Source organism: Pseudomonas sp. IT-P44, from assembly GCF_949768225.1.
Lineage (GTDB): Bacteria > Pseudomonadota > Gammaproteobacteria > Pseudomonadales > Pseudomonadaceae > Aquipseudomonas > Aquipseudomonas migulae.
Genome location: NZ_CATKQM010000022.1, coordinates 1 through 56,252, shown reverse-complemented (window position 1 = coordinate 56,252; position 56,252 = coordinate 1). Strand labels below are relative to the sequence as shown.

Sequence of the window (56,252 nt, the reverse complement as noted above, 5' to 3'; positions counted from 1 at the left end):
CCTATCTGGACGCCTGGATCCGCATTGACGCGAAAGATGGCATCACCGTCTACACCGGCAAAGTGGAGCTGGGCACCGGCGTCAAAACGGCGCTCCTGCAGATCGCCGCCGAGCGCCTGGAAGTGTCGCCCGGGCTCATCCGTTTTCTCACCGCCGACACCGCGCTGACGCCCAACGAAGGCTATACCGCCGGCAGCCATACAATCGTCGACAGCGGCACTGCGTTGTTCAATGCTGCGGCCCAGGTACGTCAGCTGTTACTCGAATCTGCGGCACGGCAATGGCAGCAGAAAGTCGCCAGCCTGAGCACGCGGGACGCCGTGATCTACGATGCGCAAGGTCGCAGCATGACCTACGTGCAAGCGGTTGTCGGGGTTCAACTGCATCGCTTCGCATCGGCCAGCTCGCCCTTCAAGCCAGCCAGCAGCTTCACACTGATCGGCACGTCATTGCCTCGACTGGACATTCCAGCCAAGGTCAGCGGCGGTGCGGCTTATGTGCAAGACATGCGTCTGCCCGACATGCTGCATGCCCGTGTGATACGCCCACCCCGGCGCGGCAGTCAGCTGCTGGACATCGACGAGGCGGCCCTCAAAAAACTCCCCGGTGTGGTGAAACTGGTCCGCAACGGCAGTTACCTCGCCGTGGTCGCCACCGATGAATGGCTGGCAGTCAAAGCGATGCGCGAAGGCTACGCCTCTGCCCGCTGGACAGAAGGTAATCCGCTGCCCGACTCAACACATATCCATCAACTCCTCACCGAGTTGCCAGCGCGACGCTACCCGGTGAGCGCCAAGGGCAACCTCGCGCAACCTGCGCCACGGGCCTACAAGGCACGGGTGACCAAGCAATACCTCATGCACGGCTCCATCGGGCCGTCTTGTTCAGTAGCCTGGTTCAGGGACGGAACACTGACCGTCTGGACCCACACTCAAGGCGTCTATCCTCTGCGCATGGGCATCGCCGAGATGGTCGGCCTGCCGGTGGCACAGGTGCGTTGCATCCACGCCGAAGGCTCCGGTTGCTACGGCCACAACGGCGCGGATGACGCCGCAGCCGATGCCGCGCTGATCGCCATGGCCATACCCGGCAAGCCGATACGGGTGCAATGGATGCGCGAGCAGGAAAATCTTTGGGAGCCCTACAGCTCGGCGATGCTTGCCGAAGTGGAAGCAGGACTGGACGACAGCGGGCGCCTTCGGGACTGGAAATACGAACTCTGGAGCACGCCGCACAACGAACGTATCGTCAATGCCGGGCGCTTGTTACCGGCGTGGCTGTTGGCCAGGCCCTTCACCCCAGTCCCTTCGATCCCTATTGCCCAGCCCGAGGGTGACGGCGACCGTAACTCGGTTCCGTTGTACGAGATACCCAACCTGCAGGTCGATCTGAACTTCGTTCTGACCATGCCGTTCAGGACCTCGGCCATGCGTTCGCTCGGCGCCCATATCAACGTGTTCGCCATCGAGAGCACTGTCGATGAACTGGCAGCGCAGGCCGCCGTGGACCCGGTGCAATTTCGCCTCAATCACCTGAGCGATCCACGAGCACGGGCGGTGGTGGAACGTGTGGCCAGCAGCTTCGGTTGGCCGCAAAAGGCAACTGGCCCCGGCAGCGGAATCGGCTTCGCCTTCGCTCGCTATAAAAACATCATGGGTTACTGCGCCATCGCCGTGCAGCTGCATGTGCAACGGCAGACCGGGCAAGTGACGATTGATCGGGTGGTGGCCGCCGTCGATGTGGGGCAAATAGTCAGCCCCGATGGGCTACTCAATCAGGTCCAGGGTGGCATCGTTCAGTCCGCCAGCTGGACGCTCTATGAACGAATCCTCTATGACGCCAGCGGCATGCATAGCTTCGACTGGAGCGGCTATCCGATCATGCGTTTTCCCGAGTTGCCGAAACAGGTCGAGGTGCACATGATTGATCAGCCCGGCCAGCCATTCCTCGGCGCGGCGGAAATCGTCCAGGGCCCCATGGCCGCGGCGCTGGGCAACGCCATCAGTGATGCCATCGGCAAGCGCTTGCTGGATCTGCCGTTGGCACGACGTGGTTGGCAGGATGCTCTGGGATCATGAACGCCCCCTGTTCAGAATAAAAAAGGGCGGTGAAGGATCACTTGCACCGCCCTACCCCAACTAAGGGAAACGTTACTCTACTTAAAAACATGCCGTTGGAAGAGAACGACATGTACATGCAACACCTGTTAAAGCGCTGCCTGTCAGTTACAGCGGCCAGTCACAACAGCACTGACTCACCGCATAGTTTCCGCCACAAACTATCGCCTGCGTTTAAAAATCAAAACAATGCCAACTGGTAATTTATAATCACGCGATTCTCGTCTTGTTGGCGGGCGTTCGGGATATTATTCCGCACCATTGCATTTTTCCACATGACACCCAAGCCTTTGAAAGGGCCTGATTGCACGACATAGGCGAGCGTAATATCACGTTCCCATTCGCTGGAATTGCTAGATGCGACAGTATTGATATCATTACCTTTAACATACACAACACCTGCCGTCGCACCAGGCAGACCCAGTTTTGCGAAGTCAAAAGAGTAACGGGCTTGCCACGACTTCTCGCCAGCACGAACAAACTTCTGAACCTGCATTTCCGTGATGGTGTAGGTGGTGGGGCCGTCCCCCTGGTTTAAATAAGGGAAGTCACTTTTCCCATCACTGACTTCATAGCCTGCTCCGAAAGTGTGACCCGCAACCGCGTAGGTAAACAACCCACTGTACAAATCGTTATCGACTTTTCCTTTCAGCGTGTTACCGCCGTAGTAGCCTGTCGTAAAATACGCAGGGTCATGGCCGTTTGCACCATCATCCTTGCTATTAAAGTATCGAACATCACTGGTCAGTACACCTGGCCCGATTGCCCAGTTGTGAATCAGGCCAAGAAAATTCTGCTTATAAAAATCTTTTAGATTGCCGTAGTAGTACTGCAAGGTTAGATCTTTAGTCAGCTTGTAATCGCCACCGGCGTAAATAAATTTATTACTGAAGCGGCCAGTGACCGCATTATTGGCGCCTGCGATGGACATATTTTCATTGTTGCTGGAGTTGCGCCCCTTCACCTCTTCAATTTGCCCGCCGATCAAGGTCAGGTCTTTGATGTCGGCCGAAGAAACCTGGGTTCCTTGCCAGGTTTGAGGCAACAAACGCCCGTCATTGCTGAAGATCACCGGCAGTTTTGGGACCAGAGTTCCAAGCTTCAGTTCGGTCTTGGATATTTTCATTTTCCCGGTCAGCCCCAAGTTGGAGAAATCGTCAACCGCATGGTCACCGTCACTTGGAAATACCACGCCACCGTAGTTCGTGCCCGTCGGATTGCCATGTTTACCGGCGCTTGAATCCAGCCTGACGCCCAGCATGCCCAACGCATCAACACCAAAACCCACAGGCCCCGGGGTATAGCCCGAGATGAATTCGAGTTGAAAGGCTTGCCCCCACTCCGCTTGATAACTCTGGTTGGCTGCTTTCTGAGCGGGTGTTGCCGAGTCTCGGTAATCGCTATTGATATAGAAGTTACGCAGTTTAATCGCAGCCTTACTATCATCGACAAAACCAGCCGCATGGGCTTGCTGCGCCAATACACACATGGCTGTCGCAACAGCAAAAGTACACTTCATTTATTTTCACCCAAGTTTAAATTGTTATTTTTGTATGAACTATTAAGCGACTTTCCAGACGTAGGTATTCCGATAGCTTATGGTGCGCGAGAAGCACACAGCCAAACCTTAGTTCGCTTATTAAAAATCAACTTCTCGCGACCAGCGTTACAGGAGCTACACTTTCATGCAGAAATTTGTAGTTATTTAATGTAGACAGCCATCACCTGGCTTAATCAGTTTTAAGTTGCGCCTTCCATGTTGCCGGCGTACCCAGCTCCGTATCGACCAACTGATTCTCGAATCGACTGCGTTCAACTACGGCGCTGGCGGAACGATCAGTAATGGAGAACCAGAAAATACCGATAAATGCGACAGCCATTGAGAACAGGGCCGGGTATTCATACGGGAACCAGGCTTGCTGATGATGGAGAATCTTGACCCAAACAGTAGGACTGAGAATGCACAGGGTAATTGCAGACACCAGCCCCAACGATCCGCCAATCACGGCGCCACGCGTCGTTAAGCCCTTCCAGTAAATCGACAACAACAGCACTGGAAAATTGGAACTTGCGGCGATGGAGAACGTTAAGCTCACAATAAATGCGATGTTCTGTTTCTCGAAAGCAATCGCCAGCAGAATCGACAACACACCCAGCACGATGGTTGTAACACGAGAGACGCGCATTTCTTCACGGTCGCTTGCGGTACCACGGCGCAAGGCATGTGCATAAAGATCATGAGAAACGGCAGACGAGCCTGCAAGGGTCAACCCTGCCACTACTGCCAATATTGTCGAGAACGATACCGCACACATAAACCCGAGGAAGACATTGCCGCCGACGTTATGTGCGAGGTGAATCGCAACCATATTAACGCCACCCAATATTCCACCTGACGCATCATGATAGGCGGGATTGCTGGCAACCAGGGCGATGGTGCCGAAACCGATGATGACGATCAGTGCGTACCCTATGCCGACAAGACCGGTGGCATAAAGAATACTTTGGCGCGCAGCCTTGACGTTACCGACGGTGAAGAACCGCATGAGAATATGTGGAAGACCTGCCGTACCGAAGACTAATGCCAGCCCCAGGGAAATCGCAGACACCGGGTCAGTAATCAGCCCTCCTGGACTCATGATTGCTACATGGGATGGATGCACTTGGGTAGCTTGAGTGAACAGCTGGTTCAGGCTGAATCCGAATTCGGACAAGACCATGAAAGCCATGAAGACACAGCCAGTCAGCAGTAAGACTGCCTTGATGATCTGAATCCAGGTGGTTGCCAGCATCCCGCCAAAGAAAACATAGATGACCATTAGCGTACCGACGAGAAGCACAGCTGCGGTGTAATCGAAACCGAACAGCAGCTCCACCAACTTTCCAGCGCCTACCAGCTGAGAAACCAGATAAAGCAGAACGATCACGATCGAACTGGACGCCGCAAACGCTCGTATGGGTCGTTGTTTCAGGCGATAGGACAGTACGTCCGCCAGCGTGTAGCGACCTAAATTGCGTAATGGTTCGGCAATCAGGAACAGAATGATCGGCCAGCTTGCAAGGAAACCGATGGAGTAAATCAGTCCATCAAAACCGCTGGTAAACACCAACGCGGAGATACCCAGCAAAGACGCCGCGGACATATAGTCTCCGGCAATGGCCCAACCATTTTGGAAGCCGGTAATTTTTCCGCCTGCGGCATAGTGATCGGCAACACTATTGTTTTTGCGTGCGGCCCATCGTGTGACAAACAGAGTAAAAATAACAAACGCTAGAAACATGCCGATGGCAATGGGGTTATGTTTGTGGACTGTGCTCGGAGCGTCGGCAGCGTATACCGCTACCGAAGCCAGGATGGCTGAGACTGCAATAAGTAGACGCTTCATTTGTTGAAGCTCCTGATGATTGTTTTTATTTTAGGGTCGTAGCAGGTATTAGTTCGCCATACGTAGACAGCAACGAGAAGAATCGTGAAGGCGAGCATTCCAAAGCCAATTGGCACGCCCCATGTCATCGGTTGCCCTTCGATGATAGGTGTACCCAAACGGGCCGGTATAAAGGCTAGAGAAAGAATAAATCCGAAATAAACTGCCAGCATCAGGGCAGTCATACTCCATGAAAATATCCGTCGCTGTTTTACCAAAGCACGAAACTCCGGATTTTCGAGAATCGGGTTTTGAATAGCGTTATCAACCTGTTCAGCGGACAGGGCCGAGCCACTGTCTTGCGGATATGCATGTTCCATGGTTGTCTCCTGCAAAGGGCTTTTGGCTGTATTAAAACTTCACGGGCACCGCTGTCTCGCGCATTACGGCTTCCGGGGTTCGGTACAACTCAGCCATTTCGCGCTCTTCCTCGCTTTTCAGTTGCGCCTGCATATACGCACCCAAATGCCTGGCATGCTGAACAATCGACGCCCCGAAACGACAGCGTTGCTCGCTATAGTCCGCCAGTGCCTCTTCGACGGATGCATGTCGCTCAAGTGCTTCGACGATTGCCAACGCATCACCGGCGGCCTTGGTAACACCCATTCCGCAATGGGGACGCGCCACAAATGCCGCGTCGCCGAGCAAAGCGACACGCCCGAAATTCATCTTCGGTACTTCCAGGTCGTAAATGGGCTGGAATAACGGTTGCGCGGCTTTCTTTACAACTTCGGCGAACTGCGGGGCAAGTAATGTCTCGGCGGACTGGTACATAGTGTCTAGCACATCACGGCGTATCAGCGCCGGAGGAATTCCACCTTCAAATTGTTTCCCGCTTTCGTCCCTCAACAAATCGCGCAAATCGTCGTCGTCACTGGTGCGGTACCACACGAAGTTATAACGGCGTTCGCCTACAAGAGTGCTGTTGGAGTGCCCGGCAACTGGATACCCCAGGATCTGCTCGTGTGGCGGCAAACAAAAAGCGAATTTATCGAATAGCGCTGCGTGGGCAGAGTCCGATAGAGCACTTTCATCGACTAACCCACGCCATGCGATATATCCAGCGTATTGCAGGTGTACGTCAGGTAAAAAATGCTGGCGTATTGTCGACCGAAATCCATCAGCGGCAATAATGACGTCCGCTTGATGAGTCGTGCCATCGGCCAACGTGACGCTGGCATGCGTGTCAGTGCTTTCAACCGAGATGACGCTACCACCGCAGCGGTACAGCGAGTCCGGAAATGCGGCGCGAAGAACCTGGTACATTTTCCCCCACGCGGTCAACGTCTGTGGGAGCGCGTTTTCAAGTACCACATCGCCATCCTGGGCCAACGTGACACGCGAAAGCACATTGATACCGACAGATGCATCGAGGGGAATTCCCGCAGCGGCCATCGCCTCGAACAATTCAGGGTGTGTAACGATCCCGGCGCCTCGTCCAGCGAGTTCATCCGGAACACGCTCGAAAACTTCAACATCCCAACCTTTGCGTAACAGCATATTTGCTGCAAACAGGCCACCCAGCGAACCACCCACGACAATAGCGCGGGGTTTATTCAACGTATTGATCATGGCCGCTCTCCCACAGTGGCAGCTACATGGGAGGCGTAAGAACCAACCGCTTCAATCTCGGAGGCTGGAAAATTGAGCTCGATGGTGACGCCTGACGGATCTTCGATGAAAACCTGATGCAGGCCGAGGCTCGGAACGGTGCGATCACGCCAGGCAATGCCTTCGGCCTTGAAGACGCTCCAGAATGCAACCAGACCAGTTACCAGAAAGGCGATGTGGTCGACGGTTCCAGTGCCTGTCAGCGGGATTTCTTTATCGCCGAGGTAGTTTTTCAGACCTTCGGGATTGGAAGGGTCAATCCCGATAATGTGGACCGTGCCAAAGTCCTCCTCATCTCCTCCCATGTACAACCAAACGCCAGGAAAATCGAACGGCGGCCGATAGCCGGGGGTAAAACCGAGCACCCTTTCATAAAATCGGCTGGACTTCTCCAGGTCGAACGACCGGATCGAGTAATGAGCGAGCTTCAGGACTTGCATGGTGCCTCCAACGTTTTTTGTATTTATTTATCACTCGATAAACAATACGTCCTGACGAAATTGAAGTAAATAGCCGATGGGTCAAATTTTTGAGGGCTGGCCTGGACCACGTCATGGCGACGCAAAGGGGAAGCGGGTTTCAAGCGTTGGGAAAGGGCTTTTCAGGGCAAAATGACATGCGTACGCCCCCTACCACCTGATCAGCTGAAGACTGAAACAGGTGATGAGTGGTCGACAAAAAAGAGAGGCAAAGCAAAAGATCAGCGGGCGGGTAAAGCAGAAAAACCAACTCAAATTGAAGCCGGTCAATTCAAGCTAGGCTTCTCGCCGAGGTCGTTATCGACTTGTTGCAATACGTGGGGACTGCCGTTAAGGAATGCATCGACCATCTGCTCGATCAGCGCATCAATGTCCTCCGTTACTGGAAGATCGTAAATCCATTTGCGCACGCCGATATAGAAAATGCTGGCATGCAAACTCCAGATCAATTCCAGCTCTTTGTCATTGATCGTTTCGCCTGAGGAGGGTGCCAATCCATGAGCATGGCGAATCTCTGCGATGACAGGAATGAAGACTCGCTCACGCAATTTGGCGAGATACCGATCGTTGATACCTTCACGTGTCAGCCCGGCGAAAACGAAGATACGAATCCATTCCCGCCGCAGAATCACCCCTGCGTATGAGGTATAGAAACGAACCAGACGAGACTGAAGGGGTTCCGAGCGATCCTTGATCATCGCTTCCCACGAGGTATCCCACTGGTACACCTCGTCGTACACGCGATCTATCAGCGCCTCTTTGCTAGGGAAATATCGATAGAGTAAAGGCTGGGTAACATCAAGTTGTCGCGCCAGCTCACGGGTGCTCCCCGAGAATCCGCACGTCGCAAAATGCTCGATGGCTTTCTGCACAATCTGCTTTTCCCTGACCTCTGGCGAAAGGCGTCGAGTCGTCGATTTGACGAGGCTTGCGGAGTCCTTTGACTTGCCTGGCTCGTTCTCGTCCACATTTTTTGAGTCTTGCATAACGCCTCACTAGAGCTTCATTCGGGCATCATACAAAACAAAAGAATGTGCTGGCTATGAACCACACCTATTTGGCCAGGCGGCTTTCAATATCCGTCTTGAACAATGTGGGTCGACTTAAATAATGCCCCATGGCCAACACTTCCATCTCACCATCGATTTCCAGCGCAAATGCTGGAAAGCCACGCGCATTCAGGGCTTCCAGCATTCCGTTGCTGCGCTCAAGATGATCCTGCAATGAGTCTGCGGTGACCGAATCAAAAGCCGCCATAAACCTATCTGATTCAAAGCCAAGCTCGCCGGCAATGTCGGCAATCACCCCACGGTCAGCAATGGCCCGTCCCTCCTGGTAGTACGCGACTTGCAAACGCTTGAGCATTTCAATGCCGCGTCCTGACAGCTGTTGAGCCGTCATCATGGCTGCAATGGGCGGTGAAGAGTCCAGGTAAACGTTTTCATGGTCGAGTACGCCCTGGACGTAAGCGTCTGCGAAGGTTTGTTTGCTGAACGCGGTAATCCGAGCTTCGTGAGGACGAACAAAATCGCGCCACTCACCCGACACAAACTTGCTTTTGTCTCCCGATAACATGCCTACACCATGAGCCTGAATTTCCAGGCCAGGAATCGTGGTGGCCGCCGTGATCATTGGTGCCGCTCCATAGCACCAGCCACAGAACGGGTCGTAGACGTAATGCAATGTTGCGGCGCTCATTCAAGCCTCCCGGATCTGCTGTATCTACACAGCGAAAGTGGTCCATTACGTCGAAATCCAACGCTTTAAATTAAGCAACGGTAACGAGATCAGCTCACTGGCAAGCCCTCAGGCCCGAGCAACTCGCTGATGAAATCGATAAATGCATTGACGCGCCTTGAGCCCCGATGATTGGGAAGATACAACGCAGAGATAACCGAACTCGCGTCGTTCGGATTGACAACAAAAGACTCGAACAATGACGTCAGGTGACCGCTACCAATATCATCGTTGACGAGCCAATCAGGTAAAAGAGCCACCCCTCCGCCCGCCAGCGCAACCTCGCGCAGAACCTCCGCATTGTTGCTTTTAAAGCGGCCTTCAATAGGGACTCGAGTCTTCTCACCGGACTTTAAGAAACTCCAAACCTGTTGCTTTTGGCCATAACTAAAGCGCATGCATTCGTGCTGCATGAGGTCCATAGGATGTTCGGGGAAACCATGCGCATTCAGGTACTCGGAACTGGCAACCACCCTACGGCTAAAATGACCGACAGGACGACTGACTACACCGTCCATTGCTGCTGCGGAGCCCAACCGGATCGATAGATCGACGCGCTCCCCCAACAACTCAACAATGTCGTCAGAAAGCGTCATGTCCAACACGAGTTGCGGGTAACGCTTCAAAAGCGCGGCGATATGCGGCGCAATCAGACGACGTCCCAGTGCCACGGGTACAGAAATACGAAGATGCCCTGCCGGGACTTCCCCACGGTCAGTGACCGAGGCATCCGCTTCGGCTACAGCGTTCAACACCTCCCGCGCTTTCAAGTAGTAGGCGGCCCCGGCATCTGACAATGAGATTTGCCGCGTGGAACGGTTAAGCAGGACAGCGCCCAGCTCAGCCTCAAGCCCATCGATCATCCGGGTCACGGAAGACGTCGCCAGGCCCAACTGTCGAGCGGCAGAAGAAAAGCCCTTCGAATCCACAGCCTGGACGAACATTTTCAATGCGAGCAACTTGTCCATGACACTCCTCGACTCTCCCCGTTCTCATCTTGGGCATTGCGCGTTCCAGCGACCGATTGACTCAGTGAGCCTGTCCGGCTCGACGAGAAACAATCGAGAAGGCGATCAGAGCGAGCAGCGACAAGGCGCTTCCCACCGCTGCAATCGCGAACCAGCTGGCATGTTCATAAAGCGAACTGGCCACCGAGGAACCGATTGCACCGCCAACGAAGATACTGATCATGTACAACGCATTCAGGCGGCCTCTGTTGGCGGTGCCCAAGGCGTAGACGGCTCGTTGGCCAAGCACCATGTTCATCTGCACAGCAAAGTCCAGCGCAACACCGGTGACCGCCAAACCAATCACACCGTAAAAGGGATTAATGAAGGCTGGAAGGAAACTCACCACGCCCAGCACCATGGCCAACTGTGAGGCTCGTCGAGTGTGCCCTGCATCAGCGAGTCGACCACTGATAGGTGCAGCGACTGCACCGATGGCGCCGACCAGAGAAAACATCGCAATCTGACTTTGCGTGAGGCCGAACTCACGACTCAACACCAGCGGTACGGCGGTCCAGAACAAACTGAACGATGCAAACATCAGCCCTTGATAAAGCGCTCGCTGACGTAATACGGGTTCGCGGCAAAACAGTTGTCCAAGGGACATCAGCAGTTGACCATACGACGCACGATGGGCTGGCTGCCATTTGGGCATGGTCATGCCGATCACTATGGAGATGATGAGCATCAAGGCAGCAGCCCCGATAAACACTGCCCGCCAGCCCAAATGATCAGCAATCAGGCTCGACAGCGGCCGCGCAAGCAAAATCCCCAGCAGCAAGCCGCCCATGATCCCGCCAACCACTCGGCCGCGAGACTCTTCCGGTGCCAGATGCGCGGCCAATGGAATAAGCATTTGCACGGAGACCGAGCTGAAACCGATGAGCGCCGATACGACAAGAAATACGCTCGGCTGCCGGGCTAAACCAGCGGCGAGCAGACTGAAGATCGTAATCACGATCGTCGCTATCATCAGTCGGCGGTTTTCGACCAGGTCCGCCAAGGGCACCAGGAAAAACAATCCGAGTGCATAACCAATCTGAGTCAGCGAAACAATAAGGCTCGCGTGGCCACTCGACATACCGATATCCGGGGCAATCAAGCTGATGATCGGTTGTGCGTAATAGATGTTGGCCACGATGGCACCGCAACAAAACGCAAACAGAAGCACCAGCCCTCTGGTCATTGAAGCTTTTTGTATCGTCGTTGCTGTACCACTTGTAGAAACGCCCATGCCATAGACTCCTGAAGTTCGACAGCCGTGACTTTCCAATGAAAGGTCACTCGCTTTACTGTTTGTCAGGTCAACAAAATAGGCGGCACTCCCCCTCGAGAGAATATGGGCAGGACGCAACGTGACGTTGCGTCCTGCGCAAAAGATGCGCGGCGCAGTCAACGTCCCCCTCTTGAGTCAATGGCGCGCAATTGAGCGAGATACCTCATTGCCGGCCCCCACCTTTCTGCATCGCGCCTGCTCATCTCCAATATCAGCACCTGGCTTGAAGGTGACTCAGCCATCGTCCTCACCGGCCATCGACAAGCCGTTTGAGCTGAGCGTAGACTACTATTGATCGATCGATCATTAATAGTGTTTTTAACAAAAGAAGGCCTTAAATCGCTCCAGGCTCAACCGCTCCAACCTAAAAGCTTCCCTCCTTTTATGCGTCGTCGAGCCAGCCTTGGCCGAGATAAAAATGGGTGGATAAAAATAAAATCTCTTGAGTGAGGCGAAACTCATCGTGACGCTAAGTCTTCGTAGCAAAGTCATCCTTCTGACGATCATCCCTGGCCTTTTGCTGGCTGCAGTGATCAGCGGCATTACTTTTTGGGTTTTGCAAAAGCTGGCATCCGAGGAGGTTGAGCAGACGCGCGACCTCTTGATCAATGAGCGAAAAACTTCACTGAAGCACTATATGGAAATTGCCCAAGCGTCGATTCAGCCGATATACGACGCTTCCAAAAATGGGGATTCCGACGCTCGGGATCAGGCTGTGAAGATTCTGCGAACGCTGAGTTTTGCTAAACAAAACTATTTTTACGGCTATGACTCTTCGTCTGTTCGAGTGTTCTCCGCCAACCTGAACACCGATATCGGCAAGAGCTTTGTTGATAGCAAAGATGCCAACGGCGTGTATGTGATTCGAGGGCTGGTTGAAGCGGCCAAGACGGGTACACATTTTTTCCGGTACGACTGGCAAACCCCCGTCAGCCCGAAACCTACGCCCAAGCTCGGTTACACCGTTTATCTGGAGAAGTGGGACTTGATCGTGGGCACGCAAGTGAATCTGGATGATCTTGAAGTTCAGGTACAGGCCATCGCCAGTGAGCGCTATGAGCGAATCGGTCAGTACACCGCGTACATCCTTTTCCTCGCCGTTTGCGTGCTGCTCCTTGTGGCGCTGATTGGCATTTGGCTAGGAAACAGCATTGTGAAACCTTTACTGGCCATCAAGAAGAACCTGGACGACATCGCCGCTGGAGATGGCGACCTGACACACCGCCTGCCAGTTTCGAGCAACGATGAGCTGGGTGATTTGGCTCACTCGTTCAACTTGTTTGTGGAAAAAATTCATAACCTTGTGCGTCAAATCGTGGAGATGACCGGGCAACTGACGGCACTGGTCGAAGATATGTCGGCCCAGGCCCAGCGCTCAGAGCAGGCCATGGATCGTCAGCGCCAAGAGACTGATCAAGTGGCGACAGCCATTCATGAAATGTCCACGGCTGCGCATCAGGTTTCCGTCAGCGCCCAAGGTGCTTCGCAAGCAGCACGAGAAACCAGCGACGTTGGTGGGCAGGCAAAAGATGTCGTCAACAAAAGCATCGAAAGCATTCATTCGTTGATTGAGGAAATAGGACAAAGTAGCTCGTCTTTGGACAGTTTGAACAAGGACGTGCAGTTGATTGCCGGTGTAGTTGACGTCATTCGCTCTATTGCGGAGCAAACCAATCTATTGGCTTTGAACGCCGCCATTGAAGCAGCACGGGCTGGCGATGCGGGTCGTGGTTTTGCAGTGGTCGCCGACGAAGTTCGAGCCTTGGCCAGCCGTACGCAAAAGAGCACCCAGGAAATCCATGGGATGATCAGCCTACTTCAAAAAGGCACACAGGATGCCATGATCACGATGGGCCGCTCCAGCGAAACAGGCCGAACAACAGGGGAACTGGCAAACCAGGCAGGATTGTCGCTGGATGCCATCAGCCAACTGATTTATACAATTAACGACATGAACGCTCAGATCGCCAGCGCATCCGAAGAGCAGACCGCTGTGGCCGAGGAAGTAAACCGTAGTATGACTCACATCTCCCTGGCGGCTGATGTGGTCGCCGGGGACGCCAAAGATGGTGCAATAACTTCCAGAAGTCTCAGTGAGTTAGGTAATCGTTTAGGTCGTTTGGTTAGTCAGTTTCGGATCTAGAAGTGAGCCGCCGCATCAAGTCATCGGACTTGATGCGGTCCTCTGTAAAATCACCAAAGTGACGCTTGCGGTACTGATGGCTCCGGAGTGACTCTGCAAACCAAGTCGCTTGAAAAGGTATTTTCTCTATGAAGCTGTTAGCCTTTTAAGTTTTCTGGTCCCCGCGAGGTAATCCGGTGCAGTTTATTCCTTTAGTTGACGCCAGCCCCTCTGTTCAAGCACATGTGCGCACTCTCCGAAACCAGGAGGATGTCCGAAATAACATGTACACCTCCCACGAAATCACCGAAGAGGAGCACGAGGATTGGTTGCGTTCTTTGAAAGGAAACAAGCGCCAAGCGGTGTTCGTGGCCATGAGGAATGAGCAGTCCATCGGTGTCGTTTCACTCAACGCCATAAATGCAGTTCAACAAACCGCCGATTGGGCGTTCTATCTCGACACTGAACATCAAGGAAAAGGCATAGGAAGCATTGTAGAGTTTTGGATGCTTGACTATGCATTCAATGACGCATGCCTGGAAAAACTCAATTGCGAGGTATTGGAAACTAATTCTGCCGTAATAAAAATGCACCAGAAGTTTGGCTTTGAACTTGAAGGAGTTAGACGCAAGAACATTCTGAAAAACGGAAGCCGAATTGACGTGGTACTGCTCGGCATTACCAAAGAAGAATGGAAAAACAAGCGTCCCACACTTGAGCCTCTGATCTTGCGTCTACGTAAGCAGGAATGACAATCGTGGGAGTTCGACTTGGACGCCCACCCTTACTGGGTTGATGGTGAGGCTCACTGCCTCGGATGGAAGCCCGAAATGCCTCCGGCATATGAGTGGTTCTTGCTCGGCATTTCGACACTGAAGACGGCCCGTATGTGCAGTGGGCTCGGCGCGAGGTTTCGCCATGATCGCCCTCGCCTGGTTCGCCTACATGTACTGCTACAAGGATCCGCGACCAAGAAGTAAGCCCACCCTGACCAGTTGCGGCCACTCAGCATTTCTCTGAAACAGCTGGCAGGGCGAACTACTGGACCTTATTCGAGCAGGCCTTCTTCGTATATCAGCTATACCCTGATACCCACCGTCAGCGTCCCTGCCGAATTCGTCCGACTGCAAGCCAAAACCTTACGACTCACATTCTGCCGGTGAATGGCGGGCGAGGAATTCTATTGCCATGCCAAACCCTGCAACCAATGCAGCACTGTCACTGCACCTGTAGAAGAAAACCGGAAAGGATGGGCAGAAAATTGCGGGGCATGCGAACGAGGGCATGACCAAAAACTACCAGCGGGACCACGAGGGAGTCGTTTGGGCTGAGGAAATTCCGGACCTGAACATCAGCGATATCACCGGGTAGTTTTGCGCAGACACAAAAAAGCCGATCTAACTGATCGGCTTAAGTGTCTGATTTTACTCAGGGAATATGGTCGGGACGGAGTGATTCGAACACTCGACCCCTAGCACCCCATGCTAGTGCGCTACCGGACTGCGCTACGCCCCGACTAGGCGTGAAACTCGTCCTTCATCTCGAAGAACGCTCAAGAATATATCGCAAGCTTTTGAAAACTGGAAGTATTCAAACGCATGAATTTATTTCTTGAGGACCACCAGCACATCTTCCAATTCGGCGATCATCTGCCGAATCATCTGTTTGTATTGAGTGGTGTCGTCTTTGGCTTCATCGCCGGACAAACGCAAGCGTGCGCCGCCGATGGTGAACCCTTGATCGTAAAGAAGCGCGCGGATCTGCCGGATCATCAGCACGTCTTGTCGCTGATAATACCGGCGGTTTCCGCGCCGTTTGACGGGGTTGAGTTGAGGAAACTCCTGCTCCCAATAGCGCAGCACGTGCGGTTTTACCGCACACAGCTCGCTGACTTCACCAATGGTGAAGTAGCGTTTGCCTGGGATGACGGGTAGCTCGTCGTTATGACTTGGTTCCAGCATAAGCCTCAACTCGGGCCTTCAACTTCTGCCCTGGACGAAAGGTGACCACACGGCGAGCCGTGATCGGGATTTCTTCACCCGTTTTCGGATTGCGGCCAGGCCGCTGGCGTTTGTCCCGAAGGTCGAAATTGCCGAAACCGGACAATTTGACTTGTTCGTTGTCTTCAAGAGCGTGCCTGATTTCTTCAAAAAACAGTTCGACCAATTCCTTGGCCTCCCGTTTATTCAGGCCCAGCTCTTCATACAGACGTTCCGCCATTTCAGCTTTCGTCAGAGCCCCCATACGTCACTTCCTTAACGTGGCGTTCAACCTTTGTTCGAGCGAGGTGAGGATGTTTTGCGTCGTGGTATTCACCTCATCGTCATTAAGAGTGCGCGATGGATGCTGCCAGGTCAAGCCGACTGCAAGGCTTTTTCTATCAGGATCAATGCCTTTACCCTGATACACGTCAAATAGCCTGAGGTCCGTCAGCCATTCCCCTGCATTTTCACGGATTACGTCCAGTACAGCACTGGCCGCGACGTCTTTTTCGGCGATCAGCGCAAGGTCACGACGCACTTCAGGAAAGCGCGACAACTCCTGGAATTTAGGCATTTTACCCAACGCCACTTCGGCCAGAACCAGCTCGAAAACGAAGACCGGACGGTCGAGACCGAGGGTTTTCGACAATTCAGGGTGGATTGCGCCAACGAAACCTACCAAACGGCCTTCGCGCTCGATGCGTGCGGTTTGACCCGGGTGCAACGCAGGGTGTTTGCCCGGTACGAACGTGAACGAATCCAGTGCACCGGCGAAGCCCAGAACCGCTTCCACGTCAGCTTTCACGTCGAAGAAATCCACGACGTCGCGGCCTTGCGCCCAGCCTTCCGGAAGACGAGTACCGCAAACGACACCCGCCAGCATCGGCTCTTGCTTCAAGCCTTCCAGCTGACCGACAAAACGCAGACCGCTTTCGAACAGACGCACGCGATCCTGTTGACGGTTCAGGTTGTGCTGAAGCGCCTTGACCAGACCAGGCCACAAGGACGAGCGCATGGCCGCCATGTCGTTGGAAATCGGGTTAGCCAGCAACAGCGGCTCGACACCCGGATTAAACAACTCGAATTGTTTCGGATCGATGAAGCTGTAGGTGATCGCTTCCTGATAACCGCGAGCCACCAGCAGGCGACGCAGTTCAGGCAGATCGCTACGCGCTTCAGCCTTGGCTTGCGGCGCCAGACGGGCTTGCGGATACCGAACCGGCAGACGGTTGTAACCGTACAGACGGGCCAGCTCTTCGATCAGGTCGACTTCGAGGCTGATGTCGAAGCGGTGGCTTGGCACTTCAACGCGCCACTGCCCTACCCCATCGGCAGAAATCTTCAGACCCAAGCCGCTGAGCAGGCGCTCGACTTCGGTCGAATCCATTTCCATACCCAGCATCTGAGTGATGCGTTGCGCACGCAGAGTAACCGGCGCAATCGAAGGCAGGTGCTGTTCGCTGACGGTCTCGATGATCGGGCCGGCTTCGCCGCCAGTGATGTCCAGCAGCAGGCCAGTGGCGCGCTCCATGGCTTCACGGGCCAGTTGCCAGTCCACGCCACGCTCGTAGCGGTGCGAGGCGTCGGTGTGCAGGCCATAGGAACGAGCCTTGCCAGCCACGGCGATCTGATCGAAGAACGCACTTTCAAGGAAAATGTCACGAGTGGTCGCGGTATTGACACCGCTGTGCTCGCCACCCATTACGCCGGCGATTGCCAGGGCGCGGGTGTGGTCGGCGATCACCAGCGTATCGCTACGCAGGCTGACTTCCTGACCGTCGAGCAGCACCAGCTTCTCGCCTTCTTCGGCCATACGCACGCGGATGCCGCCATTGATTTCGGCGAGATCGAACGCGTGCAGCGGTTGACCCAGCTCCAGCATCACGTAGTTAGTGATGTCGACGGCCGCATCAATGCTGCGCACATCGGCGCGACGCAAACGCTCGACCATCCACAGCGGCGTAGGCTTGGACAGGTCGACGTTGCGGATCACTCGACCCAGGTAACGCGGGCAAGCGGCTGGGGCCAGCACCTCAACCGAACGCACTTCATCGTGCACGGCTGGAACGGTCGCCACGAGCGGGCGGGTGACTTCAGCGGCGTACAGCGCGCCGACTTCACGGGCCAGACCGGCCAGGGACAGGCAGTCGCCGCGGTTCGGGGTCAGGTCGACCTCGATGCTGGCGTCATCCAGGTTCAGGTATTCACGAATGTCCTGACCGACCGGCGCATCGACCGGCAACTCCATCAGGCCATCGTTGCCTTCGCCCACTTGCAGTTCAGCTTGCGAGCACAGCATGCCGTTGGACTCAACGCCACGCAGCTTGGCTTTCTTGATTTTGAAGTCGCCCGGCAGTTCGGCACCGATCATGGCGAACGGAATCTTCAGGCCCGGACGCACGTTTGGCGCACCGCACACTACCTGAAAAGTCTCCGAGCCATTGCTGACCTGGCAAACACGCAACTTGTCAGCGTCCGGGTGCTGCTCGGTGCTCAGCACCTCGCCCACCACCACACCGCTGAATTCACCGGCGGCCGGCGTAACGCTATCGACCTCAAGACCGGCCATCGACAGACGGGCAACCAGCTCGTCGCGACTTACCTGCGGGCTAACCCAGCCACGCAGCCATTGTTCACTGAATTTCATCCTGCTCTCCTAAGAATTCGTTACGACTAGCGAAATTGCGCGAGGAACCGCAAGTCGTTGTCGAAGAACAGACGCAAGTCGTTCACGCCGTAACGCAGCATGGCCAGACGCTCAACGCCCATGCCGAAGGCAAAGCCCGAAAACTCTTCCGGGTCGATCCCGGACATGCGCAGCACGTTCGGGTGAACCATGCCGCAGCCCATCACTTCCAGCCAGCCAGTCTGTTTGCAGACACGGCAGCCTTTGCCGCTGCACATCACGCATTCCATGTCGACTTCAGCGGATGGCTCGGTGAACGGGAAGTACGAAGGACGGAAACGCACGGCCAGTTCTTTTTCGAAGAACACGCGCAGGAATTCTTCGATGGTCCCTTTCAGGTCGGCGAAGTTGATATCGCGATCGACCAGCAGGCCTTCGACCTGGTGGAACATCGGCGAGTGGGTGATATCAGAGTCGCTACGGTACACACGGCCTGGGCAGACGATGCGGATCGGTGGCTGTTTCGATTCCATGGTGCGGACCTGTACCGGCGAGGTATGGGTGCGCAACAACATGTTGGCATTGAAATAGAAGGTGTCATGCATCGACCGGGCCGGGTGATGGCCTGGGATGTTGAGCGCTTCGAAGTTGTGGTAATCGTCTTCGACCTCAGGGCCTTCGGCGATGCCGTAGCCGATGTGGGTGAAGAACTGTTCGATACGTTCCAGAGTGCGAGTAACCGGATGCAGACCACCCGAGGTCTGGCCACGGCCAGGCAGGGTCACGTCAATGGACTCGGCAGACAGTTTGGCGGCCAGGTCGGCCTCCTCAAACAGTGCCTTGCGGGCATTGAGAACCTCTGTGACACGCTCCTTGGCAACGTTGATCAGGGCGCCGACTTGCGGACGCTCTTCTGCCGGCAAATTCCCCAGGGTCTTCATCACCTGAGTCAATTCGCCCTTTTTGCCAAGGTAGTGAACCCGGATTTGCTCCAGGGCATTGATATCTTCAGCGCTTTGCACAGCCTCTAGTGCTTGAGAGACGAGCGCATCCAGGTTTTCCATGTACAGACTCCAGATACAAAATAGGGGAAGAGCTTGAAGGCTCTTCCCCTATTTATGACGTTTAACACCTGGCCCCACAGAGGTGAGGCCGGGTGACTGTCGGGGGTACTTAAGCCAAGGTGGCTTTAGCTTTCTCGACAATCGCAGCAAACGCCGCTTTTTCGTTCACTGCCAGATCAGCCAGAACCTTACGGTCGATCTCGATGGACGCTTTTTTCAGGCCGGCGATGAAACGGCTGTAGGACAGACCGTTGATACGTGCACCAGCGTTGATACGAGCGATCCACAGAGCGCGGAACTGACGTTTTTTCTGACGACGGTCACGGTAGGCGTATTGGCCTGCCTTGATTACCGCTTGCTTGGCAACACGGAATACGCGCGAGCGAGCGCCGTAGTAGCCTTTAGCAAGTTTCAGAATTTTTTTGTGACGTTTACGGGCAATGACGCCACGCTTTACACGAGCCATGAGTTACTTCCTCTATTCTTGACTAAAATTAACGAAGGCGCAGCATGCGCTCGACTTTTGCCACGTCAGACGGATGCAGCAAGCTGCTACCGCGCAGTTGACGCTTACGCTTGGTCGACATTTTAGTCAGGATGTGGCTCTTGAAAGCGTGCTTGTGCTTGATACCGTTAGCAGTTTTCAGAAACCGCTTAGCAGCACCACTTTTCGTTTTCATTTTTGGCATGTTCGGATACTCCGCATTCAGTTGATAAACATAATCAGAAGGCCTGCCGTGCCCTGTTGATTACTTCTTCTTTTTCGGGGCGATGACCATGATCAGCTGGCGTCCTTCCATCTTAGGATGCTGTTCGACCGAACCGTACTCGAGCAAGTCACCTTCAACTCGCTTGAGGAGTTCCATCCCCAGCTCCTGGTGGGCCATCTCACGGCCGCGGAATCGCAAGGATACCTTGGCCCTGTCCCCATCACTCAGGAAACGTACCAGGTTGCGCAGTTTTACCTGGTAATCCCCTTCCTCCGTCCCTGGACGAAACTTGATTTCTTTAACCTGAATCTGCTTCTGGTTTTTCTTGGCCGCGGCAATCTGCTTCTTCTTCTCGAAGATCGATTTGCCGTAGTCCATCAGTTTGCAAACAGGGGGTACTGCATCGGCGGAAATCTCCACCAAATCCAGCTTGGCCTCTTCAGCCTTAAGAAGCGCGTCTTCAATTGACACAATCCCAAGCTGTTCACCTTCAGCCCCAATTAACCGAACCTCGCGTGCCGAGATATTCTCGTTGATCGGGGCTTTCGGTGCAGCTCGTTTATCTTGTCTCATTTCACGCTTAATAATAATTACTCCGAATCTGGGCGACCACGCCGGGAAACCGCTTGCGCGAGAAACTCAGCGAACTGGGCGACGGGCATCGAGCCCAGGTCAGCACCTTCACGAGTACGCACAGCGACAGTCTGCATCTCGACTTCCCGATCTCCGATAACCAAGAGATAGGGAACCTTGAGCAAAGTATGCTCGCGGATTTTAAAGCCGATCTTTTCATTTCTCAAGTCAGACTTGGCACGAAATCCGCTTTCGTTGAGAGTTTTTTCAACCTCGGCGGCAAATTCGGCCTGTTTGTCAGTGATGTTCATGATCACTGCCTGGGTCGGAGCCAGCCACGCAGGGAATGCACCCTCGTAGTGCTCGATCAGGATTCCGACGAAACGTTCGAAGGATCCGAGGATCGCCCGGTGCAACATCACCGGATGCTTGCGACTGTTGTCTTCGGAGACGTATTCGGCTCCCAGACGGACAGGCAGGTTAAAATCGAGCTGCAGGGTACCACACTGCCAGACGCGACCAAGGCAATCTTTCAGCGAGAACTCGATCTTCGGACCGTAGAACGCACCCTCGCCCGGCTGCAGATCGTACGGCAGGCCAGCACTATCAAGGGCTGCAGCCAATGCAGCTTCGGCGCGGTCCCACAGCTCGTCGGAACCGACGCGTTTTTCCGGACGAGTGGACAGCTTCATCTCGACGTCTTTGAAGCCGAAGTCGGCGTAGACGTCCATGGTCAGCTTGATGAACGCAGCGGATTCGGCCTGCATCTGCTCTTCGGTGCAGAAGATGTGGGCGTCGTCCTGAGTGAACGCACGTACACGCATGATGCCGTGCAGCGCACCCGATGGCTCGTTACGGTGGCAGGCACCGAACTCGGCCAGGCGCATCGGCAACTCGCGGTAGCTTTTCAGGCCCTGGTTGAACACTTGCACGTGGCAAGGGCAGTTCATTGGCTTGATGGCGTAGTCGCGGTTTTCCGACTGAGTAGTGAACATGTTGTCGGCGTAGTTGGCCCAGTGCCCGGATTTCTCCCACAGGCTGCGGTCAACGACTTGTGGAGTCTTGATCTCCAGGTAGCCGTTGTCGCGCTGAACCTTGCGCATGTACTGCTCGAGTACCTGATACAGCGTCCAGCCGTTCGGGTGCCAGAACACCATGCCCGGCGACTCTTCCTGGGTGTGGAACAGGCCCAGGCGCTTGCCGATCTTGCGGTGATCGCGCTTTTCAGCTTCTTCGATGCGCTGGATGTAAGCCGCCAGCTGCTTCTTGTCCGCCCATGCGGTGCCGTAGACGCGCTGCAATTGCTCGTTCTTGGCATCGCCACGCCAATAGGCGCCGGACAATTTGGTCAGCTTGAAGGATTTCAGGAAGCGGGTGTTCGGCACGTGCGGACCGCGGCACATGTCGACGTATTCTTCGTGATAGTACAGGCCCATGGCCTGTTCGTTCGGCATATCCTCGACCAGACGCAGCTTGTAGTCTTCGCCACGGGCCTTGAACACTTCGATCACTTCGGCGCGCGGAGTGACTTTCTTGATCACGTCGTAATCTTTTTCGATCAGCTGTTGCATGCGCTGTTCGATGGCGGCCAGGTCGTCCGGAGTGAAAGGACGCTCGAAGGCGATGTCGTAATAGAAGCCTTCGTCGATGACCGGGCCGATGACCATTTTGGCGGTCGGATACAGCTGCTTGACCGCATGGCCAACCAGGTGGGCGCAAGAGTGGCGAATGATCTCCAGCCCCTCTTCATCCTTTGGCGTAATGATTTGCAGCGTAGCGTCGGCGCTGATGATGTCGCTGGCGTCGACCAGCTTGCCATCGACCTTGCCGGCCACGGTGGCCTTGGCCAGACCTGCACCAATGGATGCGGCGACCTCGGCTACGGAAACCGGGTGATCGAATGAACGTTGACTGCCGTCGGGAAGAGTAATAGTTGGCATGGCGCCTCCTCTCCTAGTGGTGACCCCTACCAAAGGTCACGTGGGTTGGGATGAGCCAGTACAAGATCCGGTCCAGGCCATTCAATGACGAACGCCTGCCTTACAGCGGCAGGAGCCTTGCGGCCAACCGGAAAACCGAACCAGAGTGACTGGGATTCAAATCAGGGTTATTCGAACATCTGCCGCCACCGCGACTGAAGGTCTGCGGAGCTTGCAAATACCCGAGCCAGGCATGCTAGCACAGATGAACGGTCGTCGCGGTGCCGAGGTTTTCTGCTGGGGCAAATCAGTCCTTTTTATGCCAGAGTGCTGAACTTGAACCCCGCTTTACCCCTCAGATAACAAGACATTGACCCACAAGGAGCATCCCAGCATGCGTCTGAATCGTTTGTTCGCAGTAGTCGCCCCCATCGTCCTGTTGCTGCCGTTGGCCGCCCATGCCGATTGGCCGAAGGGCGAGCGCGAGAAATACATGGCTCAGTGCACTCAAGCGGCAACCCCCCAGATCGGCGCTGCGGCTGCAAAAGCCCACTGCGCTTGTGGTGCCGATGCAATCAAGTCATACCCGGCCAGCGACATTCAGTCGTTGATGGACAACCAGGCCAGTGACGCCCTGAAACAACAGGCCCTGACCCAGATTTCCAAGTGCAAGGCCAATAATCCGCAGAAAAAATAAGCCCGACAAGGCGTCAAAAAAGGGTTTGGTGCCGGCAAAAGGCATCTGAAAACCGCCTTTTTCGACAATTTATGCAGGTTTTACAGGTTTTTTTATCGTCTTTACTTTCGGCTGAAAGCCTTTTAAATCGGGGCTTTCAGCCACATCAGGCAACAAAGAAAGCGCGACTGTAGGGCAAACAGCACGTCCGGGGGGCTCCCAAAGCGAACATTTCGACTATGATACCCCGGTGTGCCCAGTTGGCCTGAGCAGCACAGTACTACTGAAAATATATGTTTCTTGGAGATACACCATGTCTAATCGCCAAACCGGCACCGTTAAATGGTTCAACGATGAAAAAGGCTTCGGCTTCATCACTCCTCAAGGTGGCGGTGACGACCTGTTCGTACACTTCAAAGCTATCGAAAGCGACGGTTTCAAAAGCCTGAAAGAAGGCCAGACTGTTTCCTTCGTGGCTGAGAAAGGCCAAAAGGGTATGCAAGCTGCTCAAGTTCGCCCAGAGTAATTTCTTGGCGCACTAAAAAAACCCCGTCCATGTGACGGGGTTTTTTATGGGTGAAGCAAAAGCCGGACGCTATCAGCCGCAGTTGATGCGCGTGATCACCAGGTTGGCATCGGTGTTCAGGTTCAAGCGGTCGGAGCGGTACTCCAGCGTCACCATATCGTCAGGCTTGAGGATACGGGCATTCTGCGCACCTGCGCGAACACGCGCCTGTTCCAGCAGCGCGGGCGAAGCCTTTTTGCCAATGGTGAATTCGGCAGCCTTTGCTTCGCATCGACTGTGGCCGGTATCCGTCGTCGTGACAGGGTCTGTTGCCGATTCGGTAGATGTGCTGCTGCAACCTGCCAGCAGACTAGCGGCCAACAAAGTACCCAATGACGCGAGCTTCCAAGGCATGAAGCCTCCTTTTTTCAATAGTTAAGCTGAGATCGTGCGACCGCCAATCTGGCGTTTGGTTTCACAGGCAGCGCCAACGCCCTGCCCTCGACCCGGACAAGCGGCGAGTTTGCCTGAGCACTCCCGGTCATTCACCCCGCAATCGTGACTGAATATGACCTGCGCTCAATAAATATCGATGTAATCGAATGGTGGTGATGGCCAGTTCTCTTTCAGCGCATTGAAGATCTGCATGACCCACACCTCGTCACTGGCCGCGACCAATCCCACATACCCCGAGCCCTTGGCCCACGTCTCCAGACGAAACAGCAGCCCGCCGATGTCCGTGCCGCCCACGACACCCGATGAAATGTAAGCGATGCCGCCCTTGGTCACCCGCAATTGGGTGTGCTCATCATCACTGGCAGAGGCCAGCAGCTGGCGCACCGCCTCAAGGGTCAAGCCGTCAGGAGAGTTCAAATCAATCTGCACAGCACGGTCCTTGAAAAATCATCAAAACCCAAGTGTCGCATAGCCTTTCCCTCATGCCTAAGTCGGAGTGCCAAACACTCTGCAAAATGCTTAACTCACCCCCAGACTTTCCCGAATTCACGAGCACCATCATGACCACCGTAAGCATCGACGCCGACATCAAAGCCAAGTGGCCACAAGGCCACAGCTCTTACAGCCCAGGCAGTCCGGAAGAGTTGGCAATCATTGGTATCGATCTATTGGTCAAGGAGCTGGGGACTGAAGCGGCGCAAACCTTCATCGCGCAGGTATTCGAGAAGTACCCGGCCGACTACAAGGGCGCTGAATACAACGAAAGGGAGTAACCCCGCAGGCTGGCACCTGCGGGTGTGCAACTTACTTCAGACGAGCCAGACGCTGGGTCAGCAGGTCGAAGAAACCCTGGGCATCACCGCTTTCGACCCAGAAAGCGTTTTTCGGCGCTTTCAAGCCGTCATACCAGTCGACGATGGTTTGACCGAAGGTCGGGCCTTCGCGGCTATCAACCACCACATTGACCGAACGGCCGGTGAACAGCTCCGGCTTGAGCAGGTAGGCAATGACCGTCGCGTCATGTACCGGGCCACCCGGAAGACCGTAGTGCTCCATGTCGCCTTTGACGTACTCGTTGAGAATATCGCCCACCAGCTTGCTGGCATTGTTGTTCAGTGCGGCGATCTGCTTCAGGCGCGCTTCGCTGGTGAGGATCTTGTGGGTCACGTCCAATGGCAGATAGGTCAGTTTGACGCCACTTTTCAGCACCACTTCAGCAGCCTGCGGGTCGGCGAACAGGTTGAACTCGGCCACCGGGGTGATGTTGCCACCGTTGAAGTGAGAACCGCCCATGATCACCACTTCCTTGATGCCCTGAACGATTTCGGGCTCCTGGATCAACGCCAGCGCCAGGTTGGTCTGTGGACCGAGCATAGCGATGGTGATGCTGTGGGGCTTGGCGGTTTTCAAGGTGTCGATCAGGTAATTGACTGCATTACCCTTTGCCAAACCTTGCTTCGGCTCATGCACGGTGACGCCAGACAGGCCTTCCTTACCATGAATGTTCTCGGCATAAATCGGCGTACGCATCAGCGGTTTCGGCGCACCGGCATAAACCGGCACATCCTCGCGCCCCGCCCACTCGCGGGCCAGCCGCGCATTACGCGAGGTCTTGTCCAGACGTACGTTGCCGGCGACGGTGGTCAACGCGCGGATGTTCAGTTCTTCTGGTGACGCCAGCGCAAACAGCAAAGCGACCACGTCGTCGGCACCCGGGTCGGTGTCGATGATCAAGTCGATCTTGTCCGCCGCCTGGGCGCTTGTTGCGGTAATCAGGGACAAAAGCAGCAGACTCCGGAGCAGATGGTGCAGTTTCTGAGCATAGCGGTACATAGCGCACTCCTTGTGCGTGGAAAAGCAGACAGACGAAAACGAATCAGAACGTGACCCCGGCCACCAGCACGACGTTGCAGTACGGCTGACATTCGCCTGTACGAACAATCGCCCTCGCCTGTCGGCTCAGGACTTTGAATTGGTCATGACTGAGCAGCTCACGCCGGCCCAGCGAACCTTCGGCATTCAACTCATCCAGCGTCACCAGCGCCGACGGCTGTTTGTCCATAATTTCCAGGGCCAAGACGTGGCTTTCGACCTGCATTTCGCTGAGCACAACCTTCAACGTGCTGATGAAATCCGGAACGCCGTGAGTCAAGGCCAGGTCGATCAGCTCGACACCCGGCGGAACCGGCAGGCCGGCATCGCCAATCACGACCATGTCGCCATGCCCCAGGGAAGCGATCAGTCGCGACAGCGCGATGTTGAGCAACGGTGTTTTTTTCATGGTGCTTTAAAGGCCTGTACGTCGGACAAAGTAGGGATCGAGGGTTGCGCGCCGGCACGGGTCACTGACAGCGCCGCAGCGACCTGACCAAAACGGATCGCTTGCGCCTCGTTTTTGCCGGCGGCCAGTGCAGCAGCAAAACCGCCGACAAAGGTATCGCCCGCCGCCGTGGTATCGACCGCTTTTACCTTCGGCGCAGGAAAGTGTTCGAAGCTTTTGCCATTGGCAAACAGCGAGCCTTGGGCACCGAGGGTGATGATCACCTTGCCGGCCCCCATGGCGATCAATCGGGTCGCTGCGACTTCGGCGGTTTCCAGTGAATCCACCGGCAAACCGCTAAGGGCCGAGGCCTCGCTCTCGTTAGGGATCAGATAGTCGATGGCCGCATACCAGTCTGCCGGCAACGGTCGGCTGGCGGGCGCCGGGTTGAGAATCACGGTTTTCCCCAGCTCACGACCGCGCTTGAGCGCATGACCGACCGTGGCATCCGGCACTTCGAGCTGACAGATGATCACATCCGCCGCCTGCAACACCGCATCGAAGCGGTCAATCACTGCCGGTGTCAGTGCACCATTGGCACCGGCGACAATCACGATCGCGTTCTGGCTGTTGTCATCGACCACGATCAACGCCACACCGCTGGCACCATCGACGGTGCTGACCGCCTGACAATCGATACGGTCGGCCAACAGCGCTCCGCGCAGTTCCTCGCCATAGGCGTCGCTGCCCACGCAACCGACCATCGACACTTGCGCACCCAGTCGCGCCGCAGCAACCGCCTGATTGGCACCCTTGCCACCGGAGACCGTGGCAAACGACTCACCAATCAGCGTTTCACCGCCACGGGGCAGCCGGGAGGCCCGGGTCACCAGGTCCATGTTCAGGCTGCCTATCACCACTACTTTTGCTGGCATACATCACTACTCATAAATGCAATTTCAACGGTGCTTTCTGTTTAACGGAAGTGGGCAAACACACCGGCCAGCGGCGCAGTCGATTCGCGCAGCACAATGCTGGGCGTCACGATCCGTTGATCGGTGGCCATGGCCGGTGTGGCGATCCTGCGCAACAGCACTTCGGCCGCCATCTCGCCGAGCTGCAGGATCGACTGCCCCACGGTGGTCAGCGCCGGGTAGACATAACGGCTCATCTGGATATCGTCGAAGCCAATCACCGACAGTTCGCTCGGCACACGAATATTGCGCTCGGCGGCGGCGCGCAACACGCCGATGCCGATCATGTCGTTACCGGCGAAGATAGCGCTGGGCGGATTGTTTTCCAGGAGGATCGCAGCCGCGCTGTAACCGCCGGTACTGGTGAAGTCGCTTTCCAGCATGCGTTCGCGAGGCACTTCGACGCCCGCCTCTTTCAAGGCGCGGCAATAACCTGCCAGACGCATCTGCGCGACGCTGGTACTGGCCGGCCCGCCAATGGTGGCGATGTCCCGATGCCCCAACTCCAGAAGATGGCGGGTCGCCAGATAAGCGCCGTACTCGTGATCGATGCGCACCAGGTCCGCATCAACCCCTTCCAGCCCACGGTCGACAATCACCATCGGCGTGCGCACGCCCGCCAGACCTTCTGCCAGCACGGCATCCCCACCGGCCGATGCCACAATCAGCCCGTCAATGCGCTTTTCCAGCAATACGCGCAGGTAGCTGCGTTGCTTGTCCGGGTTGTCATCGGAGTTGCAGAGGATCACGCAATAGCCATTACGCTCGCAGTAATCCTCGATGCCGCGCGCCAGTTCGGCGAAGTACGGGTTGAGGCTGTTGGGCACCAACAGACCGATAGTCGCGGTGGTCTTGGCTTTTAATGAGCGGGCCACGGCGCTGGGCACGTAGTCGAGACTTTTGATTGCCGCTTCGACCTTGATCCGCACTTCTTCGCTGACGGGCCGGGTCTTGTTCACCACATGGGAAACCGTGGTGTAGGAAATCCCCGCGAGCGCTGCCACATCCTTGATTGTTGCCATGACTCAGGTCCGCCGGCTTGCGCGCTGACTGCGATAGGTATCAAGCACCACCGCCACCACGATGACCGCGCCGGTGATGATGCGTTTGGTCGGCTCGGTTGCGCCGATCTGCGCCAAACCGGCCGCCAGTACCGAGATGATCAACACCCCGAAAAACGTGCTGATGACCGAACCGCGCCCGCCCATCAGGCTGGTGCCGCCGATGACCACCGCAGCAATCACTTGCAGCTCCAGGCCGGAGCCGGCATTCGGGTCCGCCGCCTCCAGGCGAGAAATCTGGAACAGCGCGGCGATACCGGCCAGCAGCCCCATCAGACTGAACACCAGAATCTTGTAGGGTTTCGGATTGATCCCTGCCAGACGCACGGCTTCTTCGTTGGTGCCGATACCGATCAGGTAGCGCCCGAACACCGTGCGGGTCAACACGGCCTGAGCAATGAAGATGATGAGCAAGGCGATGATGAACGACGGCGAAATGCCGAAGGCGATCGGGTTGGACAGCCAGGCAAAGGCATCGCCGATATAGGCGGTGCGCGAGCCGGTCATCTGATACGCCACACCACGCGCCATTTCCAACACGCCGAGGGAGACGATGAACGAAGGAATCCGCCACGCCACGGTGATCGAACCGGTGATCGTCCCTGCCAATGCGGCCGCCGCCATACCGAGCAATGCTGCCGGCAATACGCTCCAGCCCCAGCCGAGAATCGCCACGCTGACCGTCGACGCCGCGAGTGCCAGCACCGAGCCCACCGACAGGTCGATGCCGCCGATGATCAACACGAACGTCATGCCGACCGCCAGCACCATCAAGTCCGGAATCTGGTTGGCCAGGGTGCTGAACGTGTCGTAAGACAGAAAATGGCTGCTCAGGACCGAGAACAGCGCGACCATCGCCAGCAAGGCACCGGCCAGGCCCAGATAGGTGCCGAGGCCGTAAAAATTGCCACTACGTTTACCGGCAGATGTTGCAGTTTTCATGGAAGATCCCTAGGCGCTGCTTCGTTGAGCAGCGCATCACGTTTTTGATAGCCGGCAAAAGCAGCGGCAAGCAAGTCATCCTGGGTCCAGCTGTCGCGCTCGAATGTCTCGATCAGGCGCCCCGCCGACAGCACGCCGATGCGGTCGCAGATCAACATCAATTCGCGCAGGTCGCTGGACACCACCACCAGCGCCTTGCCCTGACGAGTCAGCTCACCGAGCAGCGCATAGATGTCGAATTTGGCGCCGACGTCGATGCCGCGAGTCGGCTCATCGAACAGCAACACCGAACAGTCGCGCTCCAGCCAACGGCCGATCACGACTTTCTGCTGATTGCCGCCGGACAGCTCCGAGACCAATTGCGTCGGGCTGGAACTGCGGATGCGCATGACGTCGATCTGACGCTGGGCCAGCGACATCTCGTCACCGTTGTTGACGAACCCGCCGCGGGAAATCTCCGGCATGTTACCCAGGGCAATATTCGCGCTGATCGATTGCGTCAGCAGCAAGCCCTCACCCTTGCGGTCTTCGGTGATCAGGGCAATGCCATGACCGACCGCGTCCGCCGGCGAACGAATGCTCACGACCTGTGCCGGCGACCCCAGCGCAACCGTGCCGCTGTCCGCCGTGTCGGCGCCGAAGATCAGGCGTAGCAACTCGGTGCGCCCTGCCCCGATCAAACCGGAGATCCCGTAGATCTCGCCGGCGCGCACTTCAAAGGAGACGTCGCGCACTTTGTCGGAGCGGGTCAGCCCCTTGACCGTCAACGCCGGCGCGCCGATGTTGCGCGGCCCCATGTCGATGTGTTCACCGAGCTCACGGCCAACCATCAAGGTCACCAATTGCTCACTGTTGTAGTTGGCCATCGGCTCGACACAAACCAGATTGCCGTCGCGCAACACCGCAATGCGCTGAGCCACCCGCGCCAGCTCTTCGAGGCGATGGGAGATATAGATGATCGACACGCCACGAGCCTGCAGGCGCGTGATTTGCTCGAACAGCATTTCGACTTCACGGGCCGTCAGCATCGCGGTCGGTTCGTCGAGGATCAGCACATGGCAATCGCCGATCAGGTTGCGGGCGATCTCGACCATCTGTTGATGACCGATGCCCAGTTCGCCGACGAGGGTGTCCGGGTCGATCGCATCGAGCCCGACCTGTGCCATGGCTTCGATCGCGGCCTTGCGCAATTGCTTGCGACTGATCCAGCCGCCGTTGCTGGGCAGGTTATCGAGAAACAGGTTTTCCGCCACCGACAGGGTCGGCAACAGATTGAGTTCCTGCATGACCATGCGAATGCCCAGGTCTTCAGCCTGGGTACGGCTGCCGGGGCGGTAATCCTGCCCCTGGAATTGCATCTGGCCGGTGGTCGGCGTGACCAATCCACCAATGATCTTCGACAGCGTGCTTTTGCCGGCGCCGTTCTCGCCGGTCAGCGCCAACACTTCGCCGCGTATCAGCGTCAGGTCGATACCGGTGAGGACAGGCTGCGCGTAGGTCTTGCCGATACCGCTGACCGAGAGGACAGCGTTCGGAGCGCAAACAGACATAAAAACTCTCCATGCGCTCGCCCGGACGGGCGAGCACCGTTGTGTCGCCAGAAGGACTACTTGGTAACCAGCTCTACCGGAGTTTCGATTACGCCGTTGGTGCCGCTGTCGACTTTCTCGCCCTTGACGATCTTCAGCGCCGTCTCGATGCCGAACACGGCTTGCCTGGCAGCGAACTGGTCAGCGGTGGCCAGGACACGGCTATCCTTGAGCATCGGCTTGATGGCGTTGATGTTGTCGTAGCCGACCACTTGCACCTTGCCGGCCTTGCCCGCCGCTCGCACGGCAGACACTGCGCCGACAGCCATGCTGTCGTTGCCGGCCAGCAGGGCTTTGACTTGCGGGTATTCGCTGAGGATCGACGCGGCGACCTTGTTGCCTTTATCGATTTCCCAATCACCGGATTGCAGGGACACGACCTTGATCTGCGCCGCTTCCATCGCATCCTTGAAACCTGCAGTGCGAGCCTGGGCGTTGGTGGTGGTGGACACACCTTCGATGATGCCGACTTCGTCACCGGCCTTCAGTTGCTTGGCCAGGTACTCACCCACCAGACGCGCACCCTTGCGGTTGTCGGGACCTACGAACGGAACATTGATGTTTTTGCTTTTGACGACCGCTGGATCCAGCTGGTTATCGATGTTGACCACGGTGATACCGGCATCGATGGCTTTCTTGATCACCGGGACCATGGCCTTCGAGTCAGCAGGTGCGATCACCAGTGCATTGACCTTGGCCAGAATCATTTGCTCGACGATACGTGTCTGGCCCGCAGTGTCCGTTTCGTCCTTGATGCCGTTGGAGATCAGGTCGAAATCGGCGGAGTGATCTTTCTGGTAGGCCTTGGCGCCGTCTTCCATGGTCAGGAAGAATTCATTGGCCAGAGATTTCATGACCAGTGCGACTTTGGGTTTTTCAGTGTCGGCGAAGGCCGAGGAGACAGGCAACGCGGCGGATGCGGCAGCCAGCATAGCGACAGCGAGAAGACGTCCAGCAAATGGCAGCTTCATGGGTTCACTCCGATCTTATGATTATTCTGAGCAACGCTTGCGCTGGCATAAGTTTCACCGCGTAAACCGATGGAACAAGCCATCGGCAGTGCCGCGCAAACGTTTGCGTAGACCGAACTATGCGAACCCTGCCGCTATTTGTCAACGGCCGAAAAACACGGTTTGTGCTTGCGGTAACAAAACCGCTTATGCCGTGGTGCTGATCACACCGCCCGAGCCGGAGCTCTTGGCCAGTTCCTTGACCAGATTGCCTGTGACTTCCGCCAGCGCCCCGCTGGTGTTGGCAATTTGCCCCTGAATCGACATGACGACATCGGTCTTGGCTTCCGGTGTCGGGTAATTCGCCACTTGAGCCGCCGCCAATTGCTGCTGTTGTTCACGCAGTTGCTGCTGCAGCTCCTGCATACGCTTGAGCAACATCTTCACCACGACGCTTTGGTCGCTGCCGCTTTCGCTATCGCTCTCCGTTTTCGTTTCGATCACCGCGCCGCCGGTCCGGACCTTGGTGGCGCCACCCTCCTCCTCGGTACCCAACGCCAGTGTCGAAGCCTCGGAAGTTGATTCGCTCAAGGCTTTGATCGTTGCGGTGGATTTGCCACCGATGGTGATTGCGCCTGCATTGGGAAAGCCTATCGAAAACGACATGTGAACTCCTGAAAAAAAAAGATCCTTCAAAGAGGCATCGACCTGCGCGCGGGTTTCTTTAGCAATGATTTGCCGCCTGGCAAGAAGACCTGTTCAACAGAAGCCGTAGCCCTTTTCGGAGAGCCGAACGCAAATGACAAACATATTCGGAAAACCGGACAACAGGACGTTTAAACCTCGCTCAACACAGCCCGAATAATTGATACAAATCATTGGGTTAAAGCTATTTTTTATTTCCAGGTATGACTGGTACAGATCCTGCTCCCTCTCATTCACCCCAGACATTCAGATCTGTCCGGGGCGCATCTAGATGAACTTGCATCCGCACCGTCTCACTACTAGAGAGAAAAATAATGACATCTGCTTTCAAGACTTTTGTTCCGGGCGCCTTGGCCCTCCTGCTACTCCTTCCGACAGCCCTTCAGGCGAAAGAAGTCGAAACCAAACAGAAACTGGCGAACGTGGTGATCCTGGCCACCGGCGGCACCATTGCCGGCGCGGGCGCCAGCGCCGCCAACAGCGCGACGTATCAAGCGGCGAAAGTCGGCATCGAACAGTTGATCGCCGGCGTTCCGGAACTGAGCCAATTGGCCAATGTTCGCGGCGAACAGGTCATGCAGATCGCCTCCGAAAGCATTACCAACGACAACCTGCTGCAACTGGGTCGCCGCGTGGCCGAACTGGCTGACAGCAAAGACGTCGATGGCATCGTCATCACCCACGGCACCGACACCCTGGAAGAAACTGCCTACTTCCTGAACCTGGTGGAAAAAACCGACAAGCCGATCATCGTCGTGGGCTCCATGCGCCCAGGCACCGCGATGTCCGCAGACGGCATGCTGAACCTGTACAACGCTGTGGCCGTAGCCGGCAGCAAAGACGCGCGCGGCAAAGGCGTACTGGTGACCATGAACGATGAAATCCAGTCGGGTCGCGACGTCAGCAAGATGATCAACATCAAGACCGAGGCGTTTAAAAGTGCCTGGGGTCCTCTCGGCATGGTGGTCGAAGGCAAATCCTACTGGTTCCGCCTTCCGGCCAAGCGTCACACCATGGACTCGGAGTTCGACATCAAGAACATCAAGAGCCTGCCTGACGTCGAAATCGCCTATTCCTACGGCAACGTGAGTGATACCGCCTACAAAGCGCTGGCTCAATCCGGCGCCAAAGCCATCATCCACGCGGGCACCGGCAACGGTTCGGTGTCTTCGCGCGTGGTCCCAGCTCTGCAAGCCCTGCGCAAGGATGGCGTGCAAATCATTCGCTCCTCCCACGTCAACGCCGGTGGCTTCGTATTGCGTAACGCCGAACAACCTGACGACAAGTACGACTGGGTTGTGGCCCATGACCTGAACCCACAGAAGGCTCGCATCCTGGCCATGGTCGCGCTGACCAAGACCAACGACAGCAAAGAGCTGCAACGGATGTTCTGGGAATACTGATTCGCCCTCGCCCGACCGGTTCCGGTCGGGCACCGCTTTCACCACTCGCCCACTGCGGCGAGTGGCCTCCTATCTGATAAAAAAATCTCCTTCGTCCTACACCAATCGGGAAAAACTGCTGTCAGAGGATTTTCTTGAATTTTAAGCAGTTGCGAAAATGCCTACAGTTAAATACTGTATGCACGTACAGCTTAATAAGGACAATTCCGTGGCCACCACCTCTGCCTCTCCTGATGCCTATGTACGCATGGGTATGCGCGTTCAGAAAATCATCAACTCCCCCACCGCCCAGAAAGCCAAGGCGGCCCTGATCTTCCGACTTCCGGACGAGCCAGTGGATGAGTGGGAGCAACTACTCGAAGAAATCGACGAAAACGACAACGTCACCCTCGCCTACCGCGACGATGGCGGTGTGCAGATTTTCTGGGTTGTGCCGAAGGAAGATTGAGTCAATGAGTGTCCGTTTTTTTGCTTTGCTGTTTTTGCTCTTCGCGATGGGCGCGCAAGCTGACGCCCCGCGCACCTTCAACGAAGCCAAGAAAGTCGCCTGGAAGCTGTACGCCCCGCAATCCACCGAGTTCTATTGCGGCTGTAAATACACCGGCAACAAGGTGGACCTGTCGGCCTGCGGTTATGTGCCACGCAAAAATGCCAAGCGCGCTTCACGCATCGAGTGGGAACACATCGTCCCCGCCTGGCAGATCGGCCATCAGCGTCAGTGCTGGCAGGAAGGCGGACGCAAGAACTGCACGCGCTACGACCCGACCTACCAGAAGGCCGAGGCCGACTTGCATAATCTGGTGCCGAGCATCGGCGAGGTGAATGGCGATCGCAGCAATTTCAGTTTTGGCTGGTTGCCGGAGCAATCGGGTCAATACGGTTCGTGCCTGACCCAGGTCGACTTCAAGGCAAAAAAGGTCATGCCCCGCCCTTCCATTCGCGGAATGATCGCCCGGACGTACTTTTACATGAGCAAGCAGTACGGTTTGCGCCTGTCGAAACAGGATCGGCAACTGTACGAAGCATGGAACAAAACCTATCCGGTACAAGCCTGGGAACGTCAGCGCAATCAGAGCGTGGCGTGCGTGATGGGGCGCGGCAACGAGTTTGTCGGGCCGGTGGACATGAAAGCGTGCGGTTAAGCGCTTGTTGAAAACAAAAAGGCCTGGGGTTGAATGCCCCAGGCCTTTTTCGTTTTCAATCGTGTGGGCGCCTAGGCGCTTGGGCGACCGATGACGCCTTACTGAGTCACCGGATGCTCGATGACCAGCAGTTCGATGTTCTGTTTTTTCGCCCGGGTCAGCGCCGCACGCACTTCTTCCTGCTTGGCTTCAGCTTCGGCTTTGGAATTGAATGGCCCCATCAGGATGCGGGTCTTGCCATTTTCCTTGACCACGCTGGAAACGAAACTGTGCTCGATCAGCCAGCCACTCAGGTCGCTGACAGCCTGGGTTATTTCACCTCGCACTTCCAGATCCCACTGCGGCGCAGATACCGCCGTTGGCGCTGCCGCCACGGCTGGCTGCGGCTTTGGCGCATCAGCGCGCTTATCCTCACCGCATCCCGCCAATGCCAGTACTGCGATTACCAAAGCCATTTTGCGCACAACGCTTCCCTCTGAATGCTGAAAGCGGAGATTTTAACACCCATGAATACTTCTCGAGTGCCGCAAAATGGGCGCAAAACAACGAGAATCATGGAAGCGGCCTCTGTATAGTTACGCCTTGGGAATCAATGCAGCATCTGCGCGTCAGAAAGAGGCACCCAAACCGTGAAACTTCGCACTAATCTATAGATACCACCGACCTCTGCACTGTCCGAATCAGGTGCCCTACAAAGCAATCAAGGAGAAGACCATGCTGATACTCACCCGCAAAGTCGGTGAAAGCATAAATATTGGCGATGACATTACGATCACCATTCTGGGCGTAAGCGGCCAGCAAGTCAGAATTGGCATCAACGCCCCGAAAGACGTTGCGGTACACCGCGAAGAAATCTATCAGCGCATTCAGGCAGGCCTGACCGCCCCGGACAAGCCGCAATCCTGAATCCTGCTGCAGTCAGTAGCCAGCCTGTTCGTCCCCGAACCACGGCTGGCTAAAGATTCACGCACAGCGATCACTCCTGCATCCCCCACCCCCGAACGTGAAGCCGATACTACCGGCATGTCTCACGTCATGGCTGTCGGACGTTTCGGATTAAGCCTGGGGAAGTATGCATTCGTACCCGGCTAGCCAAACGTCACTCCCCGCGCCATGCCCGTGGCCGCCACGACCATCAACATCACCAGCAGCGCTTCGATATGACTGATCCGCGCGAACAGCTTCGCACGACTGGCATCAATGGCTGCGCCACGCGCCTGCGCAATCCGCCATTTGATCAGGGTGATCATCGGCGCGATTTCAAGTAGCAGAATCAGTACGAAAAGTGTCATCTTCAGATGAAACAATGGCTGGTGAAGATAGTAGTCAGTGCCCTTTTCGTACCCGGCAAAGGCTCGCATCCCACCGGTGACCAGCAGAATGACCGCTGAAATGCCCCACAGATTATCTGCAATCAAGACGCTGCGCGCCTCACCCAGCCCCGCGGCCAACCGCCGAAAAGCGCTGCCGCGGGTCAGTACGGCCCAGAAACCCAGGGCGTAAGCCAAGAGATGAATCGCCGCAAAAAACCAGTGGGCAAGCATCGAGATACTCCAGTCAGGTTTGAGTTGGATCAGCCTGTCAGTAGTAGCCCATAAAATCGGGGATTGCCCCCTCCCCCACGCGGGAGACGCAAACGAAGAACAGAAAACAAAGTCATTCGCGAGCTGCAAGCAGGTGCAAAGAAGATCCTCACTCAGGCCGGCGCTGCGCCTGTTTGCAATGATGGCCATGTGACAGACACCCGATCATTCTCCTTGTAGACTCCCGCTCATCATTCGGCATGAATCTGATCGCTCCAATGCGCAAAATAATATTTTTCCTCATGCTGTGCGCCTCTACAGCGCAAGCAGCCTGCGAGATGCAACCCACGACCATCGTCGGGAAAACCCTGATTGGGTCTTTTGAGACGAAAAGGCTGAAATCCGACGCGATCAAATTCTCGCCGGAGACCGGCGACATCACTGGCAAGAATGCAGTGTTCGACTTTGACACTCTTTATGAAATGGATTCCGGCAAATCATCTGCGAGATTCCGTGTGGGTGAGGCCTTCCTGATTGACGGAGTTTCTTATGTCGGGAACGTTGAGTGGGAATCCGGAAAAGCTCCGAAAAAAACCGGGATCTACGAGTTTTACGCCCTTAAAACAGAACCCGTGAAAAACGCTAAAACCCTGACGATGGTAGGCGACTCGATTACCTGGTGGAGCTACGGCCGTTATTTCCGTTGCCTACTCGCCCCAGAGTTGCCTGGAGTGCAGTTTGTAGGGCCTCACACCGATGTGGTTGGTTATGGACATGCCGGTGAAGGGGGCAACAATACCCAGCAAGTCATTGACCGCCTGGACAAAATCAAACCATCCGATTATTACTTTGTGCTTGCAGGAACAAACGATTGGAATTTTTGGGCGCCACCGAAAACGATTGAAAACCTGAAAGAGATTGCGAAGGCACTGAACGAAAAAGGCGGACAGGTCATCATCTCTACCCTGCTTCCTCGGCTTGACGAACATGATGCACACAATGAAGAAGTGAACAGATTGTTACTTGCGTGGAATGGCGAGGGATGCGACTGCAAAATAATCGACTTGGGCTCCGAGTTCAGGAAGCTTCCAAACAGCCAAAGCTATTTCTGGGATAACGCAGTCCATCCGAACTTTGAAGGCTATCAAAAGATCACCGAAATACTCGGCACCGACATCCGAAAAACTTTTAATCAAGTCGCTCAGTAACCATCGGCGGCTCCAGGTCCTGGCTTTTGGTCTTCCGACAAATGTAAGCCCACGGCTTACATGAAGGCTAGAGCCGACCTGATGATGTAGCGCGGCGAGGGCTTTGCAAATCGCAGTGTCCAGCCCTGAAACAGGTGTAAACCTTATTCAGGACTAGACACCATCTTGAATCGCTTTGTTGATTGACTGTTGAGGGATTGTTCCTTTTTCGCGCTCCCCGGCTTCGTTCGCCGCTGCGCCTCAAATTCCGGCATCGGCCGGCACGTTCCGGCTTCTCGAATTCCAGAACCGCGCCGCCGACTTCGCCGCCCACTCGGTCTGTTCCAGCAGCCCAGGCGTCCGCAGCAGACGATTGAGCGTGGGGGACCACCAGAGAAGAGGCGGACTTGATCGCTTATCGGTATACTCAATTTTTTCGAATGAAATCGTAATGCTAAATTCAGTTCAGATTCTTAGAGCTCTCGCCGCATGGATTGTAGTATTCCACCACTACATTCAGATTTTCGGTTATGGAAAAAGTAATGAAGTATCAAATATCATCGCGCTATACGGATCTATCGGGGTTGATATTTTTTTCGTAATCAGTGGCTTTGTCATTTTTACTTCTGCCTCCCAGAGACCGTTGACACCTGGAGAATTTTTCATACAAAGAGCCGCTCGAATAGTACCGGCATACTGGATTTTCACCCTTATTACCGCTGCGACGATTTACTGGGCTCCATCCATAATGCCCTTATTGGGCGTCGATAGCATATCCCTGCTAAAAAGTCTTTTTTTCATTCCCACCCCAAATCCGTCTGGCATAGGAATATATCCGACCCTCACAGTAGGATGGACGCTAAATTACGAAGTGCTTTTTTATGCGATATTCTTTTTATCTCTTTTCCTGCCCCGCGCTCTTCTAGCTCCTGCGATATTTTTCGGGGTTATCATATCGACTTACATATTGCCAAAAATGGGTGGATCGTTCTTATTCTACGGGGCCCCAATAGTATATGAATTCTTGCTGGGGATAATAATCTCCATCATTTACCAGCTTGGGTTACTTAAACGAATCAACCCGATGGCTGCCATTCCTCTGGTAGCAATATCGATTGCAGCAGTAGCATTAATGCCAGACACCGACACTCATGACCCAATGCGGCTTGGGATTCCGAGCGCAATAATCGTGATCGCGATCATATCGCAAGAAAGATTTCTTCCTAAACTTTCAATACTTACGAAATTAGGTGATTTTTCGTACTCCACATACCTCATCCATCCGATAGTGATTTGGTACATGCTGAGCGCAAAAAATCACTTTGATTTAAACCTGACGCTTACACTAATAATTACTTGCTCTTTGATTATGGTGTTTTCTTGGTGGAGCTTTGCCTTCATCGAGTTGCCGATTTCGAAGCTTACTAAAAAAAGGGTATTGGAAAGCGCCAGACAGGCTACAAGTCCAACGTAGCCACAGGAATCCATACCAATCTCCGGCCAAGGCACACCCCTGAAAAATGTGCGCCTCCCCTCCCCTCCAGCCTCAGAGGCTGCCTGGCCTGCTCCAGCTCACGGAGCGGTCGCCACTGGTGCCGCCACGCCTGATCCACTACAAGCCCAAGACGCGGCGCCGAGAACAGATCGACGCAAAGGACCACCGGGCGTCGGCAACCCCGGACTACCTGACCAAGGAGCTCAGCAAGGCCCCGGATGCGGCGCGCGCCTACGACCATATGCCAGCCGGCGAGCCTCCCCTCTTTTCACGAGATCCGCACTTCAGATGGCTGTACGAGCAGCAAGCTTCCCACAGGAGTACATTCAGGCGTTGATGGGGCATGCGAACGAGAGGATGACGAAGCACTATCAGGAGGGGCACGACGAAAAGAAGATCGAGTACCTGGAGGCAAGTGCCGAATTGGCGTTCTGAGCTGGGAGTTTTTCAAATCGCAGACAACAAAAAAGGGCCCACCTTTCGGTGAGCCCTTCTAGACCGCCCAGCAGAGCGGATTTTGTTTGGTAGGCGCGATTGGACTCGAACCAACGACCCCCACCATGTCAAGGTGGTGCTCTAACCAACTGAGCTACGTGCCTGCTGTGAGGCGGCATTCTACGGAATTCCGGAGGGGTGTCAACACCTTTTTTCGAGCTAACCCTATGAATATGCAAAATATTTAATTTCGCGGCTGCAAGGAAGATTTTGCGGTGGCTGGCGGTCGATTTTTAACTCGGGTAGGATCGATGCACTCGTAAAATATATTAAACAGAGGCAGCAGGATGGCGAACACACCCTACCCAGAGTCCTACTACGCCGCATCGGCCAATGCGGTTCCGCCGCGCCCGGCCTTGCAGGGTGATGTAGAGACTGATGTCTGTGTGATCGGTGCCGGTTACACAGGCCTGTCCTCTGCACTGTTTCTGTTGGAAAACGGTTTCAAGGTCACGGTGCTGGAAGCCGCCAAGGTGGGTTTCGGCGCATCGGGTCGTAACGGTGGCCAGATCGTTAACAGTTATAGCCGCGACATCGATGTGATCGAGCGCAGCGTTGGCCCCAAGCAGGCGCAGTTGTTGGGGCAGATGGCGTTCGAGGGTGGGCGGATCATTCGTGAGCGGGTCGCCAAATATAATATTCAGTGCGACCTGAAGGACGGCGGTGTGTTCGCCGCGCTCACCGGCAAGCAGATGGGCCATCTGGAATCGCAAAAGCGTCTGTGGGAGCGTTTTGGTCACACGCAGCTTGAGCTGCTGGATCAACGCCGCATTCGTGAAGTAGTGAACTGCGAGCAATACGTTGGCGGCATGCTCGACATGAGCGGCGGGCACATTCATCCGCTGAACCTGGTACTCGGCGAAGCCGCGGCGGTCGAGTCGTTGGGCGGCACTATCTATGAGCAGTCGCCGGCGGTGCGCATCGAGCGCGGCGCAACCCCGATAGTGCACACGCCTCAAGGCAGGGTCAGGGCCAGGTTCATCATCGTGGCGGGCAACGCGTACCTCGGTAATCTGGTGCCGGAATTGGCAGCCAAGTCGATGCCGTGTGGAACGCAGGTGATTACCACCGAGCCATTGGGCGAAGCGTTGGCCAAGAGCCTGTTGCCGCAGGATTACTGTGTCGAAGACTGCAACTACCTGCTCGACTATTACCGTCTGACCGGCGACAAGCGCCTGGTTTTCGGCGGTGGCGTGGTGTACGGCGCGCGGGACCCGGCGAATATTGAAGCGATCATCCGACCGAAGATGCTCAAGGCTTTCCCGCAGCTCAAGGACGTGAAGATTGATTACGCCTGGACCGGCAATTTCCTGCTGACCCTGTCGCGTCTTCCGCAGGTCGGACGCCTGGGCGACAACATCTACTACTCCCAGGGTTGCAGTGGTCACGGCGTGACGTACACGCACCTGGCGGGCAAAGTGTTGGCCGAAGCGTTGCGCGGTCAGGCTGAGCGTTTTGACGCGTTTGCCGACTTGCCGCACTACCCTTTCCCGGGCGGGCAATTGCTGCGCACACCGTTTGCGGCGCTGGGCGCCTGGTACTACGGATTGCGAGACAAGTTCGGCTACTGAGCAACACCGCACTACTTTGTGGGAGCGAGCGTGCTCGCTCCCACAGGTTCGATTCAGAAATCGACAGTCGCCGAAAGCAGGTACGTGCGCGGCGTCGACAGCGTCAATCCCGGCTCGCTGTCATCCGAAGCACCGGCCGAACTCCAGTAACGCTTGCCCGCCACGTTCTCGATGTTGGCGCGCAAGGTAATGTTCTTTTCCTCGACCTTGAACGCGTAGCGGGCGCCTACATCAAAACGCTCCCACGAATCGATTTCCTTGACGTTGGACTGGTCCAGATACTGCGAGCTGGAATAGATGCCGCGACTGGTCAGCGTCAGCCCCTGCAAGGTCGGCACATCCCACTCGGCGCCGAGGTTGACGTTGTATTCCGGCGTCGCTGGCGCACGGTTACCGTCGAAGGTGCCGTTGGCGGTATCAGTCAACTCGCTGTCGATGTACATGACACCGCCGAGCAGACGGAAACCCTTGAGCGGCTCACCGAACACACTCAGTTCCACACCTTCGTTTTGGCGCTTGCCGTTCGGACCGAAGACGCGGGTCGTGGCGTTGGTTTCATAGGCCGGCTGCTTGATCCGGAACACCGCGGCGGTGACGGCAAACGCACCTGCGTCATATTTGGCGCCGACCTCGACCTGGCGGCTGATGAACGGCGGGAAGATTTCGTCCTCGTTCACCGAAGTCGATGGTGCGATCTTGCCCTGGCTCAAGCCTTCCATGTAGTTGGCGTACAGCGACAGCTTGTCGGTAGCCTTGAACAGGACGCCGCCCGACGGCGAAACCTTTTCTTCATCGTAGGCCGTGTCGCCTTTGACATCGTCCGTCCAGTCGTCAACCTTCACCCGCTGCCAGCGGGCGCCGAGGGTCAACAACAGGCGATCATCGAAGAACCCCAGCGTATCGGACAGCGCCAGACCGCTGAAGCGGTTCTCGGTGTAGACCTTCGAATCGAGTCGAGTGGGCCTGACAGGTGTCGGCGTTACCACCGGGTTATAGAGGTTGCTGTTGGCCGTGGCATAACGGGCGCCGCCATTTTCAAAGTCCATGTAGAAATAGCTGGCAGCCAGGTTGACCTCGTGGCTCACGGGCCCGGTGTGGAACCAGTTGCGCACCCCGGCAGTAGCCGTCCGGACACTTTCGTCACGGGTGAAGTCACGGGGTTGAACGCTAAAGTCGCCCCGGTTGTTGGTGACCGCAACGGCATGACGGAGGAAGTCATGATTGCTTTCGCGCGCGCCCACACCGCCGTACAGCATCACGTTATCGCTGACATCGAATTCGCCGTTCACTGTGCCGAACGTGTCGTTGGTACTCGCCTTGCTCCAGGGCTGCGCATAGTTGTGGCGGACATCGCTGGCATGCGGAACCTGTGCGGCGGCGCCAACTTGCACGCGCTCCTGCGGGGCGTCGGTATCGCGCTCGGTGCGCCCCAGGTCGGTCGAAAGTCGCAGGCGCTCACCGCGGAAATCCAGCCCCAGTACGGCCATCTCGCGGTCGACATTCTGGTGATCCCATTCGGTGTCGCCGGACTGTTTTACGCCGTTGAAACGAATGCCGAACTTGTTGTCTTCACCAAAGCGCCTGCCGATATCCACGGCACCGCCGGTCTGGCTGTCGGACGCGTAGTTGCCGGTAAACGAAGTGATCGGCTTGTCGGTCGCGCGTTTGGGCACCACGTTGATCCCGCCACCCACGGCACCTCGCGGCGAGATGCCGTTGATGAGCTGGCTCGGGCCTTTGAGAATGTCGACGCGGTCGGCCATCTCCATGTCGATCGTATAGGTCGGCAAAACGCCGTAGAGGCCGTTGTAGGCGACATCACTGTTGAACAGGCTGAACCCGCGAATGGTGAATTGCTCATAGCGCCCACCGGCCGGGTTGGTGGCGCGAACGGAAGGATCGCTGGCGATCAGCTCGCCCAGGGTACGCGCCTGCAAGTTCTTGACCGCCTCGCTGGTGTAGGTGGTCATGCTGAACGGCGTTTCCATGAAGTCTTTCGAGCCCAGCAAACCTTGCGAGCCGCGACGCGCAACCTGACCGCCAGCATACACCTCGCCGTCCGCCCCGCCGGTGGCACCAAGAATCGAGGTCGGGGCCAGTTGCAGGCTGCTGCCTTCTGGCGCCGGGGTCAGGATGTACGCCTGCTCGCCCACCGCTTGCAACTGCAGACCGGAACCCTGCAACAGTCGCGCAAAGCCCTCCTCGACCGCGTAATCGCCAGACAGGCCGGTACTGTTGCGACCGCTGACCAGCGCCGGATCAACCGAGAGATTGACCCCAGACAACCCCGCGAAACGGGTCAGCGCATCACTCAGGCTGCCGGCAGGCACCTGATAATTGCGTCGGGCAGTATCTTCGGCCCAGCTTGCGGTTATGAACAATGGACTGGCACTCAGGCCCAACAACAGGCTCAGGTGCAACAACGGACGCAGACGCGGATAACAAGGTGCAGGCATTGAATTTGCTCTCTTGATTCGTTCACATGCCTTGAATGACAAGCGAGTCGAAAAAAGGGGACAGGCTTTACACACTATTTTTGCGCGGCAGCAACGTGACCCAGTAGCGGGTTCGGGAATGCACCTCCAGCGGCAGACTGGCCGCAAGCAGCGCGAGGACGCGATCCGTGTCGTCGAGACGGAAACTGCCGGTGACACGCAGGCTTTCCAGTTCAGGCTCCCAGCGCAGAACGCCCGGTCGGTAAGTGCCGAGTTCGCGCAGGAAATCCCCCAGCGGCTGGTTCTTCGCCATCAGCACGCCTTCACGCCAACCTGGTGCAAGCGCATCGAATGGCGTGATCGCGCCGACACCCGCCGCTTCAAGGCTGACCTGCTGCCCCTCGCGCAATGCCAGTGCCGCCCCATGCAGGGGCTGCAACTGCACGCTACCGTTGAACACCGACACCCGACAGCCCCATGCCTCCTGGCGCACGCAGACTTCGCTCTGGCTGAGGATAACGTTGCCGAACTTCGTCTGGATCGTCAGCGGCGCAGTGCCCGGCACCTTCAGCGACAGCTCGCCTTCTATCAGCTTCACGCGGCGGTTCTGCACATCCACATCGACGGCACTGGCGGTATTGAGCTGCAAGGAACTGCCATCGGCGAGCTGCACCTTTTTGCGCTCGCCAGTGGCGGTGTGCAGGTCGGCACGCCAGACGTCCAGAGGCAATTGTCGACTGATCAGCCAAGCCGTCGGCACCAACGCCACGGCGCCCAATGCGCGCTTCAGCACTGCGCGTCGGCCCGGATCAGGACGGTCCAGGCTGCTCAGCGCCAGCGCCGACGGCAGATCGGCGAAACGCTGACGCAAGGCCTGGGCCTTCTGCCAGGCCTGCTCGTGACTGGCGCAGGTGTCGCGCCAACGCTGCAAGTTCGCGCGGTCCTGCTCATTGGCGCCACCAGACTCGAGCAACGCAAGCCATTGCGCGGCAGCCCGGACGGCCTGACGGGGATCGGAAGAAGACTGACTGTTCACAGTTCCACCAACAGGCAATGCTCGTAGGCTTGCGCCATGTAACGTTTGATCGTGCGCTCCGACACCCGCAGGCGCTCGGCGATTTGCTGGTAGTTCAAGCCTTCGAGCTGACTCCAGAGAAACGCCCGGCGCACCGCCCTTGGCAGTCCGTCGAGCAGCTCATCCAGTGCTTGCAGGGTTTCCAGCAGCAACCAGCGCTGTTCGGGTGATGGCGCACAGTCTTCAGGCATCGACGCCAACGCAGCCAGATAGGCTTGCTCAAGGCTGCGACGCTGGTAGAAATTGCTCAGCAGGCGTTTGCCGACGGTCAGCAGATAGGCACGGGGCTCTTGCAAGTCAGCGATGCGCTGAGAGCTGGCGAGCACACGCAGGAACGTATCCTGACTCAAATCCGCCGCATCACAGCCGTTGCCCATGCGCCTTCTCAACCAGCCTTCCAGCCAGGCACGGTGATCGCGGTACAGGTCGTGAAGGGTTTGCTCCTTCGGCATCGCTGCATCACTCATCTCAAGAAGCCCTGTGCCAAGGAGTTATCGTAAATGAGAGTGATTCTAATTAATGTCAGAGCTACGAAGGAAGTCCTTTATGCAACGGACGTGCAGAAAGGTCATATGGGTAAGCGTGAAGTGGCATAAAAGCCAAATTTCAGACACAAAAAACCCCGGTCTTTCGACCAGGGTCTTTGCTATCGACTCGAAGATCACCAGAGGCTTCTTCGTAGCTCCAAGGCGTTCAGTGGGCCTTGAGGCAGATATGGCGCAGCGGACGGGACTCGAACCCGCGACCCCCGGCGTGACAGGCCGGTATTCTAACCGACTGAACTACCGCTGCGTATCGCTTTGGACTTGCGTCCTAACTCGTCTGATTGAAGCTCCGAGACTTTTCAATCTCTCTTTCAATCTCAAATCAGGGATAAACCTGACTCGGAAAATATGGCGCAGCGGACGGGACTCGAACCCGCGACCCCCGGCGTGACAGGCCGGTATTCTAACCGACTGAACTACCGCTGCGCGTCGGTGGAGGCTTTTCAGCTTCCCTCCTGCTTTCGCAAGAGTCTCAAGAAGTGGTGGGTGATGACGGGATCGAACCGCCGACATTCTGCTTGTAAGGCAGACGCTCTCCCAGCTGAGCTAATCACCCTTTGCTTCTCTGAGGCCGCGAAATTTACGCACCTAACGAAGCTAAGTCAATAGCAGGATTGAAGTTTTTCTGAAAAAGACAAAATCGTGTCATCCCTGGGGATGTGCGCGGCCGTCAGACCGCTTCGCGAGCAGGCTCGCTCCCACAGTGGACCGCGCTTTTAATGTGGGAGCGAGCCTGCTCGCGAAGAGGCCGGCACATTCGGCATCAATGCAGAAGACCGCCTCCGCACTGCTATTCGCTGTAAATCATCTTCTTGGTCATGCCGCCATCGACCACAAACTCCTGGCCCGTGACGAAACCCGCATTCTTCGACAACAGCCAGGCAACCATCGCCGCCACGTCCTCGACCGTCCCTACCCGGCCCGCCGGATGCTGCGCATGGTCAGATTCGGTGAGGGGTTCGGCACGCCGCACCCCAGGGTCTCGCGCATCGATCCAGCCAGGGCTGACGGCGTTGACGCGAATTTCCGGCCCGAGGCTGATCGCCAAGGCGTGAGTCAAGGCCAGCAGACCGCCCTTGCTCGCCGCATAGGCCTCCGTGTCGGGTTCTGACTGCCCGGCGCGGGTCGAGGCCAGGTTGACGATCGCACCGCTGTGAGCACGCAGGTACGGCGCACAGTGCTTGGCCAACAGCATCGGCCCGCTGAGGTTTACCGCCAGTACCCGATTCCAGTAAGCCAGATCGAGGCTTTCCAGGGTGATGTTGTGCGGATCGGCCACTGCCGCGTTGCACACCAGCGCATCCAGACGCCCGAACTGCCCCAGCACTTCGGCGACACCCAACGCCACCTGCCCTTCGTTCGAGACGTCCATGGCGATGAACCAGGCGTTGTCGCCCAGCACCTTCGCCACCTTCGAACCACGCACCCGATCCAGGTCCGTCAGCACCACCTGCCAGCCTTCACTGATCAGCCAGGCCGCAATCCCCAGACCAATGCCCCGCGCAGCACCGGTCACCAGTGCGACGCGGCCATTGGAACTGGTAGTCGGCGTGGACAACTCGATCACAAGGCAGCCAACCCGCGCGCCAGATCAGCCTGCAGGTCGGCCACGTCTTCCAGACCGACCGCAATGCGGATCAGGCTGTCACGAATGCCCGCAGCTTCACGCTCTTGCGGCGCCAGACGGCCGTGGGAGGTGGTGCTCGGGTGGGTGATGGTGGTCTTGCTATCGCCAAGGTTGGCGGTGATCGAAATCAATCGGGTTGCATCGATAAAGCGCCACGCGCCCTCTTTGCCGCCCTTGACCTCGAAACTCACCACGGCGCCGAAACCTTTCTGCTGACGCTGCGCCAACGCGTGCTGCGGATGGCTTTTCAGGCCGGCGTAATGGACTTTCTCGATACCGTCCTGCTGCTCCAGCCACTCGGCCAGTTGCTGCGCGTTGGCACAGTGCGCCTTCATGCGCAGGTTCAGGGTTTCCAGGCCTTTGAGGAAGATCCACGCGTTGAACGGGCTCAAGGTTGGCCCGGCGGTACGCAGGAAGCCGACCACTTCTTTCATCTGCTCGCTGCGACCGGCCACTACACCGCCCATGCAACGGCCCTGGCCGTCGATGAACTTGGTCGCCGAGTGCACGACGATGTCCGCGCCCATTTTCAGCGGCTGCTGCAGCGCAGGCGTGCAGAAGCAGTTGTCGACCACCAGCATCGCGCCTTTGGCGTGAGCGATTTTCGCCAGTTCGGCGATGTCCACCAGCTCGGCCAGCGGATTGGACGGCGACTCGACGAACAGCAATTTGGTGCTGGCCTTGATCGCCGCGTCCCAGCCGGACAGGTCCGCCAGAGGCACGTAATCGACTTCGATGCCGAAGCGCTTGAAGTACTTCTCGAACAGGCTGATGGTCGAACCGAACACGCTGCGCGAGACCAGCACATGATCGCCGGCGCTGCACAGGCTCATCACCACCGCCATGATGGCGGCCATGCCAGTGGCGGTGGCCACGGCTTGCTCGGCGCTTTCCAGCGCGGCAATGCGCTCTTCGAACGCGCGCACGGTCGGGTTGGTGTAGCGAGAGTAAACGTTGCCCGGCACTTCCCCGGCAAAACGTGCGGCCGCGTCGGCGGCGGTACGGAATACATAGCTGGAAGTGAAGAACATCGGATCACCGTGTTCGCCTTCCGGCGTGCGGTGCTGACCGGCGCGTACGGCCAGGGTATCGAACGCTACGCCTTCGAGGTCGCTGTCCAGCCGACCGGCATCCCAATCCTGACTCATGCTGTCACTCCTTGCCCTACTCGCTAATAGATACAAAAACGGCCTGTAGGAGCATGGCTTGCCCGCGAAGGGGCCTTTGGGAACACCAAAAGCTTCGCGGGCAAGCCTCGCTCCTACAGGCCGCGCGTTTACTCAGTTGTTGTACAGATCAATGATCGCGCTGACTGCCTGCGTCTTGACCTTGGAGGCATCGTTGCGTGCCTGCTCGATCTTGTTCAGGTAAGCCTCGTCGACGTCGCCGGTCACGTACTGGCCGTCGAACACCGCGCAATCGAACTTGTCGATCTTGATCTTGCCGCCACCGACCGCTTCGATCAAGTCAGGCAAGTCCTGATAGATCAGCCAGTCTGCGCCGATCAGATCCGCGACGTCCTGGGTCGAACGGTTATGGGCGATCAGCTCGTGGGCGCTCGGCATGTCGATGCCGTAGACGTTCGGGTAGCGAACGGCCGGTGCCGCGGAGCAGAAGTAGACGTTTTTGGCGCCAGCTTCGCGGGCCATCTGGATGATTTGCTTGCAAGTGGTGCCGCGAACGATCGAGTCATCCACCAGCATCACGTTCTTGCCGCGGAATTCCAGTTCGATGGCGTTGAGCTTCTGGCGTACGGATTTTTTCCGTGCGGCCTGGCCCGGCATGATGAAGGTCCGGCCGATATAGCGGTTCTTCACGAAGCCTTCGCGGAACTTGACGCCCAGGTGGTTCGCCAGCTCCAGAGCAGCGGTACGGCTGGTGTCCGGAATCGGGATGACCACGTCGATGTCGTGATCCGGACGCTCGCGCAGGATCTTCTCGGCGAGCTTCTCACCCATGCGCAGACGGGCCTTATAAACCGAGACACCGTCGATGATCGAGTCCGGACGCGCCAGGTAGACGTGTTCGAAGATGCACGGAGTCAGGGACGGGTTGGTCGCGCACTGACGGGTGTGCAGCTTGCCGTCTTCAGTGATGTAGACCGCTTCGCCCGGTGCCAGGTCGCGGATCAGGGTGAAACCGAGCACGTCCAGGGACACGCTTTCGGAGGCGATCATGTACTCGACGCCTTCGTCGGTGTGACGCTGACCGAAAACGATCGGACGGATGCCGTGCGGATCGCGGAAACCGACGATGCCGTAACCGGTCACCATCGCCACGACAGCGTAACCACCGACGCAACGGTTGTGCACGTCAGTGACGGCAGCGAACACGTCTTCTTCGGTAGGCTGCAACTTGCCACGCTGGGCCAGTTCGTGCGCGAACACGTTGAGCAGCACTTCCGAATCGGAATTGGTGTTGACGTGGCGCAGGTCAGATTCGTAAATCTCCTTGGCCAGCTGTTCAACGTTGGTCAGGTTACCGTTGTGCGCCAGGGTGATGCCGTAAGGCGAGTTGACGTAGAACGGTTGAGCTTCGGCCGAGGTCGAGCTGCCCGCGGTCGGGTAACGCACATGGCCAATGCCCATGTGACCGACCAGACGCTGCATGTGACGCTGATGGAACACGTCACGCACCAGGCCATTGTCCTTGCGCAGGAATAACCGGCCGTCATGGCTGGTCACGATACCGGCAGCGTCCTGGCCGCGGTGCTGGAGGACGGTTAGCGCGTCATACAGCGCCTGATTGACGTTCGACTTACCGACGATACCGACGATGCCACACATGCGACGCAACCCCTACTTAATGGATCTGAACTGAACACAACTCACTGAGGCGTTTTGGCCGTCGGCAAGAGGTGCTCCTTGAACGGTATTTCAGCGGGTACGCTGATACCGCTGGCAAGCCACTGACTGCTCCACCCGAGAATCAGGTTTTTGGACCAGTCTGCGACCAATAGAAATTTTGGCACGAGTTGCGACTGTTGCCACCACCCGTCCTGCTGTACCGGACCCAGGCTCAACAGCCCGACCGCCACGACCACCAGCAACACGCCACGCGCGGCGCCGAAGGCCATGCCGAGGAATCGATCGGTCCCGGACAACCCGGTGACGCGAACCAATTCGCCGATAAGATAATTGATCATTGCGCCTACGATCAGCGTGGCGACAAACATTATTGCGCAGCCCGTGATCACACGTGCCGATGGCGTTTCGATGTATCCGGCGAGGTATTCGGACAATGCACCACCGAACATCCAGGCGACGACTCCTGCGATGATCCAGGTCACCAGCGATAATGCTTCTTTGACGAAGCCGCGGCTCAGACTGATCAATGCGGAGATGGCGACGATTGCAACGATCGCCCAGTCAACCCAGGTAAATGGCACAGTGCAGCCTACAGACGGATAAGGCGGCGCATTTTAGCAGAGCCCATGCTTATCGGTAAGCTGCGATTGTCAGTGCATTTCAAATCGGGTCGATAGTTTTCAACCGCGCTCAGGCTGGAAGCGCACCACAAAACCCTTGAGGTTCTGCTGGCGGTTCAACAAGTCGCGCAGACGATCGGCTTCCGCACGCTCGATCAACGGCCCTACGAACACCCGATTCTTGCCGTCAGCCGTGCGAATGTAGGCGTTGTAGCCTTGGCTGCGCAGGGTTTTTTGCAGGTTTTCTGCGCTGGCACGGCTCGACAGGCTGGCCAGTTGCACCGACCAGCTGACCGACAGGCCATTGGCGTCGACGCGGCTTTGAGTAGTATCCGGCTTACCCGGTGCGGCGGTAATCGGCTGGCTCGGCGCAGTCGTCGGTTTGTTGACCGGAGCCGGTGCCGGAGGCGGCGTTACCGGTTTTGCGGCAGGCGCAGGCGCGACGGGTGCAGTCGGCGCGATCGGCATTACGGGCTCTTCCTGCTGCGCGATGTCGTCATCACTCGGCACAGGCTCCTGCGGCAAGACTTGCGGCTCAGGCACCGCCACCGGCTCAACCTGCACCTGCGGCACCGAAGGCGCTTGCGGGGCGGCTGGCGCTTCGACCGTCACCTGACGCTGCTCATCCTGACGGGAAAACAGCATCGGCAGGAAAATCACCGCCAGCGCCACCAGCACCAGGGCGCCGACCATGCGCTGTTTGTAAGCCTTATCCAGCAATGCCATTTGCCGCTTCCTCCGTGGAGCGCCGGGCCAGCCATTCAAGGGCCTCGGCAACACAATAAAATGATCCGAACAACAGAATTTCGTCGTCGCTCGTCGCCAGCGCACACTGCCCTTCCAGGGCGGCGGCCACGCTGTCATAGGACGCGACTGAAGCACCGAGGTTGTACAGCACCCCGTGCAAATCGGCGACCGGTCGTGCCCGCGGCGAATCCAGCGGCGCAACAGCCCAGTGCTGGACACTAGCATTCAATTCGCCGACAACACCATCCAGATCCTTGTCCGCCAGCAATCCAAACACCGCCAGACGCTTGCCGGCCGGCGGTCGGCTCGCCAAACGACGGGCCAGGTATTCGGCGGCGTGAGGGTTATGCCCCACATCCAGCAACAGGTTCAGACGCTTGCCCTGCCAGTCGAACTGGCGGCGGTCGAGGCGACCGACCACCCGCGTGGCTTTCAGCGCATCAATAATCTGCGCATCGACCCAGGGCAAACCAAGCAACAGGTACGCCTGCAACGCCAGCGCGGCGTTTTCCATCGGCAGATCGAGCAACGGCAGATCATGCAACTCGACTACACGCCCTTGAGCGTCAAGACCGCGCCATTGCCAGTTGTGATCGGTGACACCAAGGTCAAAATCGCGTCCCCGCAGGAAAAACGGGCAAGCCAGCTCGCGCGCCTTGTCCAGCAGAGGTTGAGGAGGATTCAGGTCGCCACAGAGCGCAGGCGCGCCCTGGCGGAAGATGCCGGCCTTTTCATAGGCCACTGACTCACGGGTGTCGCCCAGATAATCCGCGTGATCCACGCCGATGCTGGTCACCAGCGCCATGTCGGCATCCACCACGTTGACCGTGTCCAGCCGCCCGCCCAGACCGACTTCCAGCACCACAGCATCCAGCGCTGACCGTTGAAACAGCCAGAACGCCGCCAGGGTGCCCATTTCGAAGTAAGTCAGGGAAGTTTCGCCACGCCCCGCCTCCACCGCAGCAAAGGCTTCGCACAGCTCGGCATCCGTCGCTTCGACGCCGTTGACCTGCACCCGCTCGTTGTAACGCAGCAGGTGCGGAGAATTGTAGACACCAACCTTCAGACCCTGCGCCCGCAGCAATGAAGCCACGAATGCGCAGGTGGAGCCCTTGCCGTTGGTGCCGGTGACCGTGATCACCCGAGGCGCCGGCTTGCCCAGCCCCATGCGGGACGCTACCTGTTGCGAGCGCTCAAGGCCCATGTCGATGGCCGAAGGGTGCAACTGCTCAAGGTAGGCGAGCCACTCGCCAAGGGTGCGTTGGGTCATATGTTTGCAGGCACCGGCGGAACGACGATCGGCTCGATTGGCGCAGCGACGAATTTCGGCGTCGGCTTGCCGGTCAGTTGCGCCAGCAGGTTACCCAGGCGCGGACGCAGTTCCTGACGGTGAATGATCATGTCGATCGCACCGTGCTCCAGCAGGAATTCGCTGCGCTGGAAGCCTTCCGGCAGTTTTTCACGAACGGTTTGCTCGATCACGCGTGGACCGGCGAAGCCGATCAGGGCTTTCGGCTCGCCGACGATCACGTCGCCAAGCATCGCCAGGCTGGCGGAGACGCCGCCGTAGACCGGATCGGTCAGCACGGAGATGAACGGAATGCCTTCTTCACGCAGACGCGCCAGTACCGCAGAGGTCTTGGCCATTTGCATCAGGGAAATCAGGGCTTCCTGCATCCGCGCACCACCGGAAGCGGCGAAGCAGATCATCGGGCATTTGTTTTCCAGGGCGTAGTTGGCGGCGCGTACGAAGCGCTCACCGACGATTGCACCCATGGAACCGCCCATGAAGGAGAATTCGAAGGCCGAAACCACCACCGGCATGCCCAGCAGGGTGCCGCTCATGGAGATCAGCGCGTCTTTCTCGCCAGTCTGCTTTTGCGCAGCGGTCAGGCGGTCCTTGTACTTCTTGCCGTCACGGAATTTCAGACGGTCGACTGGCTCCAGGTCCGCACCCAGCTCGCTGCGGCCTTCGGCGTCGAGGAAAATGTCGATACGGGCGCGGGCGCCGATACGCATGTGGTGGTTGCACTTCGGGCAAACATCCAGGGTCTTTTCCAGCTCCGGACGATACAGCACAGCCTCGCAAGACGGGCATTTGTGCCACAGACCTTCAGGCACCGAGCTCTTCTTGACCTCGGAACGCATGATCGAAGGGATCAGTTTGTCTACTAACCAGTTGCTCATGCTTTCTTTCTCCAGTACCGGCGGCCCGAACGCTCTGGTTCGCAGCCCCGCGTATGCCCTTGAGCTAAATTCATGTGTGTGGCGATGATCGGTGGGTGGCCGGGTCAGTGAAGCGTGACCTGCGTACAACCCATCAATCCTCAGCCGTGCCTGCTTTGTGCAGCGCAGTGCATTTTGGGACGGCGGCAGTCTGCCAGCCGTCACATCAACTACTTGCTGCTGCGTACTGCGTTAATGAATGCCTGAATCTTTGCGTGATCCTTGATGCCCTTGCTCGCCTCTACTCCACCACTGACGTCCACGGCGTAAGGCCGAACCCGGGCAATCGCTTCACCGACGTTGTCCGGCGTCAAACCGCCCGCCAGGATGATCGGCTTGCTCAAGCCTTGTGGTATCAGGGACCAGTCGAACGCTTCGCCGGTTCCGCCAGGTACACCTTCAACGTAGGCGTCGAGCAGGATACCGCTGGCACTTGGAAACGCATTGCATGCCGCCGCAATGTCGTCGCCGGCCTTGACCCGCAGCGCCTTGATGTACGGCCGATGCCAGCCTTCACAGTCGGCAGCGGTTTCGTCGCCATGGAACTGCAACAGGTCCAGCGGCACGGCGTCGAGCAACTCTCCCAACTCGCAACGGCTGGCGTTGACGAACAAACCCACGGTCGTCACGAACGGCGGCAGCGCCTTGATGATGTCGCGGGCCTGCTGGAACGTCACGGCCCGCGGGCTCTTGGCGTAAAACACAAACCCGATGGCATCAGCCCCGGCCTCGACCGCCGCCAACGCATCTTCTATGCGGGTAATCCCGCAAATCTTGCTGCGAACGGCTGACATGTCGATAAAACCTCAGGGTAAATCCGAGAAAGTCCCGGATGGTAACAAATGCGTTCGAGGGCGTCAGCCGTCAAGTTCGGTGAAACCGGTCAGGAAGTGTGGGCCAATGTAACGTTCAGGCAATTCGAACTCGTCGCGGTACTCGACCTGCACCAGATACAGGCCGAATGGATGCGCCGTCACCCCGCCGGAACGGCGAATGCGGCTCTCCAGCACTTCCTTCATCCACTCCACCGGACGCTCGCCGGCGCCGATGGTCATCAATACACCGGCAATGTTACGCACCATGTGGTGCAGGAAGGCGCTGGCGCGGATATCCAGCACGATCATCTTGCCGTGACGCGTGACGCGCAGGTGATGCAGCTCTTTGACCGGCGATTTGGCCTGGCACTGGCCAGCGCGAAAAGCGCTGAAATCGTGGGTGCCGACCAGGTATTGCGCAGCCTCAGCCATGCGCTCGACGTCGAGCGGACGGTGATTCCAGGTAATTTCTTCGTTCAGGTGCGCCGGGCGGATCTGATCGTTGTAGATCACGTAGCGATAGCGCCGGGCGATGGCCTTGAACCGTGCATGAAAATGCGCCGGCATGACCTTGGCCCAACTGACGCTGACGTCGTGGGGCAAGTTGATGTTGGCACCCATGACCCAGGCTTTCATCGACCGCTCGACCTGCGTGTCGAAATGCACCACCTGCCCGCAGGCATGCACGCCGGCGTCCGTGCGCCCGGCGCACAGCAGCGACACGGGTGAGTCGGCAACCTTGGACAAGGCGTTTTCCAGGGTTTCCTGCACCGTGAGCACGCCGGAGGCCTGACGCTGCCAGCCGCGATAGCGAGAGCCTTTGTATTCAACGCCCAACGCGATGCGGAAAAAGCCGTCGGCCGCCATTTCGGCGGCCGGGTTATCTATATTTGCCAAGGAGTGACAGCCTGCTGATCTACGCAAAGGCGGGCATTATAAGGCCGCCGGACCGGGACGCCAGAGGCGTGTGTCGTTTGTGCCGTTGCAGTGTCCACACAAACTTCGCTATATAGATAACTACACAACGAAAAAAACAGTACACCACCGAGACCTGATGATGAATGCACCTCTCAAAGAAGCCGTCGGCCTGGCGTACAGCCTGGAAGGCATGCTGCACGCCAAACGCAAGACGTGGGAAGCGATCGACGAAATGGCCCCACGCATCAAACCCGGCATGCGTGAATCCGAGGCGCTGGCCATGAGCCTCGACGTATTGAACGAACTCGGGATGGACCGCATCTGGCACCCGTCAAAGATCCGCTTTGGCGAAAACACTCTGAAAACCTTCAAGCAACGCTCCGAAGGCGATCCGGTACTGGCCGAGAACGACATTTTCTTTATCGACCTCGGCGTGGTCTGGGATCGCCATGAAGGCGACTCCGGCGCAACGTTCGTCGTCGGCGACGATTCCGAGATGAAGGCCTGCGCGGCGGCCGCGAAGACTTTGTTCGATCAGGTTCACGATTACTGGCGCACCCGGCAGGTGGCCGGTCCCGAGCTGTATCGCTACGCCGACGAACAGGCGACGGCGATGGGCTGGAAGCTGAACCTGGAAATCAAGGGGCACCGGGTCAGTGATTTCCCCCATGCGATTTATCGTGCCGGAGATCTGGGGAATTTCGAGGAATGTCCGAATGTGGGGTTATGGATTCTGGAAATCCAGATCGCCCACCCTACCCGGCCGTTTGGTGCGTTTTATGAGGATTTGCTGGCCTGAACCAAAAAGCTTCGCGGGCAAGCCTCGCTCCTACAGGAGGTGTGGACTCCAGGAGG

General features: G+C 57.0%; 55 protein-coding genes and 5 tRNA genes (1 of these 60 running past the window's edge). 14 read left to right on the top strand and 46 right to left on the bottom strand.

Going from position 1 to position 56,252, the window contains the following annotated elements; all coding sequences use genetic code 11:
* Positions 1 to 2,078, top strand: the 3' portion of a protein-coding gene (locus ACM6IO_RS12940) for a molybdopterin cofactor-binding domain-containing protein (protein WP_414911585.1). The gene continues 178 nt to the left of window position 1, outside the view; 2,078 of the gene's 2,256 nt are visible here — the last part of the coding sequence; the start codon falls outside the window, past its left edge; the stop codon is at positions 2,076 to 2,078.
* Positions 2,079 to 2,298: 220 nt separating this feature from the next.
* Here ACM6IO_RS12940 and ACM6IO_RS12935 read toward each other — a convergent pair whose 3' ends face one another.
* The 9 genes from ACM6IO_RS12935 to ACM6IO_RS12895 all read right to left on the bottom strand — a co-directional run bounded on the left by ACM6IO_RS12935 (position 2,299) and on the right by ACM6IO_RS12895 (position 11,610).
* Positions 2,299 to 3,636, bottom strand: a complete 1,338-nt coding sequence (locus ACM6IO_RS12935; RefSeq protein ID WP_192226408.1) for an OprD family porin — start codon at positions 3,634 to 3,636, stop codon at positions 2,299 to 2,301.
* 211 nt (positions 3,637 to 3,847) lie between these two features.
* A complete protein-coding gene (locus ACM6IO_RS12930) occupies positions 3,848 to 5,503 on the bottom strand; it encodes a cation acetate symporter (RefSeq protein ID WP_414911584.1) in 1,656 nt (551 codons plus the stop codon).
* Positions 5,500 to 5,862 (bottom strand): DUF485 domain-containing protein, encoded by a 363-nt coding sequence (locus ACM6IO_RS12925; protein ID WP_414911583.1) that lies wholly within the window; start codon positions 5,860 to 5,862, stop codon positions 5,500 to 5,502. The genes ACM6IO_RS12930 and ACM6IO_RS12925 overlap by 4 nt, the downstream gene beginning before the upstream one ends.
* 31 nt (positions 5,863 to 5,893) lie before the next feature.
* On the bottom strand, positions 5,894 to 7,114 hold the full coding sequence (locus ACM6IO_RS12920; RefSeq protein ID WP_008037515.1) for an FAD binding domain-containing protein: 1,221 nt from the start codon (positions 7,112 to 7,114) through the stop codon (positions 5,894 to 5,896).
* Positions 7,111 to 7,593: a VOC family protein gene (locus ACM6IO_RS12915; RefSeq protein WP_223434848.1), complete on the bottom strand. Its 483-nt coding sequence runs from the start codon at positions 7,591 to 7,593 to the stop codon at positions 7,111 to 7,113. The genes ACM6IO_RS12920 and ACM6IO_RS12915 overlap by 4 nt, the downstream gene beginning before the upstream one ends.
* Before the next feature lie 305 nt (positions 7,594 to 7,898).
* Positions 7,899 to 8,618 carry a TetR/AcrR family transcriptional regulator gene (locus tag ACM6IO_RS12910; RefSeq protein WP_192226400.1) on the bottom strand — a complete coding sequence of 240 codons (720 nt, stop codon included), beginning with the start codon at positions 8,616 to 8,618 and terminating at the stop codon, positions 7,899 to 7,901.
* Between the two features lie 67 nt (positions 8,619 to 8,685).
* Positions 8,686 to 9,330, bottom strand: coding sequence for a DsbA family protein (locus tag ACM6IO_RS12905; protein ID WP_414911582.1), 645 nt, complete (start codon positions 9,328 to 9,330; stop codon positions 8,686 to 8,688).
* An 89-nt stretch (positions 9,331 to 9,419) separates the two neighbouring features.
* Positions 9,420 to 10,337, bottom strand: coding sequence for a LysR family transcriptional regulator (locus ACM6IO_RS12900; RefSeq protein ID WP_008037520.1), 918 nt, complete (start codon positions 10,335 to 10,337; stop codon positions 9,420 to 9,422).
* A gap of 61 nt (positions 10,338 to 10,398) precedes the next feature.
* Positions 10,399 to 11,610, bottom strand: coding sequence for an MFS transporter (locus ACM6IO_RS12895; RefSeq protein WP_414911581.1), 1,212 nt, complete (start codon positions 11,608 to 11,610; stop codon positions 10,399 to 10,401).
* A 505-nt stretch (positions 11,611 to 12,115) separates the two neighbouring features.
* Between ACM6IO_RS12895 and ACM6IO_RS12890 the strand changes: the two genes are divergently transcribed.
* Positions 12,116 to 13,795, top strand: a complete 1,680-nt coding sequence (locus tag ACM6IO_RS12890) for a methyl-accepting chemotaxis protein (RefSeq protein WP_414911580.1) — start codon at positions 12,116 to 12,118, stop codon at positions 13,793 to 13,795.
* A 176-nt stretch (positions 13,796 to 13,971) separates the two neighbouring features.
* Complete coding sequence (gene pseH, locus ACM6IO_RS12885; protein ID WP_414911579.1) at positions 13,972 to 14,526, top strand: UDP-4-amino-4,6-dideoxy-N-acetyl-beta-L-altrosamine N-acetyltransferase; 555 nt, start codon at positions 13,972 to 13,974, stop codon at positions 14,524 to 14,526.
* Positions 14,527 to 15,212: 686 nt separating this feature from the next.
* On the opposite strand, the gene ACM6IO_RS12880 is transcribed toward pseH, so the two are convergent.
* The 9 genes from ACM6IO_RS12880 to thrS all read right to left on the bottom strand — a co-directional run bounded on the left by ACM6IO_RS12880 (position 15,213) and on the right by thrS (position 22,669).
* Positions 15,213 to 15,289 (bottom strand) — tRNA-Pro (locus ACM6IO_RS12880).
* Between the two features lie 89 nt (positions 15,290 to 15,378).
* On the bottom strand, positions 15,379 to 15,735 hold the full coding sequence (locus ACM6IO_RS12875; protein ID WP_003179985.1) for a MerR family transcriptional regulator: 357 nt from the start codon (positions 15,733 to 15,735) through the stop codon (positions 15,379 to 15,381).
* Positions 15,716 to 16,018 carry an integration host factor subunit alpha gene (ihfA, locus tag ACM6IO_RS12870; protein WP_002553164.1) on the bottom strand — a complete coding sequence of 101 codons (303 nt, stop codon included), beginning with the start codon at positions 16,016 to 16,018 and terminating at the stop codon, positions 15,716 to 15,718. The genes ACM6IO_RS12875 and ihfA overlap by 20 nt, the downstream gene beginning before the upstream one ends.
* Positions 16,019 to 16,021: 3 nt before the next feature.
* The gene (pheT, locus tag ACM6IO_RS12865) at positions 16,022 to 18,403 is read right to left on the bottom strand and encodes a phenylalanine--tRNA ligase subunit beta (RefSeq protein ID WP_414911578.1); all 2,382 of its coding nucleotides are present in this window, start codon (positions 18,401 to 18,403) and stop codon (positions 16,022 to 16,024) included.
* 26 nt (positions 18,404 to 18,429) lie between these two features.
* Complete coding sequence (gene pheS / locus ACM6IO_RS12860; RefSeq protein WP_007905876.1) at positions 18,430 to 19,446, bottom strand: phenylalanine--tRNA ligase subunit alpha; 1,017 nt, start codon at positions 19,444 to 19,446, stop codon at positions 18,430 to 18,432.
* A gap of 109 nt (positions 19,447 to 19,555) precedes the next feature.
* Positions 19,556 to 19,912: a 50S ribosomal protein L20 gene (rplT, locus tag ACM6IO_RS12855; protein WP_007905879.1), complete on the bottom strand. Its 357-nt coding sequence runs from the start codon at positions 19,910 to 19,912 to the stop codon at positions 19,556 to 19,558.
* A 28-nt stretch (positions 19,913 to 19,940) separates the two neighbouring features.
* On the bottom strand, positions 19,941 to 20,135 hold the full coding sequence (rpmI, locus tag ACM6IO_RS12850; RefSeq protein ID WP_002553160.1) for a 50S ribosomal protein L35: 195 nt from the start codon (positions 20,133 to 20,135) through the stop codon (positions 19,941 to 19,943).
* 60 nt (positions 20,136 to 20,195) lie between these two features.
* Positions 20,196 to 20,747, bottom strand: coding sequence for a translation initiation factor IF-3 (gene infC / locus ACM6IO_RS12845; protein WP_172435341.1), 552 nt, complete (start codon positions 20,745 to 20,747; stop codon positions 20,196 to 20,198).
* Positions 20,747 to 22,669, bottom strand: a complete 1,923-nt coding sequence (gene thrS / locus ACM6IO_RS12840; RefSeq protein WP_192226390.1) for a threonine--tRNA ligase — start codon at positions 22,667 to 22,669, stop codon at positions 20,747 to 20,749. The genes infC and thrS overlap by 1 nt, the downstream gene beginning before the upstream one ends.
* A gap of 373 nt (positions 22,670 to 23,042) precedes the next feature.
* Between thrS and ACM6IO_RS12835 the strand changes: the two genes are divergently transcribed.
* On the top strand, positions 23,043 to 23,345 hold the full coding sequence (locus ACM6IO_RS12835; protein WP_192226388.1) for a hypothetical protein: 303 nt from the start codon (positions 23,043 to 23,045) through the stop codon (positions 23,343 to 23,345).
* A 292-nt stretch (positions 23,346 to 23,637) separates the two neighbouring features.
* Positions 23,638 to 23,850, top strand: a complete 213-nt coding sequence (locus ACM6IO_RS12830) for a cold-shock protein (protein WP_003179963.1) — start codon at positions 23,638 to 23,640, stop codon at positions 23,848 to 23,850.
* A gap of 72 nt (positions 23,851 to 23,922) precedes the next feature.
* On the opposite strand, the gene ACM6IO_RS12825 is transcribed toward ACM6IO_RS12830, so the two are convergent.
* Both ACM6IO_RS12825 and ACM6IO_RS12820 read right to left on the bottom strand, forming a co-directional pair.
* Complete coding sequence (locus tag ACM6IO_RS12825) at positions 23,923 to 24,243, bottom strand: I78 family peptidase inhibitor (protein WP_008037562.1); 321 nt, start codon at positions 24,241 to 24,243, stop codon at positions 23,923 to 23,925.
* A 165-nt stretch (positions 24,244 to 24,408) separates the two neighbouring features.
* Positions 24,409 to 24,714: a hypothetical protein gene (locus ACM6IO_RS12820; protein ID WP_008023976.1), complete on the bottom strand. Its 306-nt coding sequence runs from the start codon at positions 24,712 to 24,714 to the stop codon at positions 24,409 to 24,411.
* A 131-nt stretch (positions 24,715 to 24,845) separates the two neighbouring features.
* On the opposite strand from ACM6IO_RS12820, the gene ACM6IO_RS12815 reads away from it, so the two are divergent.
* Positions 24,846 to 25,058, top strand: a complete 213-nt coding sequence (locus ACM6IO_RS12815) for a hypothetical protein (RefSeq protein WP_008023978.1) — start codon at positions 24,846 to 24,848, stop codon at positions 25,056 to 25,058.
* A gap of 31 nt (positions 25,059 to 25,089) precedes the next feature.
* Here the strand turns inward: ACM6IO_RS12815 and ACM6IO_RS12810 are convergent, their stop codons facing one another.
* From ACM6IO_RS12810 to ACM6IO_RS12775, 8 genes are all read right to left on the bottom strand, one after another.
* Positions 25,090 to 26,118: a nucleoside hydrolase gene (locus tag ACM6IO_RS12810; protein ID WP_414911577.1), complete on the bottom strand. Its 1,029-nt coding sequence runs from the start codon at positions 26,116 to 26,118 to the stop codon at positions 25,090 to 25,092.
* A 43-nt stretch (positions 26,119 to 26,161) separates the two neighbouring features.
* Complete coding sequence (rbsD, locus tag ACM6IO_RS12805; protein ID WP_207285164.1) at positions 26,162 to 26,566, bottom strand: D-ribose pyranase; 405 nt, start codon at positions 26,564 to 26,566, stop codon at positions 26,162 to 26,164.
* Positions 26,563 to 27,480, bottom strand: a complete 918-nt coding sequence (gene rbsK / locus ACM6IO_RS12800) for a ribokinase (protein ID WP_414911576.1) — start codon at positions 27,478 to 27,480, stop codon at positions 26,563 to 26,565. Before rbsK ends, rbsD begins: the two co-directional genes overlap by 4 nt.
* 41 nt (positions 27,481 to 27,521) lie before the next feature.
* A complete protein-coding gene (locus ACM6IO_RS12795; protein WP_414911575.1) occupies positions 27,522 to 28,541 on the bottom strand; it encodes a LacI family DNA-binding transcriptional regulator in 1,020 nt (339 codons plus the stop codon).
* A 3-nt stretch (positions 28,542 to 28,544) separates the two neighbouring features.
* Positions 28,545 to 29,522, bottom strand: a complete 978-nt coding sequence (locus ACM6IO_RS12790) for an ABC transporter permease (RefSeq protein ID WP_008028232.1) — start codon at positions 29,520 to 29,522, stop codon at positions 28,545 to 28,547.
* Positions 29,519 to 31,072 carry a sugar ABC transporter ATP-binding protein gene (locus ACM6IO_RS12785; RefSeq protein WP_414911574.1) on the bottom strand — a complete coding sequence of 518 codons (1,554 nt, stop codon included), beginning with the start codon at positions 31,070 to 31,072 and terminating at the stop codon, positions 29,519 to 29,521. Before ACM6IO_RS12785 ends, ACM6IO_RS12790 begins: the two co-directional genes overlap by 4 nt.
* A 56-nt stretch (positions 31,073 to 31,128) precedes the next feature.
* Entirely contained in the window at positions 31,129 to 32,082 is a 954-nt protein-coding gene (locus ACM6IO_RS12780; RefSeq protein WP_414911573.1) for a sugar ABC transporter substrate-binding protein, read from the bottom strand.
* A gap of 186 nt (positions 32,083 to 32,268) precedes the next feature.
* Positions 32,269 to 32,727 (bottom strand): hypothetical protein, encoded by a 459-nt coding sequence (locus tag ACM6IO_RS12775; RefSeq protein ID WP_008037574.1) that lies wholly within the window; start codon positions 32,725 to 32,727, stop codon positions 32,269 to 32,271.
* Positions 32,728 to 33,080: 353 nt separating this feature from the next.
* On the opposite strand from ACM6IO_RS12775, the gene ACM6IO_RS12770 reads away from it, so the two are divergent.
* The 3 genes from ACM6IO_RS12770 to ACM6IO_RS12760 all read left to right on the top strand — a co-directional run bounded on the left by ACM6IO_RS12770 (position 33,081) and on the right by ACM6IO_RS12760 (position 35,311).
* Entirely contained in the window at positions 33,081 to 34,169 is a 1,089-nt protein-coding gene (locus tag ACM6IO_RS12770) for an asparaginase (protein WP_008037575.1), read from the top strand.
* Positions 34,170 to 34,326: 157 nt separating this feature from the next.
* Positions 34,327 to 34,617, top strand: coding sequence for a DUF1654 domain-containing protein (locus ACM6IO_RS12765; RefSeq protein WP_008037577.1), 291 nt, complete (start codon positions 34,327 to 34,329; stop codon positions 34,615 to 34,617).
* A 4-nt stretch (positions 34,618 to 34,621) separates the two neighbouring features.
* Positions 34,622 to 35,311, top strand: a complete 690-nt coding sequence (locus ACM6IO_RS12760) for an endonuclease (RefSeq protein WP_008028239.1) — start codon at positions 34,622 to 34,624, stop codon at positions 35,309 to 35,311.
* A 98-nt stretch (positions 35,312 to 35,409) separates the two neighbouring features.
* Here ACM6IO_RS12760 and ACM6IO_RS12755 read toward each other — a convergent pair whose 3' ends face one another.
* Positions 35,410 to 35,775 (bottom strand): SPOR domain-containing protein, encoded by a 366-nt coding sequence (locus ACM6IO_RS12755; protein WP_192226378.1) that lies wholly within the window; start codon positions 35,773 to 35,775, stop codon positions 35,410 to 35,412.
* 250 nt (positions 35,776 to 36,025) lie between these two features.
* Between ACM6IO_RS12755 and csrA the strand changes: the two genes are divergently transcribed.
* Positions 36,026 to 36,217, top strand: coding sequence for a carbon storage regulator CsrA (gene csrA / locus ACM6IO_RS12750; protein WP_008028241.1), 192 nt, complete (start codon positions 36,026 to 36,028; stop codon positions 36,215 to 36,217).
* Between the two features lie 182 nt (positions 36,218 to 36,399).
* Here the strand turns inward: csrA and ACM6IO_RS12745 are convergent, their stop codons facing one another.
* Positions 36,400 to 36,855 (bottom strand): DUF2214 family protein, encoded by a 456-nt coding sequence (locus ACM6IO_RS12745; protein WP_192226585.1) that lies wholly within the window; start codon positions 36,853 to 36,855, stop codon positions 36,400 to 36,402.
* Between the two features lie 239 nt (positions 36,856 to 37,094).
* On the opposite strand from ACM6IO_RS12745, the gene ACM6IO_RS12740 reads away from it, so the two are divergent.
* On the top strand, positions 37,095 to 38,042 hold the full coding sequence (locus tag ACM6IO_RS12740) for an SGNH/GDSL hydrolase family protein (RefSeq protein ID WP_192226376.1): 948 nt from the start codon (positions 37,095 to 37,097) through the stop codon (positions 38,040 to 38,042).
* Positions 38,043 to 38,472: 430 nt separating this feature from the next.
* On the top strand, positions 38,473 to 39,495 hold the full coding sequence (locus tag ACM6IO_RS12735) for an acyltransferase family protein (RefSeq protein ID WP_414911572.1): 1,023 nt from the start codon (positions 38,473 to 38,475) through the stop codon (positions 39,493 to 39,495).
* 543 nt (positions 39,496 to 40,038) lie between these two features.
* On the opposite strand, the gene ACM6IO_RS12730 is transcribed toward ACM6IO_RS12735, so the two are convergent.
* Positions 40,039 to 40,115: transfer RNA gene (locus ACM6IO_RS12730), tRNA-Val, on the bottom strand.
* Positions 40,116 to 40,298: 183 nt separating this feature from the next.
* Here ACM6IO_RS12730 and ACM6IO_RS12725 point away from each other — a divergent pair.
* Positions 40,299 to 41,582 carry an NAD(P)/FAD-dependent oxidoreductase gene (locus ACM6IO_RS12725; RefSeq protein WP_192226372.1) on the top strand — a complete coding sequence of 428 codons (1,284 nt, stop codon included), beginning with the start codon at positions 40,299 to 40,301 and terminating at the stop codon, positions 41,580 to 41,582.
* A 53-nt stretch (positions 41,583 to 41,635) separates the two neighbouring features.
* Here the strand turns inward: ACM6IO_RS12725 and ACM6IO_RS12720 are convergent, their stop codons facing one another.
* From ACM6IO_RS12720 to truA, 15 genes are all read right to left on the bottom strand, one after another.
* Complete coding sequence (locus ACM6IO_RS12720; RefSeq protein ID WP_414911571.1) at positions 41,636 to 44,038, bottom strand: TonB-dependent siderophore receptor; 2,403 nt, start codon at positions 44,036 to 44,038, stop codon at positions 41,636 to 41,638.
* Between the two features lie 67 nt (positions 44,039 to 44,105).
* Entirely contained in the window at positions 44,106 to 45,053 is a 948-nt protein-coding gene (locus ACM6IO_RS12715) for a FecR domain-containing protein (protein WP_192226368.1), read from the bottom strand.
* Positions 45,050 to 45,559, bottom strand: a complete 510-nt coding sequence (locus ACM6IO_RS12710; RefSeq protein WP_414911570.1) for a sigma-70 family RNA polymerase sigma factor — start codon at positions 45,557 to 45,559, stop codon at positions 45,050 to 45,052. Before ACM6IO_RS12710 ends, ACM6IO_RS12715 begins: the two co-directional genes overlap by 4 nt.
* A 248-nt stretch (positions 45,560 to 45,807) precedes the next feature.
* Positions 45,808 to 45,884, bottom strand: a tRNA-Asp gene (locus tag ACM6IO_RS12705).
* Positions 45,885 to 45,986: 102 nt separating this feature from the next.
* Positions 45,987 to 46,063, bottom strand: a tRNA-Asp gene (locus ACM6IO_RS12700).
* A 54-nt stretch (positions 46,064 to 46,117) separates the two neighbouring features.
* Positions 46,118 to 46,193, bottom strand: a tRNA-Val gene (locus tag ACM6IO_RS12695).
* Between the two features lie 234 nt (positions 46,194 to 46,427).
* Positions 46,428 to 47,204 carry an SDR family oxidoreductase gene (locus tag ACM6IO_RS12690; RefSeq protein ID WP_414911569.1) on the bottom strand — a complete coding sequence of 259 codons (777 nt, stop codon included), beginning with the start codon at positions 47,202 to 47,204 and terminating at the stop codon, positions 46,428 to 46,430.
* Positions 47,201 to 48,412 carry an O-succinylhomoserine sulfhydrylase gene (locus tag ACM6IO_RS12685; RefSeq protein ID WP_414911568.1) on the bottom strand — a complete coding sequence of 404 codons (1,212 nt, stop codon included), beginning with the start codon at positions 48,410 to 48,412 and terminating at the stop codon, positions 47,201 to 47,203. Before ACM6IO_RS12685 ends, ACM6IO_RS12690 begins: the two co-directional genes overlap by 4 nt.
* A gap of 132 nt (positions 48,413 to 48,544) precedes the next feature.
* Positions 48,545 to 50,050, bottom strand: coding sequence for an amidophosphoribosyltransferase (gene purF, locus ACM6IO_RS12680; protein ID WP_007935163.1), 1,506 nt, complete (start codon positions 50,048 to 50,050; stop codon positions 48,545 to 48,547).
* A gap of 41 nt (positions 50,051 to 50,091) precedes the next feature.
* Positions 50,092 to 50,652: a CvpA family protein gene (locus ACM6IO_RS12675; RefSeq protein WP_008028275.1), complete on the bottom strand. Its 561-nt coding sequence runs from the start codon at positions 50,650 to 50,652 to the stop codon at positions 50,092 to 50,094.
* A gap of 99 nt (positions 50,653 to 50,751) precedes the next feature.
* Positions 50,752 to 51,417 (bottom strand): SPOR domain-containing protein, encoded by a 666-nt coding sequence (locus ACM6IO_RS12670; RefSeq protein WP_008037624.1) that lies wholly within the window; start codon positions 51,415 to 51,417, stop codon positions 50,752 to 50,754.
* Positions 51,401 to 52,708, bottom strand: a complete 1,308-nt coding sequence (gene folC / locus ACM6IO_RS12665) for a bifunctional tetrahydrofolate synthase/dihydrofolate synthase (RefSeq protein WP_192226364.1) — start codon at positions 52,706 to 52,708, stop codon at positions 51,401 to 51,403. Before folC ends, ACM6IO_RS12670 begins: the two co-directional genes overlap by 17 nt.
* Entirely contained in the window at positions 52,705 to 53,625 is a 921-nt protein-coding gene (gene accD, locus ACM6IO_RS12660; RefSeq protein ID WP_008028281.1) for an acetyl-CoA carboxylase, carboxyltransferase subunit beta, read from the bottom strand. The genes folC and accD overlap by 4 nt, the downstream gene beginning before the upstream one ends.
* A 209-nt stretch (positions 53,626 to 53,834) precedes the next feature.
* Positions 53,835 to 54,458, bottom strand: a complete 624-nt coding sequence (locus ACM6IO_RS12655; RefSeq protein ID WP_008037628.1) for a phosphoribosylanthranilate isomerase — start codon at positions 54,456 to 54,458, stop codon at positions 53,835 to 53,837.
* A 63-nt stretch (positions 54,459 to 54,521) separates the two neighbouring features.
* Positions 54,522 to 55,346, bottom strand: a complete 825-nt coding sequence (truA, locus tag ACM6IO_RS12650) for a tRNA pseudouridine(38-40) synthase TruA (protein ID WP_032828713.1) — start codon at positions 55,344 to 55,346, stop codon at positions 54,522 to 54,524.
* A 190-nt stretch (positions 55,347 to 55,536) separates the two neighbouring features.
* Here truA and ACM6IO_RS12645 point away from each other — a divergent pair, with 190 nt between their 5' ends.
* Complete coding sequence (locus tag ACM6IO_RS12645) at positions 55,537 to 56,196, top strand: M24 family metallopeptidase (RefSeq protein WP_414911599.1); 660 nt, start codon at positions 55,537 to 55,539, stop codon at positions 56,194 to 56,196.
* The last annotated feature ends 56 nt before the right edge of the window (positions 56,197 to 56,252 follow it).

Coding starts and splice junctions, on each gene's coding strand:
- ACM6IO_RS12935 (WP_192226408.1), bottom strand. CDS start 3,636: ATGAAGTGTACTTTTGCTGTTGCGACAGCCATGTGTGTATTGGCGCAG.
- ACM6IO_RS12930 (WP_414911584.1), bottom strand. CDS start 5,503: ATGAAGCGTCTACTTATTGCAGTCTCAGCCATCCTGGCTTCGGTAGCG.
- ACM6IO_RS12925 (WP_414911583.1), bottom strand. CDS start 5,862: ATGGAACATGCATATCCGCAAGACAGTGGCTCGGCCCTGTCCGCTGAA.
- ACM6IO_RS12920 (WP_008037515.1), bottom strand. CDS start 7,114: ATGATCAATACGTTGAATAAACCCCGCGCTATTGTCGTGGGTGGTTCG.
- ACM6IO_RS12915 (WP_223434848.1), bottom strand. CDS start 7,593: ATGCAAGTCCTGAAGCTCGCTCATTACTCGATCCGGTCGTTCGACCTG.
- ACM6IO_RS12910 (WP_192226400.1), bottom strand. CDS start 8,618: ATGCAAGACTCAAAAAATGTGGACGAGAACGAGCCAGGCAAGTCAAAG.
- ACM6IO_RS12905 (WP_414911582.1), bottom strand. CDS start 9,330: ATGAGCGCCGCAACATTGCATTACGTCTACGACCCGTTCTGTGGCTGG.
- ACM6IO_RS12900 (WP_008037520.1), bottom strand. CDS start 10,337: ATGGACAAGTTGCTCGCATTGAAAATGTTCGTCCAGGCTGTGGATTCG.
- ACM6IO_RS12895 (WP_414911581.1), bottom strand. CDS start 11,610: ATGGGCGTTTCTACAAGTGGTACAGCAACGACGATACAAAAAGCTTCA.
- ACM6IO_RS12875 (WP_003179985.1), bottom strand. CDS start 15,735: ATGCTGGAACCAAGTCATAACGACGAGCTACCCGTCATCCCAGGCAAA.
- ihfA (WP_002553164.1), bottom strand. CDS start 16,018: ATGGGGGCTCTGACGAAAGCTGAAATGGCGGAACGTCTGTATGAAGAG.
- pheT (WP_414911578.1), bottom strand. CDS start 18,403: ATGAAATTCAGTGAACAATGGCTGCGTGGCTGGGTTAGCCCGCAGGTA.
- pheS (WP_007905876.1), bottom strand. CDS start 19,446: ATGGAAAACCTGGATGCGCTCGTCTCTCAAGCACTAGAGGCTGTGCAA.
- rplT (WP_007905879.1), bottom strand. CDS start 19,912: ATGGCTCGTGTAAAGCGTGGCGTCATTGCCCGTAAACGTCACAAAAAA.
- rpmI (WP_002553160.1), bottom strand. CDS start 20,135: ATGCCAAAAATGAAAACGAAAAGTGGTGCTGCTAAGCGGTTTCTGAAA.
- thrS (WP_192226390.1), bottom strand. CDS start 22,669: ATGCCAACTATTACTCTTCCCGACGGCAGTCAACGTTCATTCGATCAC.
- ACM6IO_RS12835 (WP_192226388.1), top strand. CDS start 23,043: ATGCGTCTGAATCGTTTGTTCGCAGTAGTCGCCCCCATCGTCCTGTTG.
- ACM6IO_RS12830 (WP_003179963.1), top strand. CDS start 23,638: ATGTCTAATCGCCAAACCGGCACCGTTAAATGGTTCAACGATGAAAAA.
- ACM6IO_RS12825 (WP_008037562.1), bottom strand. CDS start 24,243: ATGCCTTGGAAGCTCGCGTCATTGGGTACTTTGTTGGCCGCTAGTCTG.
- ACM6IO_RS12815 (WP_008023978.1), top strand. CDS start 24,846: ATGACCACCGTAAGCATCGACGCCGACATCAAAGCCAAGTGGCCACAA.
- ACM6IO_RS12810 (WP_414911577.1), bottom strand. CDS start 26,118: ATGTACCGCTATGCTCAGAAACTGCACCATCTGCTCCGGAGTCTGCTG.
- rbsD (WP_207285164.1), bottom strand. CDS start 26,566: ATGAAAAAAACACCGTTGCTCAACATCGCGCTGTCGCGACTGATCGCT.
- rbsK (WP_414911576.1), bottom strand. CDS start 27,480: ATGCCAGCAAAAGTAGTGGTGATAGGCAGCCTGAACATGGACCTGGTG.
- ACM6IO_RS12795 (WP_414911575.1), bottom strand. CDS start 28,541: ATGGCAACAATCAAGGATGTGGCAGCGCTCGCGGGGATTTCCTACACC.
- ACM6IO_RS12790 (WP_008028232.1), bottom strand. CDS start 29,522: ATGAAAACTGCAACATCTGCCGGTAAACGTAGTGGCAATTTTTACGGC.
- ACM6IO_RS12785 (WP_414911574.1), bottom strand. CDS start 31,072: ATGTCTGTTTGCGCTCCGAACGCTGTCCTCTCGGTCAGCGGTATCGGC.
- ACM6IO_RS12780 (WP_414911573.1), bottom strand. CDS start 32,082: ATGAAGCTGCCATTTGCTGGACGTCTTCTCGCTGTCGCTATGCTGGCT.
- ACM6IO_RS12775 (WP_008037574.1), bottom strand. CDS start 32,727: ATGTCGTTTTCGATAGGCTTTCCCAATGCAGGCGCAATCACCATCGGT.
- ACM6IO_RS12770 (WP_008037575.1), top strand. CDS start 33,081: ATGACATCTGCTTTCAAGACTTTTGTTCCGGGCGCCTTGGCCCTCCTG.
- ACM6IO_RS12765 (WP_008037577.1), top strand. CDS start 34,327: ATGCCTACAGTTAAATACTGTATGCACGTACAGCTTAATAAGGACAAT.
- ACM6IO_RS12760 (WP_008028239.1), top strand. CDS start 34,622: ATGAGTGTCCGTTTTTTTGCTTTGCTGTTTTTGCTCTTCGCGATGGGC.
- csrA (WP_008028241.1), top strand. CDS start 36,026: ATGCTGATACTCACCCGCAAAGTCGGTGAAAGCATAAATATTGGCGAT.
- ACM6IO_RS12745 (WP_192226585.1), bottom strand. CDS start 36,855: ATGCTTGCCCACTGGTTTTTTGCGGCGATTCATCTCTTGGCTTACGCC.
- ACM6IO_RS12740 (WP_192226376.1), top strand. CDS start 37,095: ATGAATCTGATCGCTCCAATGCGCAAAATAATATTTTTCCTCATGCTG.
- ACM6IO_RS12735 (WP_414911572.1), top strand. CDS start 38,473: ATGCTAAATTCAGTTCAGATTCTTAGAGCTCTCGCCGCATGGATTGTA.
- ACM6IO_RS12725 (WP_192226372.1), top strand. CDS start 40,299: ATGGCGAACACACCCTACCCAGAGTCCTACTACGCCGCATCGGCCAAT.
- ACM6IO_RS12720 (WP_414911571.1), bottom strand. CDS start 44,038: ATGCCTGCACCTTGTTATCCGCGTCTGCGTCCGTTGTTGCACCTGAGC.
- ACM6IO_RS12710 (WP_414911570.1), bottom strand. CDS start 45,559: ATGAGTGATGCAGCGATGCCGAAGGAGCAAACCCTTCACGACCTGTAC.
- ACM6IO_RS12685 (WP_414911568.1), bottom strand. CDS start 48,412: ATGAGTCAGGATTGGGATGCCGGTCGGCTGGACAGCGACCTCGAAGGC.
- purF (WP_007935163.1), bottom strand. CDS start 50,050: ATGTGTGGCATCGTCGGTATCGTCGGTAAGTCGAACGTCAATCAGGCG.
- ACM6IO_RS12670 (WP_008037624.1), bottom strand. CDS start 51,417: ATGGCATTGCTGGATAAGGCTTACAAACAGCGCATGGTCGGCGCCCTG.
- folC (WP_192226364.1), bottom strand. CDS start 52,708: ATGACCCAACGCACCCTTGGCGAGTGGCTCGCCTACCTTGAGCAGTTG.
- accD (WP_008028281.1), bottom strand. CDS start 53,625: ATGAGCAACTGGTTAGTAGACAAACTGATCCCTTCGATCATGCGTTCC.
- ACM6IO_RS12655 (WP_008037628.1), bottom strand. CDS start 54,458: ATGTCAGCCGTTCGCAGCAAGATTTGCGGGATTACCCGCATAGAAGAT.
- truA (WP_032828713.1), bottom strand. CDS start 55,346: ATGGCGGCCGACGGCTTTTTCCGCATCGCGTTGGGCGTTGAATACAAA.
- ACM6IO_RS12645 (WP_414911599.1), top strand. CDS start 55,537: ATGAATGCACCTCTCAAAGAAGCCGTCGGCCTGGCGTACAGCCTGGAA.